56 protein-coding genes (1 of these 56 cut by a window edge) are annotated in these 57,316 nt (G+C 61.3%); 26 read left to right on the top strand and 30 right to left on the bottom strand.

Going from position 1 to position 57,316, the window contains the following annotated elements; all coding sequences use genetic code 11:
• The first annotated feature begins 209 nt into the window (after positions 1-209).
• The 4 genes from C9383_RS13745 to cmoB are packed head-to-tail and all read left to right on the top strand — an operon-like array spanning position 210 to position 2,990.
• Positions 210-599, top strand: coding sequence for a protease inhibitor I42 family protein (locus C9383_RS13745; RefSeq protein ID WP_090366553.1), 390 nt, complete (start codon positions 210-212; stop codon positions 597-599).
• Position 600: 1 nt separating this feature from the next.
• Entirely contained in the window at positions 601-1,257 is a 657-nt protein-coding gene (locus C9383_RS13750) for a lysoplasmalogenase (RefSeq protein ID WP_090366555.1), read from the top strand.
• Between the two features lie 36 nt (positions 1,258-1,293).
• Positions 1,294-2,037 carry a carboxy-S-adenosyl-L-methionine synthase CmoA gene (cmoA, locus tag C9383_RS13755; RefSeq protein WP_090366557.1) on the top strand — a complete coding sequence of 248 codons (744 nt, stop codon included), beginning with the start codon at positions 1,294-1,296 and terminating at the stop codon, positions 2,035-2,037.
• Positions 2,034-2,990 carry a tRNA 5-methoxyuridine(34)/uridine 5-oxyacetic acid(34) synthase CmoB gene (gene cmoB / locus C9383_RS13760; RefSeq protein WP_060754483.1) on the top strand — a complete coding sequence of 319 codons (957 nt, stop codon included), beginning with the start codon at positions 2,034-2,036 and terminating at the stop codon, positions 2,988-2,990. The genes cmoA and cmoB overlap by 4 nt, the downstream gene beginning before the upstream one ends.
• 144 nt (positions 2,991-3,134) lie before the next feature.
• On the opposite strand, the gene tadA is transcribed toward cmoB, so the two are convergent.
• The 10 genes from tadA to lptF all read right to left on the bottom strand — a co-directional run bounded on the left by tadA (position 3,135) and on the right by lptF (position 13,500).
• A complete protein-coding gene (tadA, locus tag C9383_RS13765) occupies positions 3,135-3,632 on the bottom strand; it encodes a tRNA adenosine(34) deaminase TadA (RefSeq protein WP_060754484.1) in 498 nt (165 codons plus the stop codon).
• On the bottom strand, positions 3,632-5,008 hold the full coding sequence (locus C9383_RS13770; protein ID WP_104996208.1) for a multicopper oxidase family protein: 1,377 nt from the start codon (positions 5,006-5,008) through the stop codon (positions 3,632-3,634). The genes tadA and C9383_RS13770 overlap by 1 nt, the downstream gene beginning before the upstream one ends.
• Before the next feature lie 116 nt (positions 5,009-5,124).
• Positions 5,125-5,868 carry a pyridoxine 5'-phosphate synthase gene (gene pdxJ, locus C9383_RS13775; RefSeq protein ID WP_060754485.1) on the bottom strand — a complete coding sequence of 248 codons (744 nt, stop codon included), beginning with the start codon at positions 5,866-5,868 and terminating at the stop codon, positions 5,125-5,127.
• Between the two features lie 51 nt (positions 5,869-5,919).
• Entirely contained in the window at positions 5,920-6,603 is a 684-nt protein-coding gene (gene recO, locus C9383_RS13780; RefSeq protein WP_060754486.1) for a DNA repair protein RecO, read from the bottom strand.
• A 158-nt stretch (positions 6,604-6,761) separates the two neighbouring features.
• Positions 6,762-7,664: a GTPase Era gene (gene era / locus C9383_RS13785; RefSeq protein WP_016978271.1), complete on the bottom strand. Its 903-nt coding sequence runs from the start codon at positions 7,662-7,664 to the stop codon at positions 6,762-6,764.
• Positions 7,657-8,346 (bottom strand): ribonuclease III, encoded by a 690-nt coding sequence (gene rnc, locus C9383_RS13790; RefSeq protein ID WP_033902449.1) that lies wholly within the window; start codon positions 8,344-8,346, stop codon positions 7,657-7,659. The genes era and rnc overlap by 8 nt, the downstream gene beginning before the upstream one ends.
• A 152-nt stretch (positions 8,347-8,498) precedes the next feature.
• Positions 8,499-9,353: a signal peptidase I gene (gene lepB, locus C9383_RS13795; RefSeq protein WP_060754982.1), complete on the bottom strand. Its 855-nt coding sequence runs from the start codon at positions 9,351-9,353 to the stop codon at positions 8,499-8,501.
• 5 nt (positions 9,354-9,358) lie between these two features.
• A complete protein-coding gene (gene lepA / locus C9383_RS13800; protein WP_090366560.1) occupies positions 9,359-11,158 on the bottom strand; it encodes a translation elongation factor 4 in 1,800 nt (599 codons plus the stop codon).
• Between the two features lie 151 nt (positions 11,159-11,309).
• Positions 11,310-12,389: an LPS export ABC transporter permease LptG gene (gene lptG / locus C9383_RS13805; RefSeq protein WP_060754984.1), complete on the bottom strand. Its 1,080-nt coding sequence runs from the start codon at positions 12,387-12,389 to the stop codon at positions 11,310-11,312.
• Positions 12,382-13,500, bottom strand: a complete 1,119-nt coding sequence (gene lptF / locus C9383_RS13810; protein WP_090366562.1) for an LPS export ABC transporter permease LptF — start codon at positions 13,498-13,500, stop codon at positions 12,382-12,384. Before lptF ends, lptG begins: the two co-directional genes overlap by 8 nt.
• 283 nt (positions 13,501-13,783) lie before the next feature.
• Between lptF and C9383_RS13815 the strand changes: the two genes are divergently transcribed.
• The 5 genes from C9383_RS13815 to rlmF all read left to right on the top strand — a co-directional run bounded on the left by C9383_RS13815 (position 13,784) and on the right by rlmF (position 20,506).
• Positions 13,784-15,274, top strand: a complete 1,491-nt coding sequence (locus C9383_RS13815; protein WP_090366564.1) for a leucyl aminopeptidase — start codon at positions 13,784-13,786, stop codon at positions 15,272-15,274.
• A 156-nt stretch (positions 15,275-15,430) separates the two neighbouring features.
• The gene (locus C9383_RS13820) at positions 15,431-15,859 is read left to right on the top strand and encodes a DNA polymerase III subunit chi (RefSeq protein ID WP_060754987.1); all 429 of its coding nucleotides are present in this window, start codon (positions 15,431-15,433) and stop codon (positions 15,857-15,859) included.
• A gap of 7 nt (positions 15,860-15,866) precedes the next feature.
• Entirely contained in the window at positions 15,867-16,250 is a 384-nt protein-coding gene (locus tag C9383_RS13825) for a DNA polymerase III subunit chi (protein WP_090366566.1), read from the top strand.
• Between the two features lie 212 nt (positions 16,251-16,462).
• Entirely contained in the window at positions 16,463-19,309 is a 2,847-nt protein-coding gene (locus C9383_RS13830; RefSeq protein ID WP_090366567.1) for a valine--tRNA ligase, read from the top strand.
• A 177-nt stretch (positions 19,310-19,486) separates the two neighbouring features.
• On the top strand, positions 19,487-20,506 hold the full coding sequence (gene rlmF / locus C9383_RS13835) for a 23S rRNA (adenine(1618)-N(6))-methyltransferase RlmF (protein WP_090366569.1): 1,020 nt from the start codon (positions 19,487-19,489) through the stop codon (positions 20,504-20,506).
• Between the two features lie 202 nt (positions 20,507-20,708).
• Here rlmF and C9383_RS13840 read toward each other — a convergent pair whose 3' ends face one another.
• Positions 20,709-20,990, bottom strand: a complete 282-nt coding sequence (locus tag C9383_RS13840) for an HU family DNA-binding protein (RefSeq protein ID WP_003188840.1) — start codon at positions 20,988-20,990, stop codon at positions 20,709-20,711.
• A gap of 398 nt (positions 20,991-21,388) precedes the next feature.
• Between C9383_RS13840 and yejK the strand changes: the two genes are divergently transcribed.
• Positions 21,389-22,393: a nucleoid-associated protein YejK gene (yejK, locus tag C9383_RS13845; protein WP_090366571.1), complete on the top strand. Its 1,005-nt coding sequence runs from the start codon at positions 21,389-21,391 to the stop codon at positions 22,391-22,393.
• Entirely contained in the window at positions 22,393-22,743 is a 351-nt protein-coding gene (locus C9383_RS13850; protein ID WP_060754993.1) for a glutaredoxin family protein, read from the top strand. The genes yejK and C9383_RS13850 overlap by 1 nt, the downstream gene beginning before the upstream one ends.
• A gap of 151 nt (positions 22,744-22,894) precedes the next feature.
• Here the strand turns inward: C9383_RS13850 and C9383_RS13855 are convergent, their stop codons facing one another.
• A complete protein-coding gene (locus C9383_RS13855; protein WP_090366573.1) occupies positions 22,895-23,872 on the bottom strand; it encodes a FecR family protein in 978 nt (325 codons plus the stop codon).
• The gene (locus C9383_RS13860; protein WP_090366576.1) at positions 23,869-24,447 is read right to left on the bottom strand and encodes an RNA polymerase sigma factor; all 579 of its coding nucleotides are present in this window, start codon (positions 24,445-24,447) and stop codon (positions 23,869-23,871) included. Before C9383_RS13860 ends, C9383_RS13855 begins: the two co-directional genes overlap by 4 nt.
• A 286-nt stretch (positions 24,448-24,733) precedes the next feature.
• On the opposite strand from C9383_RS13860, the gene C9383_RS13865 reads away from it, so the two are divergent.
• The 3 genes from C9383_RS13865 (at position 24,734) to fecA (ending at position 28,588) form a co-directional block, all read left to right on the top strand.
• Positions 24,734-25,222, top strand: a complete 489-nt coding sequence (locus C9383_RS13865) for a sigma-70 family RNA polymerase sigma factor (RefSeq protein ID WP_090372247.1) — start codon at positions 24,734-24,736, stop codon at positions 25,220-25,222.
• Complete coding sequence (locus C9383_RS13870) at positions 25,219-26,160, top strand: FecR domain-containing protein (RefSeq protein ID WP_090366578.1); 942 nt, start codon at positions 25,219-25,221, stop codon at positions 26,158-26,160. The genes C9383_RS13865 and C9383_RS13870 overlap by 4 nt, the downstream gene beginning before the upstream one ends.
• 91 nt (positions 26,161-26,251) lie before the next feature.
• On the top strand, positions 26,252-28,588 hold the full coding sequence (gene fecA / locus C9383_RS13875; RefSeq protein WP_090366580.1) for a TonB-dependent Fe(3+) dicitrate receptor FecA: 2,337 nt from the start codon (positions 26,252-26,254) through the stop codon (positions 28,586-28,588).
• Here fecA and C9383_RS13880 read toward each other — a convergent pair.
• Complete coding sequence (locus C9383_RS13880) at positions 28,585-29,457, bottom strand: LysR family transcriptional regulator (RefSeq protein WP_060754998.1); 873 nt, start codon at positions 29,455-29,457, stop codon at positions 28,585-28,587. The two genes, fecA and C9383_RS13880, sit on opposite strands and share 4 nt — an antisense overlap.
• A gap of 105 nt (positions 29,458-29,562) precedes the next feature.
• Between C9383_RS13880 and C9383_RS13885 the strand changes: the two genes are divergently transcribed.
• Positions 29,563-31,071 carry an MFS transporter gene (locus C9383_RS13885; RefSeq protein WP_090366581.1) on the top strand — a complete coding sequence of 503 codons (1,509 nt, stop codon included), beginning with the start codon at positions 29,563-29,565 and terminating at the stop codon, positions 31,069-31,071.
• 51 nt (positions 31,072-31,122) lie between these two features.
• On the opposite strand, the gene C9383_RS13890 is transcribed toward C9383_RS13885, so the two are convergent.
• Positions 31,123-31,533 (bottom strand): HPF/RaiA family ribosome-associated protein, encoded by a 411-nt coding sequence (locus tag C9383_RS13890; RefSeq protein WP_060755000.1) that lies wholly within the window; start codon positions 31,531-31,533, stop codon positions 31,123-31,125.
• A 212-nt stretch (positions 31,534-31,745) separates the two neighbouring features.
• The gene (locus C9383_RS13895) at positions 31,746-32,693 is read right to left on the bottom strand and encodes a LysR substrate-binding domain-containing protein (protein ID WP_090366583.1); all 948 of its coding nucleotides are present in this window, start codon (positions 32,691-32,693) and stop codon (positions 31,746-31,748) included.
• A 136-nt stretch (positions 32,694-32,829) separates the two neighbouring features.
• Between C9383_RS13895 and C9383_RS13900 the strand changes: the two genes are divergently transcribed.
• The 3 genes from C9383_RS13900 to C9383_RS13910 all read left to right on the top strand — a co-directional run bounded on the left by C9383_RS13900 (position 32,830) and on the right by C9383_RS13910 (position 36,172).
• Positions 32,830-34,206 (top strand): L-serine ammonia-lyase, encoded by a 1,377-nt coding sequence (locus C9383_RS13900; RefSeq protein ID WP_060755002.1) that lies wholly within the window; start codon positions 32,830-32,832, stop codon positions 34,204-34,206.
• A gap of 61 nt (positions 34,207-34,267) precedes the next feature.
• Positions 34,268-35,554: a serine/threonine transporter gene (locus C9383_RS13905; protein ID WP_090366585.1), complete on the top strand. Its 1,287-nt coding sequence runs from the start codon at positions 34,268-34,270 to the stop codon at positions 35,552-35,554.
• Between the two features lie 300 nt (positions 35,555-35,854).
• Positions 35,855-36,172 carry a DUF3509 domain-containing protein gene (locus tag C9383_RS13910; protein ID WP_090366587.1) on the top strand — a complete coding sequence of 106 codons (318 nt, stop codon included), beginning with the start codon at positions 35,855-35,857 and terminating at the stop codon, positions 36,170-36,172.
• On the opposite strand, the gene C9383_RS13915 is transcribed toward C9383_RS13910, so the two are convergent.
• On the bottom strand, positions 36,169-36,657 hold the full coding sequence (locus C9383_RS13915) for a phosphate-starvation-inducible protein PsiE (protein ID WP_090366589.1): 489 nt from the start codon (positions 36,655-36,657) through the stop codon (positions 36,169-36,171). The two genes, C9383_RS13910 and C9383_RS13915, sit on opposite strands and share 4 nt — an antisense overlap.
• 247 nt (positions 36,658-36,904) lie before the next feature.
• Here C9383_RS13915 and C9383_RS13920 point away from each other — a divergent pair, with 247 nt between their 5' ends.
• The gene (locus C9383_RS13920; RefSeq protein WP_090366590.1) at positions 36,905-37,165 is read left to right on the top strand and encodes a YebG family protein; all 261 of its coding nucleotides are present in this window, start codon (positions 36,905-36,907) and stop codon (positions 37,163-37,165) included.
• Positions 37,166-37,220: 55 nt separating this feature from the next.
• Here C9383_RS13920 and C9383_RS13925 read toward each other — a convergent pair whose 3' ends face one another.
• On the bottom strand, positions 37,221-38,240 hold the full coding sequence (locus C9383_RS13925) for a Leu/Phe/Val dehydrogenase (protein ID WP_060753834.1): 1,020 nt from the start codon (positions 38,238-38,240) through the stop codon (positions 37,221-37,223).
• 187 nt (positions 38,241-38,427) lie between these two features.
• Here C9383_RS13925 and C9383_RS13930 point away from each other — a divergent pair, with 187 nt between their 5' ends.
• Positions 38,428-39,231 carry a SirB1 family protein gene (locus C9383_RS13930; protein WP_090366592.1) on the top strand — a complete coding sequence of 268 codons (804 nt, stop codon included), beginning with the start codon at positions 38,428-38,430 and terminating at the stop codon, positions 39,229-39,231.
• On the opposite strand, the gene C9383_RS13935 is transcribed toward C9383_RS13930, so the two are convergent.
• The 4 genes from C9383_RS13935 to hmgA form a co-directional block, all read right to left on the bottom strand.
• The gene (locus tag C9383_RS13935) at positions 39,228-40,595 is read right to left on the bottom strand and encodes an MFS transporter (RefSeq protein WP_090366594.1); all 1,368 of its coding nucleotides are present in this window, start codon (positions 40,593-40,595) and stop codon (positions 39,228-39,230) included. The two genes, C9383_RS13930 and C9383_RS13935, sit on opposite strands and share 4 nt — an antisense overlap.
• A gap of 252 nt (positions 40,596-40,847) precedes the next feature.
• On the bottom strand, positions 40,848-41,492 hold the full coding sequence (gene maiA / locus C9383_RS13940) for a maleylacetoacetate isomerase (protein ID WP_090366596.1): 645 nt from the start codon (positions 41,490-41,492) through the stop codon (positions 40,848-40,850).
• A gap of 12 nt (positions 41,493-41,504) precedes the next feature.
• Entirely contained in the window at positions 41,505-42,791 is a 1,287-nt protein-coding gene (gene fahA, locus C9383_RS13945) for a fumarylacetoacetase (RefSeq protein ID WP_090366598.1), read from the bottom strand.
• A 3-nt stretch (positions 42,792-42,794) separates the two neighbouring features.
• Positions 42,795-44,078: a homogentisate 1,2-dioxygenase gene (gene hmgA / locus C9383_RS13950; protein WP_060753839.1), complete on the bottom strand. Its 1,284-nt coding sequence runs from the start codon at positions 44,076-44,078 to the stop codon at positions 42,795-42,797.
• A gap of 119 nt (positions 44,079-44,197) precedes the next feature.
• Between hmgA and C9383_RS13955 the strand changes: the two genes are divergently transcribed.
• Positions 44,198-44,977: an IclR family transcriptional regulator gene (locus tag C9383_RS13955; RefSeq protein ID WP_090366600.1), complete on the top strand. Its 780-nt coding sequence runs from the start codon at positions 44,198-44,200 to the stop codon at positions 44,975-44,977.
• A gap of 1 nt (position 44,978) precedes the next feature.
• Here the strand turns inward: C9383_RS13955 and dacB are convergent, their stop codons facing one another.
• The 8 genes from dacB to C9383_RS13995 all read right to left on the bottom strand — a co-directional run bounded on the left by dacB (position 44,979) and on the right by C9383_RS13995 (position 53,553).
• Entirely contained in the window at positions 44,979-46,436 is a 1,458-nt protein-coding gene (dacB, locus tag C9383_RS13960; RefSeq protein WP_090366602.1) for a D-alanyl-D-alanine carboxypeptidase/D-alanyl-D-alanine endopeptidase, read from the bottom strand.
• A gap of 213 nt (positions 46,437-46,649) precedes the next feature.
• Positions 46,650-49,064, bottom strand: coding sequence for a TonB-dependent siderophore receptor (locus tag C9383_RS13965; RefSeq protein WP_090366604.1), 2,415 nt, complete (start codon positions 49,062-49,064; stop codon positions 46,650-46,652).
• A 108-nt stretch (positions 49,065-49,172) separates the two neighbouring features.
• Positions 49,173-50,108: a glutathione S-transferase family protein gene (locus C9383_RS13970; protein ID WP_090366606.1), complete on the bottom strand. Its 936-nt coding sequence runs from the start codon at positions 50,106-50,108 to the stop codon at positions 49,173-49,175.
• A gap of 77 nt (positions 50,109-50,185) precedes the next feature.
• Positions 50,186-50,458, bottom strand: coding sequence for a GIY-YIG nuclease family protein (locus tag C9383_RS13975; protein ID WP_060753844.1), 273 nt, complete (start codon positions 50,456-50,458; stop codon positions 50,186-50,188).
• A 36-nt stretch (positions 50,459-50,494) separates the two neighbouring features.
• Positions 50,495-50,965 (bottom strand): nuclear transport factor 2 family protein, encoded by a 471-nt coding sequence (locus tag C9383_RS13980; protein WP_090366609.1) that lies wholly within the window; start codon positions 50,963-50,965, stop codon positions 50,495-50,497.
• Positions 50,966-51,069: 104 nt separating this feature from the next.
• The gene (locus C9383_RS13985) at positions 51,070-51,702 is read right to left on the bottom strand and encodes a DUF1120 domain-containing protein (RefSeq protein WP_090366611.1); all 633 of its coding nucleotides are present in this window, start codon (positions 51,700-51,702) and stop codon (positions 51,070-51,072) included.
• 207 nt (positions 51,703-51,909) lie between these two features.
• Positions 51,910-52,536, bottom strand: a complete 627-nt coding sequence (locus C9383_RS13990) for a response regulator (RefSeq protein ID WP_090366613.1) — start codon at positions 52,534-52,536, stop codon at positions 51,910-51,912.
• A 183-nt stretch (positions 52,537-52,719) separates the two neighbouring features.
• Positions 52,720-53,553, bottom strand: a complete 834-nt coding sequence (locus tag C9383_RS13995; protein ID WP_090366615.1) for a response regulator — start codon at positions 53,551-53,553, stop codon at positions 52,720-52,722.
• Positions 53,554-53,966: 413 nt separating this feature from the next.
• Between C9383_RS13995 and C9383_RS14000 the strand changes: the two genes are divergently transcribed.
• From C9383_RS14000 to C9383_RS14020, 5 genes are all read left to right on the top strand, one after another.
• Positions 53,967-54,605 carry a DUF1120 domain-containing protein gene (locus C9383_RS14000; RefSeq protein ID WP_090366617.1) on the top strand — a complete coding sequence of 213 codons (639 nt, stop codon included), beginning with the start codon at positions 53,967-53,969 and terminating at the stop codon, positions 54,603-54,605.
• Between the two features lie 37 nt (positions 54,606-54,642).
• Complete coding sequence (locus C9383_RS14005) at positions 54,643-55,269, top strand: DUF1120 domain-containing protein (RefSeq protein ID WP_060753850.1); 627 nt, start codon at positions 54,643-54,645, stop codon at positions 55,267-55,269.
• Between the two features lie 28 nt (positions 55,270-55,297).
• Entirely contained in the window at positions 55,298-55,918 is a 621-nt protein-coding gene (locus C9383_RS14010) for a DUF1120 domain-containing protein (RefSeq protein ID WP_090366619.1), read from the top strand.
• A gap of 99 nt (positions 55,919-56,017) precedes the next feature.
• On the top strand, positions 56,018-56,647 hold the full coding sequence (locus C9383_RS14015) for a DUF1120 domain-containing protein (protein WP_090366622.1): 630 nt from the start codon (positions 56,018-56,020) through the stop codon (positions 56,645-56,647).
• A gap of 2 nt (positions 56,648-56,649) precedes the next feature.
• Positions 56,650-57,316, top strand: partial view of a fimbria/pilus chaperone family protein gene (locus tag C9383_RS14020; protein WP_060753853.1) — the 5' portion only. It continues 50 nt past the right edge of the window; the window shows 667 of its 717 coding nt (coding positions 1-667); it begins with the start codon at positions 56,650-56,652; its stop codon lies off the right edge, out of view.

Raw genomic sequence — 57,316 nt, forward strand, 5'->3', positions numbered from 1 at the left:
GGCTTGCTCCCGATGGACTGCGTAGCAGGCCCATTTTTGAGGCCGCTGCGCGGCCTATCGGGAGCAAGCCCCCTCCCACAATTTATTCATCGCCCACTTTATCGCTTAACTGACTGGCATTAGGGCAAGCCCGCTCACTACAGCAGCTTGTCACACCTTGTCTCATCTTCGGTTATGCTCGCCGTTCGTCGTAAATGAACGGAGGCTCCATGACCGCTGCCCGCCTGCTACTCCCCCTGAGCTTTGCTCTGCTCGCCGCGTGTGCCAGTGCGCCGAAGCAAAACGTCACCGTGGACAGCCAAAGCGCCTGCCCGCTCCAGCTTAAATCCGGGCAAAACCTGATCCTCACCCTACCCAGCAACCCCACCACCGGTTACCGCTGGGCCATCCAGGACTCCGCCGGCGGCGTGCTGCGCGCCCTGAGCCCGGAGGTCTACAGCAGCGCGGAATCCGGCGTGATCGGCGGCGGCGGCCAATCCACCTGGCGCTTCCAGGCGTTTGCCGCAGGCCAGGGCCGTTTGCGCCTGACCTCCCAGCAGCCTTGGGAGCCGGAAGCCGAACCCACTGAGACCTTCGACTGCGCCATTACGGTGAACTGATATGCCCTGGCTGATCCTTGCGTTGATGGGTGCCGGCACCTTTATCTACGGCCTGAGCACTCACGCGGCACTGTTGTGCCTGCTGGTCAAACCCATGCCGGTGCTTGCGCTGCTGGGTTGGCTGCATGATGCGCCGCCCACCGACTATCGACGCTGGATCAGCCTGGGGCTCATTTTTTCCCTGGTAGGCGATGTATTGCTCGCTTGGCCGGGCGACCTGTTTATCTTTGGCCTGGGTGCATTTCTATTCGCACACCTGGCGTATCTCAAGGCGTATTTCAGCGACTGCCGGCGCTTGGCGCTGCTGCCATTGATACTGGCGCTGGGGGTGGGAGCCGTGCTGTTGAGCATCCTGATCGCCCACGGCCTGGGTGATTTGCTGATACCGGTAGTGATTTACGCAGCGGTGATCAGCGCCATGCTCTGGCGTGCACTGGCACGGCTGGGCAGCGACGTGCCAAAACGCTCGGCACTGCTGGCGGCTGCGGGAGCGCTGTCATTTGTGTTTTCCGATACGCTGATCGGCATCAATCGGTTCGTCGTGTCGTTCGACGCGGCGCCCTATCTATTGATCGTCACCTACTGGCTCGGCCAGTGGGGCATCACCGCCTCGGCTTTCCATCAGACAACCCGCGCACACGCGGGCCAACTTGGCTAAAATGCCGGCCTTTTCCACATCAATGCCGGAACAACCGTGAGCAAAGAACCCGATCGCCTATTCGCCCAGCCCCTGCCCCAGGTGCCGGACTTCGCCTTTAACGAGGACGTGGTGCGGGTGTTCCCGGACATGATCAAGCGCTCGGTGCCGGGTTACCCGACCATCGTCGAGAACCTCGGCGTGCTCGCGGCGCAGTTTGCCCAACCCAACAGCGTGCTCTACGACCTGGGCGCGTCCCTCGGGGCGGTGACCCAGGCCCTGCGCCGCCATGTGCGCACCGACGGTTGCCGGGTGATCGCGGTGGATAACTCGGCGGCGATGGTCGAGCGCTGCCGCGAATACCTCAATGGCCAGGACTCGATGTTCCAGGAGCTGTTGCCGGTTGAAGTCATCGAGGGCGATATCCTCGCGCTGCAGTTCCAGCCGGCCTCGGTGGTGGCGTTGAACTTCACTCTGCAATTTATCGATCCCGCCGAACGCCTGGGCCTGCTGACGCGCATCCGCCAGTCGCTGCTGCCGGGCGGTGCGTTGATCCTGTCGGAAAAGCTGCGCTTCAATGATCCTGAAGAGCATGCGTTGCTCACCGACCTGCATATCGCGTTCAAGCGCGCCAACGGCTACAGCGAACTGGAAATTGCCCAGAAGCGCAGCGCCATCGAAAACGTCATGAAGCCCGACAGCCTCGAAGAACACCGCGAACGCCTGCTGGCCGCCGGATTCTCGAAAGTCGTGCCGTGGTTCCAGTGTCTTAACTTTGCCTCGTTGATTGCCTTGCCATGATTGATCTGTCTCCCCTCGCCCGCCACTTGGTCGGCACTCCCCTGGCCGTGTGGGCCCAGGGCCTGCAAGCGCAACTCGATAGCAAGATGGAAAAGGGTCATGGCGACTTGGAGCGTTGGCAGAGTGCGTTGGACGCGCTGCCGCAGATCCAGCCCAGCGAAGTCGACCTGATCAATGGGCTGACACTCGACACCGACTGCGACGATGCCACCCGCGCACAGATGCGCACCGCGTTGATGGGCCTGAGCCCGTGGCGCAAGGGGCCGTTCCATCTGTTCGGCGTGCATGTGGACACCGAATGGCGCTCGGACTGGAAGTGGTCGCGGGTGGCGCCTCACCTGAACTTGAAAGGCAAACGCATCCTCGATGTCGGCTGCGGTAACGGCTACTACATGTGGCGCATGCTCGGTGCCGGGGCTGACAGCGTGATCGGCGTGGACCCCAACTGGCTGTTCTTCTGCCAGTTCCAGGCGGTGCAGCGTTACTTGTCCGAACCCAAAGCCTGGCACCTGCCCTTCCCGTTCGAAGATCTGCCGGCGAATCTGGAAGGCTTCGATACGGTATTTTCCATGGGCGTGTTTTATCACCGCCGCTCGCCGATCGAGCATTTGCTGGCGCTGAAAGACACCCTGGTCAAAGGCGGCGAATTGGTCCTGGAAACCCTGGTGGTGGAAGGCGACCAACAGCAAGTGCTGGTGCCGGAAGATCGCTACGCGCAGATGCGTAACGTGTGGTTCCTGCCGTCGGTACCGGCGTTGATGCTGTGGCTGCGACGGGCCGGGTTCAGTGAGGTGCGCTGTGTAGACGTCAGCGTAACGACGGTGGAGGAACAGCGTGGCACGGAGTGGATGAAGTATCAGTCGTTGAGTGATTTCCTCGACCCCGATGATCACAGCAAGACCATCGAAGGGCTGCCGGCGCCGATGCGGGCGGTGATCATCGCCAAGAAATAACGCTGATCATTCACTGAAGCAATAGAGATCAAATTGTGGGAGGGGGCTTGCTCCCGATAGCGGTGCATCAGTCACACATAAACTGACTGACAGGCCGCCATCGGGAGCAAGCCCCCTCCCACATTTTTTAATCCCCAGGGTTGTTTAGAGAGATGGCTTGGCTCGGCGGGCCTTGAAGAATTCGCTGAGCACCGTGCCGCATTCCTCGGCCAGTACGCCCCCTTCAAATAACACCCGATGGTTGAGAAAACCCTGGGTGAAAAACTGCCCCTGGCTCTGCACAATCCCGGCCTTGGGCTCCAGCGCGCCATACACCACCCGCGCAATGCGCGAGTGCACGATCAGCCCGGCACACATGCTGCACGGCTCCAGGGTCACATACAGCGTGCTGCCGACCAGCCGATAATTGCTGATCGCCTGCGCGGCGGCGCGGATGGCGACCATTTCGGCGTGGGCACTGGGGTCGTTGCCGCTGATGGGGCAGTTGAAACCGCGGCCGATGATTTCACCCTCCTGCACCAGCACCGCGCCTACCGGCACTTCCCCCAATGCGGCGCCTTGAGCGGCGAGGGCCAGGGCTTCGCGCATGAAGTCCTGGTCGCGGCTGCGATCGATAATGGCTGCGGGACGGATCTGGCGCATTACGCCACCTCGATGGCGGCCATCAGGCCGGTTTCCATGTGGTCGATCACGTGGCAGTGGAACATCCACACCCCCGGGTTATCCGCCACCAAAGCCACACGGGCACGCTCATTCTTGCCCAGCAGGTAGGTGTCGGTGAAGTACGGGATCACCTTGTGGCGGTTTGAAGCGATCACCTTGAAGCTCATGCCGTGCAGGTGGATCGGATGCTGGTACTGGGTCATGTTCTTCAATTCGAAAATGTAGCTCTTGCCCTTTTCCAACTTGGCAATCGGGCGGTCGGCGCAGGTCTTGTCGGTGATATCCCAAGCCTTGCCGTTGATCTGCCACAGGCTCGGCGGTTTACCGTCGTCCACCGACACGGTGCCCACCCATTCGAAATTGAAGTTGAGTTTCTCGGCGTTGGCCAGGTCCGGCTCGCTGATCGGGTTGGCCGGCAAGGCTGCAGGCCATTCGGTGGGTGCATCGGTGTTGGCCACCGAGCGGAAGGTACCGAGGCGCACCGGGCCGTTGCGCAGGGAGAGTTCTTCACCCGCCGGCGGCGCCTTGATCGCCAGGCAAATCCGCATGCCAGGGCCCAGCCAGTACTCCTTGCCCAGTGGGCGCGGCTCGACGGGGTTGCCGTCCAGGGCGTAGATCTGCGCTTCGGCATCGGGAATATTGAGACGATAGGTCAGGGTGTTATCGAGGTTGAGCAGGCGCACACGGGTAATCTGCCCGGCCGGCAAATCGATCACCGCCTGGGAGACGCCATTGATGGTCGACAAACGCCCGGCAGTACCGCCACGCGCCGCCTCACGCGGTACGCTGAAAGCAACAAAGGCGCCCTCCTCGTCCACGTGCCAGCTTTTCAGGCTCAGGGTGCGTTCGTGCTTGAAGCCTGTAGGCTCGCGCTCTTCGATGATCAACGGCCCGACCAGGCCACGGCCAAGTTCTTCACTGCTGTTCACGTGGGGGTGATACCAGTAGCTACCGGCATCGGGAACGCGGAATTTGTAGTCGAAGTATTCACCCGGCAACACCGGCAGCTGTGACACGTACGGCACGCCGTCCATTTCCAGCGGCAGGCGAATGCCATGCCAGTGGATCGTGGTAGCGACCGGCAGGTGGTTGATGAAGCGCACGCGCAACCATTCGCCCTGGCGCACGCGCAACTCGGTCCCCGGCGCCGAAGGGCCGAACGCCCAGGCTTGGGTCTTGTGTCCCGGCACCAGTTCCACGTCCAGGGGCGCGGCGATCAATTCGTAGTCGTGCCCCGCTTCAGCCTCGGCGACCTTCCCCAGCCAGTAGCGATAGGCACCACCGGCCCCCACGCCCACTACGGCAAGGCCGGCCAGGCCACCCAGGATTTGTCGACGGGAAAAGGATCGGGACACAACAACCTCACGTATCTGCCGCAGGACCAAGCCCTGCAAAGGGCAGATACGATACACCGGCGGGGTCTAAACAGTAAGACTTCTCATGTGGGAGCAAGCCGCTCCCACACGGGATCTCAAGCCTTGGCGGCGGCCAGGATCAGCGCCTTCATCTCGGCCACGGCGCCTTTGAAACCGACGAACAGCGCATGGGCCACCAACGCGTGACCAATGTTCAACTCGTTGATGCCCTTGATCGCCGCCACGGCTTCGACGTTGTGGTAGTGCAGGCCATGGCCCGCATTGACGATCAGGCCGGCCTTGAGGCCGCAGCTCACGCCATCAATGATGCGTTGCAGTTCCTCGGCCACTTCGGTTGGCGTGGTGGCATCGGCGTAACGGCCGGTATGCAGTTCGATCGCCGGCGCGCCGACACGACGCGAGGCTTCGATCTGGCGCTCGTCGGCGTCGATGAACAGTGAGACTTCGCTGCCGATCTTCGACAGGCGCTCCACGGCCGCCTTGATCCGGGCTTCCTGGCCGGCGACGTCGAGACCGCCTTCGGTGGTCAGTTCCTGGCGAGTTTCCGGCACCAGGCAGATGTGCGCCGGGCGGATGCGTTCGGCGAACTGCATCATTTCTTCGGTGACGCCCATTTCGAAGTTCATGCGGGTTTGCAGCACATCCTTGAGCACCAGCACGTCACGCTCCTGGATATGGCGACGGTCTTCGCGCAGGTGCACGGTGATGCCGTCGGCGCCCGCTTCTTCAGCGTCCAGCGCGGCCTTGACCGGGTCAGGGTAACGGGTGCCCCGGGCCTGGCGCAGAGTGGCGACGTGGTCGATGTTGACGCCAAGAAGAATGCGGTTGCTGGTGGTCACGGAAGCGCTCCTGAAAAGGGAAAGAAACGCTGCACAGCATACACGGGGTTGTCAGGGCTTTCGAAACAACTCGCGACTGACCAGTGGCCGCCCCCCCAGATGCACGGCCAGGGCCTGGCGCATCAGGCGCTTGGCGGCGGACAAGGCTCCCGGGGCGCTCCAATCGGCTTCGCTCATGGCCAGCAGCTCAGTGCCCTGAAACAGGCCGGGTTGCAGCAGGTACACACGCTCAAGGCCGGCGTCGACTTGCAGGCGGTACATGCCATCAGCGGCGATCGGTGCTCCGTGCAGGTCGTTGGCGAGTTCGAAGCCGTAGCCCAGATCATCCAGCAACCGCCATTCGAAGGCGCGCAGCAGCGGTTCCAGGGGGCGGCCTTCGGCGAGGGCCAACAGCGTGGCGGCGTAGTGATCGAAAACGGCCGGGTGAGGGTCTTCGGCGGGCAGCAGGCGGATCAGCAGTTCGTTGAGGTAGAGGCCGCTGAACAGCGCCTCGCCATTGAGCCAGGCCGAGGTGCCCAGACTTTCCATGCGGCCGACGTTTTTCAGCTCGCCCTTGCCGCGAAACTCCACATCCAGGGCCACGAACGGCCGCGCCAATGTGCCCGCCTTACCCCGTGCGCTGCGCAACACCGCACGCAGGCGGCCTTGAGGGGTGAGGAAGTCCACCAGGGCACTGGTCTCGCGGTAGGCGCGGCTGTGCAGGACGTAGGCGGGTTGGCTGGTGGGCTGGGACATGGAGGCTCACTGCTGGAATGCATTTTTTGAAAACTGCACAAACCGAATGTGGGAGGGGGCTTGCTCCCGATGGCGGTGGTCAGTCACTTATGTATTAACTGACCCACCGCCATCGGGAGCAAGCCCCCTCCCACATTTTCAGTCCTGCGGTGTTCTGCTTAAAGGTCGCCGTAACCCAGGGAGCGCAGTGCGCGCTCATCATCGGACCAACCACCTTTCACCTTCACCCACAGGTTGAGCATGATCTTGGAGTCAAACAGCAACTCCATGTCCTTGCGCGCTTCGGTGCCGATGCGCTTGATGCGCTCGCCCTTGTCGCCAATGATGATTTTCTTCTGGCCGTCACGCTCGACGAGGATCAGCGCATGGATATGCAGGGTCTTGCCCTGCTGCTTGAACTCTTCGATTTCCACGGTGATCTGGTACGGCAGCTCGGCGCCCATCTGGCGCATGATTTTCTCGCGCACCAGTTCAGCGGCGAGGAAACGGCTGCTGCGGTCGGTGATCTGGTCTTCCGGGAAGAAGTGCTCGTTCTCCGGCAGGTGCTCGGCGATCACACGCTCCAGCGCATCGAGATTGTGCCCGTGCTGGGCGGAAATCGGGATGATCTGGGCGTTCGGCAGTTGTTCCTGCAGCCAGCTCAGGTGCGGCATCAGCTCGGCTTTGTCTTCGATGCGGTCGGTCTTGTTCAGGGCGACGATCAACGGGCCGGTGACATACTGCACGCGCTCCAGAACCATCTGGTCTTCGTCGGTCCACTTGGTGCGGTCAACCACGAAGATCACCACGTCGACGTCTTTCAACGCGGCCGAAGCCGTCTTGTTCATGTAGCGGTTGAGGGCTTTCTCGCCACCTTTGTGCATGCCCGGGGTGTCGACGTAGACCGCTTGCACGTTGCCTTCGGTCTTGATGCCCAGCATGTTGTGGCGGGTAGTCTGCGGCTTGCGCGAGGTGATCGCGAGCTTCTGGCCCAGGATGTGGTTCAGCAACGTGGACTTGCCCACGTTCGGGCGTCCAACGATGGCGACATAGCCACAGCGTGTTGCGGTTGAATCAGTCATGGCCATTCTCCACGCCCAGGGCAATCAGTGCTGCAGCGGCCGCTACCTGTTCGGCAATACGACGGCTCACACCCTGGCCTCGGCTTTTTTCGTTCAGTAAGGTGATTTCACATTCCACGAAGAATACGCGGCAATGGGGCTCACCCTGGATGTCCACCACTTCGTAGCGTGGCAGTTCGCAACCGCGCGACTGCAGGAATTCCTGCAGGCGGGTCTTGGGGTCTTTGTTGGTATCGACCAGCGTCAGGCTCTCGATCTCGGAGGTCAGCCAGGCAGTGACGCGCTCCTTCGCCGCTTCCATGCCGGCATCGAGGTAGATCGCACCGATCAGCGCCTCAAGGGCATCGGCCAGGATCGACTCGCGGCGGAAACCACCGCTTTTCAATTCACCGGAACCCAGGCGCAGGTATTCGCCCAGGCCAAAACCACGGGCCAGTACCGCCAGGGTCTCGCCTTTCACCAACCGTGCACGCAGGCGTGACAGCTGGCCTTCACGGGCTTGGGGGAAACGCTCGAACAGCGCCTCACCGGCAACGAAGTTGAGGATGGCATCACCGAGGAATTCCAGGCGCTCGTTATTACGCCCTGCAAAGCTGCGGTGTGTGAGGGCAAGGACCATCAATTCCTGGTCCTTGAAGGTGTAGCCGAGCTGGCGCTCGAGACGACTTAGAGAAACGGTCACGGTTTATCCATATCTAGTTGGTGGCACCGGCGGCCATCGACGATTGACGCAGTGTTCAAATTCAAATCCTGATTGGTGTCGCATGAAGCCGGGCCAATGTTTGTCCCAACCCCAGAAAAGCATTCGGCGCTGTGTGAACAGCGCCGTCTGTATTACTTGATCAGCCCGACCCGCGAGAAGTTCGGCAGGTGGCTGAGCTTGGGTTCCGGCCAACTCATCCAGACCGCAAAGGCCTTGCCGACAATGTTCTCGTCGGGAACCATGCCCAGCAGGTCCTTGGGAATGCTGGGGTCATCCCAGTAGCGGCTGTCGTTGGAGTTGTCCCGGTTGTCACCCATCATGAAGTAGTGACCGGCCGGCACTTTCCACTGGCCATCAGGCATTGCGCGGTAGCGGCTCATTTCCTTGCGGATTTCGTGCTCTACCGTACCGAGTTTTTCCTGGTACAGCTCGGCGCTGCCCAGGGTGTTCGGCTCGGTGCCCAGCAGCTTCTCGGCCACCGATTCACCGTTGACGAACAGACGCTTGTCGCTGGTGTAGCGGATCACGTCGCCCGGCAGGCCCACGACACGCTTGATGTAGTTGACGTTCGGGTCGCTTGGGTAGCGGAACACCATCACATCGCCGCGCTGCGGGTCACCCACCGGGATGACTTTCTTGTCGATCACCGGCAAGCGAATCCCGTAGGAGAACTTGTTCACCAGGATGAAGTCGCCCACGTCCAGGGTAGGTTTCATCGACCCCGACGGGATCTGAAACGGCTCCACCAGGAACGAGCGCAACACCAGCACGATGAACAGTACCGGGAAGAACGACTTGCCGTATTCAACCAGCAGGGGCTCTTTGTTCAGCTTTTCGACCACCACCGCATCGGGCTGGCTGACGCTGCCCTGATAGGAGGCGATAGCCGCCCGCCGACGCGGGGCGAAGAACACCAGATCGAGCAACGCCAGGAGACCGCAAACGGCAACGGCGATGACCAGCAACAGCGGGAAATTTAGCGACATAGGACCTAACTATCCAACCTGAGCACCGCAAGGAAGGCTTCTTGTGGAACTTCCACGTTACCTACTTGCTTCATGCGTTTTTTACCGGCCTTTTGCTTCTCAAGCAGCTTGCGCTTACGGCTTACGTCACCGCCGTAGCATTTGGCCAGTACGTTCTTTCTGAGAGCCTTGACGGAGGTCCGCGCAATGATCTGCCCGCCGATGGCGGCCTGGATCGCGACGTCGAACATCTGGCGCGGTATCAGTTCTTTCATCTTCTCGGTCAACTGCCGACCTTTGTAATGCGCGTTGTCCTTGTGCACGATCAACGCCAGTGCATCTACCTTGTCGCCGTTGATCAGCACATCCAGTTTCACCAGATTAGCCGATTGGTAACGATCGAAATGGTAATCCAGCGAAGCATAGCCGCGACTGGTGGACTTGAGGCGGTCGAAGAAGTCCAGAACCACTTCGTTCATCGGCATATCGTAGGTCACTTGCACCTGCGTACCGAGGAACAGCATGTCGCGCTGGACGCCACGCTTCTCGATGCACAAGGTGATGACGTTGCCCAAGTGCTCCTGCGGAACCAGGATATTGGCCCGCACGATAGGCTCGCGCATGTCTTCGATCGCCGACAGATCCGGGAGCTTGGACGGGTTATCGACGTAAATCGTTTCACCGGTTTTCAGCAACAGTTCAAAAATAACCGTTGGCGCGGTGGTGATCAGGTCCAGATCGTATTCGCGCTCAAGGCGCTCCTGGATGATTTCCATGTGCAGCATGCCCAGGAACCCGCAACGGAAGCCGAAGCCCAGGGCGTCGGAGCTTTCCGGGGTGTACTGCAACGACGAGTCGTTGAGGGTCAGTTTTTGCAGGGCTTCGCGGAAATCTTCGAAGTCGTCCGAACTGACCGGGAACAGCCCGGCGTAGACCTGTGGCTGAATGCGCTTGAAGCCCGGCAGTACGTCGACGTCCGGCGTGCTGCTCAAGGTCAGGGTGTCACCCACTGGCGCACCGTGAATGTCCTTGATACCGGCGATGATGAAACCTACTTCACCGGCTTTCAGATCAGCGGTCGCGGTGTGTTTCGGGTTGAATACACCGACGCTGTCCACCAGGTGGATCTTGCCGGTGGACTTGACCAGGATCTTGTCGCCCTTCTTCACGCGGCCGTGGCGCACGCGGACCAGGGAAACAACGCCCAGGTAGTTGTCGAACCAGGAGTCGATGATCAACGCTTGCAGCGGGTCTTCGATGTTGCCGGTCGGGGCGGGAATGGTGTGCACCAGGCGCTCGAGCACTTCGTCGACACCCAGGCCGGTCTTGGCGCTGCAGGTGACGGCGTCGGTGGCATCGATGCCGATGATCTTCTCGATCTCTTCCTTGACGCGCTCAGGCTCGGCCTGGGGCAAGTCGATCTTGTTCAGCACGGGCATCACTTCCAGGCCCTGCTCGATCGCGGTGTAGCAGTTGGCAACCGACTGCGCTTCAACGCCCTGGCCGGCGTCAACCACCAGCAAGGCACCTTCGCAGGCCGCCAGGGAACGGCTGACTTCGTAAGTGAAATCGACGTGGCCTGGGGTGTCGATGAAGTTCAACTGGTAGGTAATGCCGTCTTTGGCCTTGTAGTACAAAGTAACGCTGTGGGCCTTGATGGTGATCCCGCGCTCGCGCTCGAGGTCCATGGAATCCAGTACCTGGGCTTCCATTTCACGCTCGGCGAGGCCGCCGCACATCTGGATGAATCGATCGGCCAGCGTCGACTTGCCATGGTCAATGTGGGCGATGATGGAGAAATTGCGGATATGACTCAAATCACTCACGGGTCAACACTCAAAAAGGCTGCAGGCAGATTGCCCGCTGAAAAATAGCCGGGAATTGTACCTGATGCTCAGGCCAGACGTCATCTTTGCTGACCAGAACAAAAATGCCCCGATCTCTCGACCGGGGCATTTTTTGTTCATAAGCGCAGTATCAACCGGCCCGGCGCAGCAGCCACAACCCGGCCACGGCGCAGATCGCCGTCGGCACCAGTACCGCAAACAGCGGAGAAAAACCGAACACCAGGCTCGATGGGCCAAGCAGATCCTGGGCGATACGGAACGTGAAGCCCACCAGCACGCCGGTAAATACCCGCTGGCCGAGGGTCACGGAACGCAGCGGACCGAAGATGAAGGAAATCGCCATCAAGACCAACGCAGCGGTGACCACCGGTTGCAGCACCTTGACCCAGAACGCCAGCCAGTAGCGGCCGTTATTCAGGCCCTGGTCCTTGAGGTAGTGGATATAGCTCCACAAACCGGAGATCGGCAGGGCTTCCGGGACCATCACCACGGTATTGAGCAGTTCCGGCTTCAGGGCGATGTCCCATGGCTCGGAGGCCACGTTGATCACTTCGGTGCTGGCCTTGGTGCCTTGGCCCACATTGCGGAAATAGGTGGTGGTGACATCACTCAACTCCCACTTCTCGGCACTGTACTGCGCACGCTTGGCAAAGCTGGAAGTCAGCATGTGCCGCTCTTTGTCGAAGGTATAGCGGGTTACCCCGATCAACAGGCCGCCCGGCTGCACAGCGTTGATATGGATGAACTCGTCTCCCTGGCGGTGCCACAGACCGTGCTTGGCGCTTTGCGCATCCCCCGAACCCTGGGCCAGGGCGCGGTTGGCCTGGGCCGTGGCTTCGGCAGGCGGCGCTACGTATTCACCGACCAGCACGCTGCAGGCCATCAGCAGGAGCATGGGCTTCATCACCGCCCAGACGATACGCCCGATGGACACACCGGCGGCACGCATGATGGTCAGTTCGCTGCTGCTGGCCAGGCTGCCGAGGCCGATCAGGCAGCCGATCAGCGCCGCCATCGGCATCATGTCGTAGACACGACGAGGCGCGGTCAATGCGACGAAGCTCAATACGTCCGTGACGGTATAGGTGTCGGTGACGTTGCCGACTTCGTCGATGAAAGCGAACAACGAGGCCAGGCCAAGGATGATGCCCAACACCGCCAGGATGGCGATCAGTACGCTGCTACCTATATAGCGATCAAGCTTAGCCACGGGCCAACTCCTTCAGGCCACGACGGCTCTTCATTTTCAAACGGATAGGTTCCCAGTAGAGCAGCCCCAGGCCGATCGCCAGGAATATCCCATGCACCCACCACAGGCCCAGGGCCGGCGACAACCTGCCCTTCTCCAGGGAGCCACGGGCGGAAATCAGGATGGTCAGGTAGGCCATGTACAGCAGGATCGCCGGCAGCAGCTTGAGGAAACGGCCCTGGCGCGGGTTGACCCGGGACAGCGGCACGGCCATCAAGGTCACGATGAACACCAGCAGCGGCAGGGAAATCCGCCATTGCAACTCGGCGATGGAGCGCAGTTCCTGGCTGCCGAACAACGAGGCAGTCGGGAGCGCGTCGCGGTCGGTTACCTCTTCACTGATTTCAGGCTTGGCCAGCATCACACCATAAGTGTCGTACTTGATCGCCCGATAGTCCGCGAGGCCAGGGCTGCCGTCATAACGATAGCCATTTTCCAGGATCAGGTAGCGGCTGCCGTCAGGGCGTACTTCCTGGCGCCCGCTATTGGCCACCAGAATCGAAATGCCGCGGTCTTTCTGGTTCTGGCCGAAGTTTTTCTGGGAAATGAACACACCACCGAGGTTGGAGCGGTCATCGGTCATGGTTTCGGTATAGGTCACCCGCGTGCCGTCGTTGAGCGCCTGGAAGCGCCCGGGCTCCAGGGTGTCGAACTCGGTCATCGCATCCTGTTTGTTCAGCAGCAGCTGGAACTGCATGGCGCCCTGGGGCGCCAGGCTCATGCTCAACCATGCCACCACCAAGGCAACACCGGCAGCCGGCACCATGGTCATGGCCAGCAGACGCTGCTGGCTCATGCCGGTGGCCGAAAGCACGGTCATTTCACTTTCGAGGTACAACCGGCCATAGGCCAGCAGAATGCCCAGGAACAGGCCAAGCGGCAGGATCAACTGCAGGAAGCCCGGCAGGCGAAAGCCCATGATCAGGAACAGCGAGCCCGGGTCCAGAGCCCCGGAAGCGGCCTGGGCCAGGAATTTGACGAAACGACCACTCATGGTGATGACCAGCAATACCGCACTTACGGCACTCAGGGTCAACAGGACTTCGCGGGACAGATAACGGAAGACGATCAAACCAGACACTCCAGGGTTGTCAGGCTAAGGCGGCCAAACAAGCAAGCATAACGAGTCGACCCGTTTGCACGGGCCGGCTAAAAAGATTGCGCATTATCCTGTGATTGACCGCGCCTGTCACGGAGCTTACTCATGCGCGTGCACAAAGCATGTGGCAAGGGTTGTCAGGTTCCGTCGGCGAGGTTCAAACTGCGGCCTTTGCCGCTGGCGGTTTACCAAGCCGCCAGGCGTTAAAGCCTGCGTACAAACCTCAGGCTCACAGACCTTGATAAGGGACCCGAAAATGGAATTGGTTGTAAAAAGCGTTAGCCCCGAAACGTTGAAAACCGCCACCCTCGTGGTCGCTGTCGGCGAAGGCCGCAAACTTGGCACCGCCGCAAAGCAGCTGGACGAATTGAGCGGTGGCGCCATCAGCGCCGTGCTCAAGCGCGGCGACCTGGCCGGCAAAGTCGGCCAGAGCCTGCTGCTGCAAAGCCTGCCCAACCTCAAAGCCGAGCGCGTCTTGCTGGTTGGCGTGGGCAAGGACGCCGAACTGGGCGACCGTCCGTTCCGCAAGATCATCAGCGGCATCCTCAGCACCCTCAAGGGCCTGGGCGGTAGCGAAGCGACGGTGGCACTCGATGAAATCGTCGTAAAAGGCCGCGACAGCTACGGCAAGACGCGCCTGCTGGCCGAAACCCTGGTCGACGGCGGTTACATCTTCGACCAGTTCAAGAGCCAGAAAGCCGAACCCCGCGCCCTGAAAAAAATCACCCTGCTGACCATCAAGGCCGCCCAGGCTGAAGTCCAGCGCGCCGTGACCCACGCCCAGGCCATCGCCAATGGGATGTCGTTCACCCGCGACCTCGGCAACCTGCCGCCGAACATCTGCCATCCGACCTTCCTCGGCGAACAGGCCAAGGCACTGGGTAAAGAGTTCAAAGGCTTGAAAGTCGAAGTGCTCGACGAGAAGAAGATCAAGGAACTGGGCATGGGCTCGTTCTATGCCGTGGGCCAGGGCAGCGACCAGCCGCCACGCCTGATCGTGATGCAATACAACGGCGGCAAGAAGTCCGAGAAGCCTTACGCCCTGGTGGGTAAAGGCATCACCTTCGACACCGGCGGCATCAGCCTCAAGCCTGGCCTGGGCATGGATGAGATGAAGTACGACATGGGCGGCGCCGCCAGCGTCTTCGGTACCCTGCGTGCCGTGCTGGAGCTGAAACTGCCGATCAACCTGGTGTGCATCCTGGCCTGTGCCGAGAACATGCCGAGCGGCGGCGCTTCGCGCCCAGGCGACATCGTCACCACCCTGAGCGGCCAGACCGTCGAAATCCTCAACACCGACGCCGAAGGCCGCCTGGTGCTGTGCGATGCCCTCACCTACGCCGAACGCTTCAAGCCGCAGGCCGTGATCGATATCGCCACCCTCACCGGTGCCTGCATCGTCGCCCTGGGTTCCCACACCTCGGGTCTGTTGGGCAACAACGACGAGCTGATCGAGCAACTGCTCAGCGCCGGTAAAGCCGCCGACGACCGCGCCTGGCAACTGCCGCTGTTCGATGAGTACCAGGAACAGCTGGATAGCCCGTTTGCCGATATCGCCAACATCGGCGGCCCGAAAGCCGGCACCATCACCGCGGCCTGCTTCCTGTCGCGCTTCGCCAAGAACTTCAACTGGGCGCACCTGGACATCGCCGGCACGGCCTGGACCAGCGGCGGCAAGGACAAGGGCGCCACTGGTCGTCCGGTTCCACTGCTGACCCAGTACCTGCTGGATCGCGCCAAGGCCTAACCCTGGAGCGAGCATATCGTGGCGAGGGAGCTTGCTCCCGCTGGACTGCGCAGCAGTCCCCAGCTTTTCTGGGGCCGCTGCGCGCCCCGGCGCAAGCAAGCTTGCTCGCCACAATACGCTCGCTTTTATCCCGGTTGAGGCCGTTCAGGAACCGCAATGACCCAAGTCGACTTCTATATATTGCCCAGCGCCGACCCGCTCGCGCGCCTGGACTTTGCCTGCAAACTCACCGAAAAGGCGTGGCGCATGGGCCACCGCATTTACCTGCATTGCAGCGATGCCGCCCAACGTGACGAGCTCGATGCCCGCCTGTGGCGCTTCAAGGGTGAAAGCTTCGTGCCCCACGGCCCCGCCGAATCCGAACCCGACGGCCTGGTCGTCCTGGGATTGGGCGACAGCTGCGGCGATCACCATGACCTGCTGGTCAACCTCGACCTGAAAGTACCGCCCTTTGCCAAGGCGTTCGCCCGGGTGGCGGAAGTGGTGGTGGAAGATCCGGCTATTCGTCAGGCCGCGCGGGAGAGTTTCCGTTTCTACCGCGAACAGGGCTATCCTCTGCAAGATCACCGGCTACAACGACTTTGAGTAAATGATGGACACTTCCAACCCTTTAAAAAAAGACGACCACCTGCTGGACGACCTGGAGTCGATCCGCAAGTTGCTGGGTGATGATGACTTGCAACCGCCGCTGCTGACCGAGACGGTCGAAGGCGAGGTACAGATTCCGCTGCTGTTCGACATGGTCGGCGGCAAACCCGTCGCACCGGAACCGGTTGCCCAGGCGCCCGCCGTCGAGCCAGCCCCCGTCGAAAAAGCGCCAGACGCCCTGCTGCTGCACCTGGACAACGAACTGCGCGCCGCCGCGCAACTGATCATGCAGGACGTGATCGACGACTTTGCCCCGCACATCGAAACCGAGATCAAGCGCCGCCTGGATGCGAGGATGGAACGGTTGCTCAGCCAGTACCAGTCTTAAATCAAACAAAGATCCCCTGTGGGAGGGGGCTTGCTCCCGATAGCGGGGTATCAGCTACCCCTGAACTGGCTGGTCCACTGCTATCGGGGGCAAGCCCCCTCCCACATTTGCCCCCCATACACCTCAAGCCCGTCTTCGCCTCGCCCTGCGCCCTATCCCCCGTTATACTTGCCGGCTTTCCTGAATTAATGCCAACTAGGGTCCCGCCGCGCATGGATAAGACCTACCAGCCGCACGCCATCGAAACTTCCTGGTACAACACCTGGGAATCCGAGAATTATTTCGCCCCGCAAGGCGCGGGCGATTCCTACACCATCATGATTCCGCCACCGAACGTCACTGGCAGCCTGCACATGGGCCATGGCTTCAACAATGCGATCATGGATGCGTTGATCCGTTTCCGCCGTATGCAGGGTCGCGACACCCTGTGGCAGCCGGGCACCGACCACGCCGGTATCGCCACCCAGATGCTGGTGGAACGCCAACTCGAGGCCACCGGCCAAAACCGTCACGACCTGGGCCGCGAGAAATTCCTCGAGAAAGTCTGGGAATGGAAAGACCAGTCCGGCGGCAATATCAGCCGTCAGATCCGTCGCCTCGGCTCGTCCGTAGACTGGAGTCGCGAACGCTTCACCATGGACGATGGCCTGTCGGAAGCCGTGAAGGAAGCCTTTGTGCGCCTGCATGAAGACGGCCTGATCTACCGCGGCAAGCGCCTGGTCAACTGGGACACCAAGCTGCACACGGCGATTTCCGACCTCGAAGTGGAAAACCACGACGAGAAAGGTTTCCTGTGGAACCTCAAATATCCGCTGGCCGATGGCGCCAAGACTGCTGAAGGCAACGATTACCTGATCGTCGCGACCACCCGTCCGGAAACCATGCTTGGCGACGCCGCCGTGGCCGTCAACCCGAACGATGAGCGCTACCAGGCGCTGATCGGCAAGTTCGTCGAACTGCCGTTGGTCGGCCGTCGCATCCCGATTATCGCGGACGACTACTGCGACCCCGAGTTCGGCACCGGCTGCGTGAAAATCACCCCGGCCCATGACTTCAATGACTACGAAGTCGGCAAGCGCCACAACCTGCCGCTGCTGAACATCTTCGACAAAAATGCCGCCGTCTTGCCGGCCTGCCAGGTCTTCAACCTGGACGGTACGCTGAACGACAGCATTGACGGCAAGATCCCGGCTGAATACGTGGGCCTCGACCGTTTCGAAGCACGCAAGCAGATCGTCGCCGCCTTCGACGCCGCCGGCCTGTTGGTCAGCGTTGACGACCACGGCCTGAAAGTGCCGAAGGGCGACCGCTCCGGCACCGTGATCGAGCCGTGGCTGACCGACCAGTGGTACGTGTCCACCAAACCGCTGGCGGAACCTGCGATCGCCGCCGTGGAAGATGGCCGCATCCAGTTCGTGCCCAAGCAGTACGAAAACATGTACTTCTCGTGGATGCGCGACATCCAGGACTGGTGCATCAGCCGTCAACTGTGGTGGGGCCACCGCATTCCGGCCTGGTACGACGAATCGGGCAAGGTCTATGTAGGCCGCGATGAAGCCGAAGTGCGTGCCAAGCACAACCTCGGTGCCGACATTGCGCTGCAACAGGACAACGACGTACTGGACACCTGGTTCAGTTCGGGCCTGTGGACCTTCTCTACCCTGGGCTGGCCGCAGCAGACCGAATTCCTCAAGAAATTCCACTCTACCGACGTGCTGGTCACCGGTTTTGACATCATTTTCTTCTGGGTCGCCCGGATGATCATGCTGACCATGCACCTGGTGAAGAACGAAGATGGCACGCCGCAGGTACCATTCAAGACCGTGTACGTGCACGGGCTGGTGCGTGATGGCCAGGGCCAGAAGATGTCCAAGTCCAAGGGCAACGTGCTCGACCCGCTGGACATCATCGACGGCATCGACCTGGAAACCCTGGTGCAGAAACGCACCTCGGGCCTGATGCAGCCGAAGCTGGCGAAGAAGATCGAGAAGCAGACCCGCGACGAGTTTGCCGACGGCATCGCCAGCTACGGCACCGATGCCCTGCGCTTCACCTTCTGCTCGCTGGCGTCCACCGGTCGCGACATCAAGTTCGACATGGGCCGCGTCGAAGGCTATCGCAACTTCTGCAACAAGATCTGGAACGCGGCGCGCTACGTGCTGGATAAAGGCGAAGACTGCGGCCAGAACGGCGAAGCCTACGAGCTGAGCCTGGCCGACCGCTGGATCATCTCGCAGTTGCAGCGCACCGAAGCCGAAGTCACCCGCCAACTTGACCAGTTCCGTTTCGACCTGGCCGCACAGGCCTTGTACGAGTTCATCTGGAACCAGTATTGCGACTGGTACCTGGAGCTGTCCAAGCCCGTGCTGTGGGACGAGAACGCGCCGATCGAACGCCAGCGTGGCACCCGTCGCACCCTGGTGCGCGTGCTGGAAGTGGCACTGCGCCTGGCGCATCCGTTCATGCCGTTCATCACCGAAGAAATCTGGCAGCGCCTGGCGCCGCTGGCCGGTATCGAAGGCAAGACCATCATGCTGCAACCTTGGCCGGTGGCCAACGAAGCGCGCATCGATGAGGCGGCCGAAAGCGATATCGAATGGCTCAAGACCCTGATGCTCGGCACGCGCAACATCCGCGCCGAGATGAACATCGGGCCGGGCAAGCCACTGGCGGTGTTCGTCAAGAACGCCAGCGCCGAGGATCAGCGTCGCCTCAGCGAGAACGATGCACTGCTCAAGAAGCTGGCGAAGCTGGAGTCCATCACGGTCCTGGCTGATGGTGCCGAAGCACCGCTGTCCGCCACCGCATTGGTGGGCGACATGGAAGTGCTGGTGCCGATGGCCGGCCTGATCGACAAGGGCGCCGAACTGGCACGCCTGGACAAGGAAATCGCCCGCCTGCAAGGCGAAGTGCAGCGTGTGGGCGGCAAGTTGTCCAACGCGGCGTTTGTCGACAAGGCGCCGGCCGAAGTGATCGACAAAGAGCGCGCCAAGCTCGCCGAGGCTGAACAGGCCCTGGGCAAGCTGGCGGAGCAGCATGCGCGGATTTCCAGCCTGTAAGGCGGAACCTGTGTGAAAAAAGAGACCTTCGGGTCTCTTTTTTTTGCCTGGAACTCCCCAATTCCAGGCTGGCAATACAATCAAGGTGGAGGGGGGCCTGCCCTCTCCCACATTTGCCCGAGATCACCTCGGGATGTGTGACAATGCTCGCCACTTTGAGCCAACACCAGAATCATCATGACCGCCCCCAGTACGCCAAAACCTCCGCGCAAGAAGCCTAAAACCGCAGCCACGGCCAAACCCGTCGTGCCGCGCAAAGAGGCCACCCTGCACCCGCGCAACCGTCACACAGGCCGTTACGACTTTCCGGCGCTGATCAAGACCACGCCGGAACTGGCGAAGTTCGTGATCATCAACCCGTACGGCAAGGAAAGCATCGACTTCGCCAGCCCGGAGGCGGTGCGGGTCTTCAACCGGGCGCTGCTCAAGGCCTTCTATGGTATCCAGCACTGGGACATCCCTGCCGACTACCTGTGCCCACCGGTGCCTGGGCGCGCCGACTACGTGCACTTCCTCGCCGACCTGCTGGCCAGCACCAATGACGGCAAGATCCCGCGCGGTTCTATCGTCAAGGTGCTGGACGTCGGCATGGGCGCCAACTGCGTCTACCCCCTGATTGGCTACATGGAGTACCGCTGGAACTTCCTGGGCTCGGACGTCGACCCTGTCGCCGTGGCCGCAGCCAAGGCCATCGTGCAGTCCAACGACCTGGGCAAAGTCATTCAACTGCGCCAGCAACCCAATCCCAAGCAGATCCTGCTGGGGTTGCTGGAACCGGGCGAGCGCTTTGACCTGACGATGTGCAACCCACCGTTCCATGGGTCCATGGAGGAAGCCACCAAGGGCAGCGAACGCAAGTGGCGTGCCTTGGGCAAGGCGGATCCCAAGCGCAAGTTGCCGGTATTGAATTTCGGTGGCCAATCGGCAGAGTTGTGGTGTGAAGGCGGTGAAGCGCGGTTTGTGACGCAGCTGATTGCCGAGAGCGCGCATTTTGCCCACAAGGTGTTGTGGTTCAGCACCCTGGTGTCAAAAGCGTCGAACCTGCCCGCAATCGAGACAGCACTGAAAAAGGCCGGCGCGCTGGAAAGCCAGGTGGTGGAGATGTCCCAGGGGCAGAAACAAAGCCGTTTCGTCGCCTGGACCTTCCAGACCAAGAACGAACAACTGATCTGGCGCCAACGCTGGGTCCGCAACTGACCCCTGTAGTGAGCGGGCTTGCCCGCGCTGGGCTGCGAAGCAGCCCCATACCAAACACTGCATTTCTCCAGCCTGACCACAATTGCCGGTTTTAGGGCGGCTTCGCCACCCAGCGCGGGCAAGCCCGCTCACTACAAGGCAAATCGCAGGCAATAAAAAACCGTGCCCGGATCGCTCCGGAGCACGGTTTTTTTGCTGCGTCTTACTTGTTAACAGCGTCGGTCAGGCCTTTGGCCACAACCAGCTTGATAACTTTCTTGGCAGCGATTTCGATGGCAGCGCCAGTCGAAGGGTTACGGCCAGTACGGGCAGGACGCTCGGTCACTTTCAGTTTGCCAACGCCTGGCAGAGTGATTTCGCCGCCGTTTTCCAGCTGATCAGCAACAACTTGGCTCAGTTGGTCCAGCAGAGCGCGCACGGTAGTTTTCGGTGCGTCTACTGCTTCAGCCAGGTCAGCGATCAGTTGGTCTTTAGTAATAGCCATTGTGGTGTTCCTTCCCTATCAAATTCATATGGATTGCAGAGTGCAGTGTCAGCCATCGAGCCCGACCGTCTAGGCCTGGCACCCCAGGCTTAATAACCGCGGAGATCGGGGTTATAGATGCTTGAAACGGGGATTGGTTCGACCTGACAGATGCTGAATGCACGCTTAACGCCGAGACTTGGCGTAAGACGGGGCAAAACTAGCACAGAGACGGGGAAATATCCGCCTCTACCTAGCCATTTGGTCAGCTTTATCGCTCTAAACCGTGAAAAAAAGGCATATGCCCCGTCAGAGAGCATCCAAAATAGCCTTCCAAGCGTGTCTTGACCAATGGGTGCGGTACACTGAGCGACTTTTCGGGGAGGCCACCGGCTCCCCTTCAACCAGCCGAGAAGCCTATGCCGATCCGTCATTGCATCGTCCACCTGATCGACAAAAAACCCGACGGCACACCCGCAGTTCTTCACGCTCGCGATACGGAGCTGTCCGAATCCGCCGCCATCGAGAATATGCTTGCCGACCTCAACGAGAGCTACAACGCCAAACAAGGCAAGGCCTGGGGGTTCTTCCATGCCGAGTCCGGCGCGCACCCGTTCAGCGGCTGGTTGAAGGAATATTTCGACGGTGCCCAGGATTTCACCCGTTTCAGCCGGATGGCGGTCGAGCACCTGCAAAAGCTGATGGAGGAGTCCAACCTCTCCACCGGCGGGCACGTGCTGTTTGCGCACTACCAGCAAGGCATGACCGATTACCTGGCCATCGCCCTGCTGCACCACAGTGAAGGCGTGGCGGTGACCGACGAGCTGGACGTGACCCCGTCGCGCCACCTCGACCTTGGCCAGTTGCACCTGGCAGCGCGGATCAATGTGTCCGAGTGGCAGAACAACAAGCAATCCAAGCAGTACATCTCGTTTATCAAGGGCAAGAACGGCAAGAAGGTCTCGGAGTACTTCCGCGACTTCATCGGTTGCCAGGAAGGCGTCGACGGGCCGGGCGAGACCCGCACCCTGCTCAAGGCCTTCAGCGACTTCGTCGAAAGCGAAGACCTGCCGGACGAATCCGCCCGCGAGAAAACCAAGACCCTGGTGGATTACGCCAGCAGCCAGGCCAAGCTCGGCGAACCCATGGGCCTGGAAGAACTGTCGGGCTTGATCGATGAAGATCGGCCAAAAGCGTTCTACGACCATATCCGCAACAAGGACTACGGCCTGTCGCCGGAAATCCCGGCGGATAAGCGCACCCTCAACCAGTTCCGCCGTTTCACCGGCCGCGCCGAAGGCTTGTCCATCAGCTTCGAGGCGCACCTGCTGGGCGACAAGATCGAGTACGACGAAGCCGCCGGCACCTTGATCATCAAGGGCCTGCCAACCCAACTGACCGACCAGCTCAAGCGCCGCAACTGATGCTCGGCGGGGTGTTCAAGAAAGTCTTGCTGGTGTTGCTGGTGGTGGTTGTAATCCAGAACTGGGGCAAGATCGAGCGGGTGTTCAACCCCTCGCAGGTGGTTTCGGAGCCGATACGCGCCTCGGCGCGCGTGGTGCTCTACTCCACCGAGTGGTGTGGCTACTGCAAGCAGACCCGCCGCTTCCTGGACCAGAAAGGCATCCCCTACCAGGCCTTCGACATCGAGAAGGACGCCCAGGCGCGCAAGGCATATGAGGCGTTGGGAGGTGGCGGAATTCCGTTTGTGGACGTGAACGGCACGTTGATCCGTGACTACAACCCGGACGCGATCATGGCCGCGCTGAAGTAATCCATTCTACAAAACACCGCAGAACCCCATGTGGGAGGGGGCTTGCTCCCGATGGCGGTGAATCAGCCAGAACAGCTGGCCCTGACACACTGCAATCGGGAGCAAGCCCCCTCCCACATGGGGTACTGCGGCGCTTTTATCTTAGGTGTGACTAGCGCAATACAATCATCCGACCAAAAATCTCGTGCTGCTCAAACCCCAGCACCGCCTGCAAGGCATTCAACACGGCTTGCGGGTCTTTGCTCGGAAAGCTGCCGCTCACACGTTTGCCGGCCATCTCGTCGTTGAGCAACAGAATGCGCCCGGGGTAGTAACGCCGCAGATCCTTGACTACATCGGCCAAGGGCGCCTTGTAGTAGTTGAGCCAACCGTCACGCCAGGCCAGGCGTGATTCGCTGTCGACCGCGTGCATGGGTTCGGCGACGCCGTCGGCGTAGGCCACTTGCTGGCCTGCCGTCAGAATCTGTTGCTGGCCCTGCCTGGAAGACTTCACTGCGACCCGCCCGGAAAGCACCGTCACCTGGGCACCCGCCGGTTGCAGGCGCACCTCGAACTGCGTGCCCAGCACCCGCGCTTCACCGCTGTCGGCGCCCACTACAAAGGGTTGGCCGGTGTGAGTCACGCTGAAAAAACCGGCGCCGCGACGCAATTGGATATGGCGCTCGCCCTGGCTGAAATCCACGGCAATGGCGCTGTCGGCATCCAGGGTCACTTGGGATTGATCGGCCAGGGTGACGGTCCTCACCTCGCCGGTCGCCGTCACATAGTCGGCGCCCAAGTCATCGACCCAGCGCGACGGCTGCCAGCCTGCGCCCATGCACACCATCAACAGAAGGCTCGCGGCTATCGCCAGTGCACCGGACCAGCGCACCAACCGTGAGCGCTTGGGGGTATTCATCGCATTGAGGTAGCCCTGCAAGGCCAGCGCCTCTTCAGCCGCCAGTTGACGTGCCGGCACTTCACTCAGCTCCCACAGCACCTGCGCCTGGGAGTAGGCCTCGACGTGCGCCGGGTCGGCGCGCAACCACCGGCTGAAGGTCGCCTGGTCGCCACTGCTGGGCTGGTCGTGCAACAGGCTCAACCAGTCGAGCGCGGCCTGCTCCTGAGCGGGTGTGGGGGTGACGTTCACGGTGCTTTCCCTGGCGTGCGTGGAGGCTGTGGTTCACGAAGGCTGGCCTTGCAGGCTTCGAGGGCACGCATCATATGTTTTTCCACGGCACTTTGGGACAAGCCCATGGCCTGGGCGATCTGCGCATACTTGCGGCCATGTATGCGGTTAAGCAGGAAAATCTGCCGGGTGCGCTCCGGCAAACTGCGCAAAGCGGCTTCGACATGGCGTAAATCATTGCCCGCTTCGAGTGCCGCCTGGGGCTCGCAGCCTTGGTAGTCCTGCTGCTCCGGCAACCAGCCCTCGTTGCTGCGCACCCGCGCGCTTTCGCTGCGCAAATGGTCGATGGCAATGTTGCCCGCGCAGCGCAACAGGTAGGTGCTGAGTTCTTCGACTTGCACCAGCGGCCGGCGCCAGAAGCGCAGGAACAGGTCCTGCACCAGGTCGGCCGCCGTGGCACGGCAACCCACGCGGCGGCTGACCAACGCTTCCATCTGCGAGCGCTGGGACAAGAACACCTGCAAGAAATGCGCACGCCCACCGGCCGCATCGGTGTGCGGGTTGTCCTGGGATTCCGGTGGGGTGCCGACCCTCATGGCAGCATCCGCCAACACAGCACCGCCAACCGAATCACGGCCGCCAGGTCGCGCGGCGTCGCGGCCAGTCGGAAGGAAGCGGACAGTGAGGTTGTGCTGTGCATGCGGGAGGCGCCAGGATCATCAGCGCGCGATATTAATGATAAATATTCTCATAAGCAAAAGAGAACGGATGAATCACCTGCGTTCTTTATAGAGCTGCAGGATTGCCCAACGTTGTCACGCGACCTACAATGCGAACAATTCTTGTTCTCTGACGCACACCAATGTTCGTGGAGTGATCGCGTTGCAGCCGTCCAACACCGTCGAAGTCCTGTACCACGACCATCACCGCTGGCTCACCGGCTGGTTGCGACGCAAGCTCGGCTGCCCTGAAAGTGCCGCGGACCTGGCGCAAGACACCTTTATCCGGGTGCTGACCGCACGGGAAACCCCGACCCTGATCGAACCCCGCGCCTTCCTCACCACCGTGGCCAAGCGTGTCCTGTTCAATTACTACCGTCGCCAGGACCTGGAACGCGCCTACCTCGACGCCTTGGCGCAACTGCCCGAGCACGTAGCGCCTTCGGAAGAAGAACGCGCCATCCTCCTGCAAACCCTGCTCGAGCTGGACCAACTGCTCAACGGCCTGCCGCTTCAAGTCAAACGCGCCTTCCTGCTGGCCCAGCTCGACGGCCTGACCTACGCGCAAATCGGCGCGGAACTGGGCATCTCGATTGCCACCGTCAAACGCCACCTGAATAAAGCAGCCATGCGTTGCTACTTTGCCCTATGAACTTCTCGACCCACGTCGCCGAGCAGGCCGTGCACTGGCTGATGGAAATGCAGCAAGGTGGCCTCAACCCGCGCCAGCATGCGGCCTGGCAACAGTGGCTGGCGGCCCACAGCGAGCATCAGCGCGCCTGGGAGCATATGCAACGAGTCAACCAACGCCTGCGCGGCATGCCTTCGCCCCTGGCCCATGCGGCGCTGAACGCGCCGAAGTCCAACAGCCGGCGCCAGGCGCTGAAGTTGCTGCTGATCCTCGGCGCGGGTTCGGCGGCGGCCTGGGGCCTGCGCCAGCAACACATTCTGCCGCCGCTGAGTGCCGACTATCGCAGCCCCGTAGGCCAGCGTCGCAAAGTGCAGTTGGCCGACGGCAGCCAGTTGCAGCTCAACACCGGCAGCGCGGTGGATGTGCACATGGATGGCCGGCAGCGCTCGATCCGCCTGCTCGACGGCGAAATGCTGCTGACGGCCCGGGCGGGTCATTCGCCCCTGCGTGTGCTGACCGGCCAGGGCCTGCTCAGCAGCCAGGCGGCGCGCTTGAATGTGCGCCAGTTCAACGACCACACCCAACTGGCGGTACTCGACGGCCACGTCGAGGTCATGCCCGACCACTACAGCGGCCTGCCACTGATCGTCGAAGCCCGCCGCCAGGTGAATTTCACTCGCAAAGGCTGGGACACCCCGCGCCCCGTCGACGCCAACAGCGGCGCCTGGGCCGATGGCATGCTGATGGCTGCGCATATGCGCCTGGAAGATTTCCTCACCGAGCTGGGACGCTACCGCCGCGGTCAGCTCAATTGCGACCCGCAGGTGGCCAACCTGTTGCTGTCCGGCAGTTATCCGCTGGACGACAGCGAACGCATTCTCGATCTGCTGGAAGTCAGCCTGCCGGTCAAGGTTCGCCGCTTCACGCGTTACTGGGTGAGCGTGCAGGCACGCGCCTGAAAATATTTTCGACAACCGTGAGCCGTTTTCCAGCCCTCGCGTGACAGAGAAGGAAAGCCACTTTGATCCTTCCTTCTCAGGACCGCCCTTTATGTTCCAGCAACCCACCCCTCTCGCCCGCACCCTGCGCCAACTCCTGCTCGGCGCCAGCCTCAGTTTCGCCGTGCTACCCCAGGTGATGGCGGCCGATGCCAAGCCCTATCACATCGCACCGACTTCGCTGGAAGCGGCCCTGAACCAATTCGGGCGAGAAGCGGGTGTGCTGATTTCCTTCGGCTCCGAGCTGACGGCCGGCATGCAAAGCCGGGGTTTATCCGGCAACTACGGCGCCGCCGACGGCTTGCAAAAACTGCTGGAAGGCACCGGCCTGCAAGCCCGCGCCGAGGGCAACAATGCCTATAGCCTGCAACCGGCCAACGCCCCCACGACGGTCGAACTGCAAACCTCCAATGTCGTCGGCGACTGGCTCGGCGATGCGCAGCAAACCAACGTGTTCGAACACCCCGGCGCCCGTGACGTGATCCGCCGCGAAGCATTCGAACGCCAGGGCGCGACCCAGGCCCGTGACGTGCTCAACCGCATCCCCGGCGTCAACGCTCCGGAAAACAACGGCACCGGCAGCCATGACATGGCGCTGAACTTCGGTATTCGCGGCCTCAACCCACGGCTGGCCTCGCGCTCCACGGTGTTGATGGATGGCATTCCGGTGCCCTTCGCACCGTATGGCCAACCCCAGCTGTCATTCGCCCCGATCAGCATGGGCAACATGGATGCAGTGGACGTGGTACGCGGTGGCGGCGCCGTGCGTTATGGCCCGCAAAACGTCGGCGGCATCGTCAACTTCGTGACCCGCGCCATCCCGGATGCACCGACGGTAAAAGGTGGCTTGCAGACCGAGACCAGCCCGTCGTCCAGCCACGATGGCTTCAAGACCAGCGGCAACCTGCTGGCCGGCGGCACGGCCGACAACGGCCTGGGCGGCGCGATTCTGTATTCCGGCACCCGTGGCGGCGACTGGCGCGAAAACAGCAACACGCGCATCGACGACCTGATTCTCAAGGGCAATTACCAGCTCGACGACGCCAACAGCTTCAATACCATGGCTCAGTACTACGAAGGCCAGGCCGATATGCCCGGCGGCTTGAACGTAAAGGACTACAAGGCGGACCCGTACCAGTCCACCCGCCCCTACGACAAATTCTGGGGCCGCCGTACGATGTTCAACGCCGGTTATCGCTACCAGGAAGACCGCCGCGAGTTCACCGCCAACACGTTCTTCACCACCACCTTGCGTAACGGCTACCTGGACCAAGGCAACTTCCTTTCACTGTCACCCCGCGAATACTGGGTACGCGGCCTGGAGACCCGATTCGCCCAAGGCTTCGACCTCGGCCCCAGCCGCCATGAAGTCGGCATCGGCTACCGCTACATCAGCGAAGCCGGCCACGAAATGCGCTACCGCACGCCGATCACCGCCAACCAGCAAATGCCCGACACCAACAGCCGCAATGACCGCGACACGCGTGGCGCCACCGAAGCCAACGCGTTGTTCGTCGATGACCGCATCGACATCGGCAAGTGGACCATCACGCCGGGCGTGCGCTACGAGATGATCGAGTCCCAGCAAACCAACAACCTGACCAACGTCAAATACAAGGGCGACTACAACACCGCACTGCCGGCGTTGAACGTGCTCTACCACCTCACCGAAGACTGGAACCTCTACGCCAACACCGAAGGCTCGTTCGGCAGCGTGCAATACAGCCAGATGCCCAACCGCGTAGCCAGCGGCGAAGTGAAGCCGGAAAAAGCCCGTACCTGGGAACTGGGTACCCGTTATGACAATGGCAACCTGCGTGCGGAAATCGGCGCGTTCCTGATCAACTTCGACAACCAGTACGACAGCAACCAGACCAACGACACCGTGATCGCCCGGGGCGAAACGCGCCATCAGGGCATCGAATCGAGCATCAACTACGCCCTCGATGCGTTGAGCCCGGCGCTCACAGGCTTTGATGTCTACGCCACCTACGCTTACGTCGACGCGACCATCCGCGAAGACGGCCCGAACAAAGGCAACCGCGTACCGTTTTCGTCCAAGCACAAAGGCACCCTGGGCGTGGGTTACACCGAAGGCCCCTGGAAGCTCAACCTGGACAGCAGCTACCAGAGCAGCCAGTTCGCCGATAACGCCAATACCCGGGCGGAAAGTGCCGACGGCGCCAACGGACGCATCCCCGGCTACATGCTGTTCAGCAGCCGCGCAGCGTATGACTTCGGCCCGCAGCTGTCGGACCTGAACGTGGCGGTCGGTGTGAAAAACATCTTCAACAAGCAGTACTACACCCGTTCGTTCGACGACAACAACAAGGGCAAATACGTCGGCGAGCCGCGCACGGTCTACGTGCAAACCTCCATCGCGTTCTAACTGCCCGCCAGGCAGCTGGGGGTGCCCGCCACCAAGGCGTCGATGGCGCAGCGCACCTTGGCGGGCATATGCGCAGCCGTCGGCCAGATCACATGGATCGGCGCAGGCTGGGCGCGGTGGTTCGGCAACACTGCTTCCAACTGCCCACGCAGCACGTAATGCGCAATCAACCAGCTCGGCAACCAGGCCAGGCCGACGCCCGCAATCGCGGCATCGGCCACGGCCTGGAGGTCGTCGAGCATCAACATCGATGCCACCCCAGCGCGAAAGGACGTATTGCAACGGTAGGCAATGCCTCGGTGACCGGCGAGGTCATCAATACAGTCAATCGGCCCGACACGCTGCAAGTACGCCGGCGAAGCGGCTAACCCGACCGACTGCTCACCCAGGCGGCGTGCGCTCAGACGGTCGGTGTCCGGTAACGGTCCGATGCGCACGGCGACGTCGAAACCTTCCTGCACCAGGTCCGTGAGCCGGTCAGAGAATGAAATCTCGATCTCCAATTGCGGGTAAAGGTCCATCAAGCCCCACAAGGCAGGCGCCGCATAATGGTGGCCGAACGCCAATGGCAAGCTTGCGCGTAGACGCCCACGCGGCTGTTGTCGGCCGCTTTCGAGCACCGACTCGGCAGCTTCCAGTTCGGCCAATGCACGCAGGCAATGCTCGTGATAGGCCTGCCCATCTTCCGTCAGACGCTGGCGACGCGTGGAGCGCTGCAACAGGCACGTGCCCAAGCGCGCCTCCAGCCGCGCCAGGCCCTTGCCCACGGCAGAGCGCGTGAGGTTCAGACGTTCGGCGGCTTCGGTCAGGCTGCCGCTCTCGACGATTTGCAGAAACAGTTCAACGCCGTCGAAACGTGGAGTGGCCATGGTTTTATTGTCGCTCCTGAATCCCCTATCCAGGGAAAACTTATCACGAATAAAGAATCCTGTTCCCGCGAGAATAAACCCTCATTCAATCCAAAGGAATTGCCCATGCCGCCCGCCGCCGCTGTATCGGCCGTCAGCGCCCCACGGACCGCCAGAGATGGCCTCGCCCTTACCGCTGTGTGCCTCGTTGCACTGATGTTCGGCCTGGAAATCTCCAGCGTGCCGGTCATCCTGCCCACCCTCGAACAACAATTGGGCACAGGCTTCCAGGATGCCCAATGGATCATGAACGCCTACACCCTGGCCTGTACCAGCGTGCTGATGGCAGCGGGCACCCTGGCCGATCGCTTTGGCCGACGGCGCATGCTGGTGTTGTGCTTGTGGCTGTTCGGCCTGGCTTCGCTGGCCTGTGGGCTGGCCGATACGGCGCCCATGCTGATCGCGGCGCGTTTTGTCCAGGGTGTGGGCGCCGGCGCCATGATGATTTGTCAGTTCGCCATTCTTTCGCACCAGTTCCGGGAGCCGGCGGCGCGTGCGCGGGCCTTCGCGGTATGGGGCGTGATTGCGGGCCTGGGCCTGGGCTTCGGGCCCATGGTGGGGGCCTTGATCCTGGCGATCGCGGATTGGCGCTGGGTGTTCCTGGTGCATGTGCCGCTGACCCTGCTGACCCTGGTGCTGCTGCGGGTCAGCGTGCAGGAATCGCGGGACCCGGCGGGTCATCGCCTGGACATCGCCGGCATGCTCACCTTGACGCTGTCGGTATTTGCGCTGGTGTACTTCATCACCCAAGGCAGCGAGCACGGCTTCGGCGCACCGGCCATGCTCGCTTGGGCTGGTCTGTCGTTGATCGGGTTGCTGTTGTTCGTAGTCATCGAGCGGCGCAGCGAGCATCCGATGTTCGACTTCTCGGTGTTCCGCATCCAGCGTTTCAACGGCGCGTTGATGGGCTCGGTCGGGATGAATTTCAGCTTCTGGCCGTTCATGATCTACTTGCCGCTCTATTTCCAGGCGGGCCTGGGCTACGACACCCTGACCACCGGCGGCGCCCTGCTGGCCTATACGCTGCCGACCTTGCTGGTACCGCCGCTGGCTGAACGCCTGGCGCTGCGCTATGGCGCGGAGCGGATCATCCCCGTGGGCCTGGGTTTGATGAGCGCCGGGTTTATCGCCATGGCCCTGGTCAACGGTACCGAGCAACCGAGTATCGTGCTGGTGCTGTGCAGTTGTGTCATCGCGGGCACGGGTTTGGCGCTGACCAATTCGCCGACCACCAACACCACCACCGGCTCGGTCTCGGCCGACCGTGCCGGCATGGCGTCGGGTATCGATCTCAGTGCACGGCTGATTACCCTGGCGCTCAATATCGCGCTGATGGGGCTGGTGTTGCTGCTCGGGATCAGTCATCAACTGGCCAGCTTGCTGCCCGAATCCACAGCAGCAGACTGGCCGGCGATCAGCCAGCATCTTGCCGCGGGCAAGCTGGACGTGCCGGGGCTGACCGTGACGGACGCCCAGGCGGCGCTGCGCCATGGCGCCGGTTGGGCGATGCTCTTCGCCGGTATCGGCGCTGGCGGCCTGGCACTCTTGAGCCGGTATTTTTTCCGCAGCCGTTAAACGAAAACGGGCCTGCATCAGCAGGCCCGTTTGGCTAGGGAGAAAGAGCGGTCAGCTGTTAATCGCTGCCTGCAAGTTTTCTTCGAACTCTGCTTCGAGCGCACCCTCGTCGACTTTGTTGGCCGGCAGACTTTTCCCGGCAGCGCGTGGCTTGCCTTGCAGTTTGCCGAACAGGTGCTCCAACGCATGTTCAAGCTTGATGGCTGCACCATCGATCGCCTGCTCCAGCGTATCGGCTTTATCGCAGACCGAGATCGGTTGATGCCCCTTTGGCCGGGCTTCCAGCCGGCAACTCAAATCATGGGGGCCGGGCTTGTCGCCGTTCTCATCGCGCAGGTAAACCTCAACGCGGGTCAGATGTTCTTCATAACGATCAAGCGTGCTCTCAATGGTCGTACGTACCCACTCCTCCAGTCGGATGCTGCTTTCAATATGGTTATCGCTATTGACTTGGATTTGCATAGTTCTTCCCTTATTTCAGCTAGCTCGCGGGAGGTCACAACTGCAACACCGGTGCGGTGAAACCATGACCTCTTGATGACACAATTGAGCAGTCAGCGAAACATTTCAACCCCTTTGCAAAGATAAATCCCGCATTACAAATTAAGTCTGACTACGAGCAAAAACGCTGTTAGGGTGGGGAGTTAGTTAAATCTTCCTACACCTTGCGAACCTCACAATTGCCCCTCTCCCAACGGGTGCAATCCGCGAAAAACCTCGGCCTCCTCCACCAGCCAATCATGCACCGCACGCACGCCCGGATGGCTCAACGCACCCGGCGCATACAGCAGCACGTAGCGTTTGTGGTTGGGCACGGCGACACCGAAGGGCACAATCAAGGTGCCGCGTTCCAGCTCGTCATTGAGCAACGTGCGCCGCGCAATCGCCACGCCCATACCCGCGATGGCGGCTTCGATGGTCAGGTGGTTACGGTTGAAGGTGTGCCCACGTCGCACATCGGCGAGGTGGTAGCCGATGGCATTCAGGTAAAACTCCCACTCGGCGTATTCATAACTCCCACGCCAGGCCGTGATGTCGTGCAACAACGGGAAGTGCGCCAGATCCGCCGGTCCGTGTAACGGCGGACGGCCGCGCAGCAGGCTCGGCGCGCACACCGGGAATATCTGCTCGTCCAGCAGGGCTGTGGATAACAAACCTGGGTAGCTGCCGTCGTTGAGGTCGATCGCCAAGTCAAAGTCGCCCTCGTGCAAGGCAATGCTGCTGTCTTCGGCGACCATGCGCAGTTGAATATCCGGGAAGCGTTGCTGTAAACGCGGCAAACGCGGGGTCAGCCACTTGCCCAGAAATGATGGAATCGAACGCAGGCGCAAGGTGCCGCTGATCATGCCCGCGTCCAAGCGCTGCAATTCGGCATCGATGCTGCCGTAAGCCTCCCCCACCGTCGCCGCCAACCGCTGGCCCTCGGCACTGAGTTCAACCCCACGCGCCCGGCGATGGAACAGTCGAAACCCCAAGCGCTCCTCCAACTGCCGGATCTGCTGGCTCACCGCCCCCGGCGTGATGTGCAGTTCTTCAGCGCAGCGGGTGAACGACAGATGCCGTGCCGCACAGGAAAACACGTGCAGCCAGACGTAGGTCTGACCATGGAGGGGGCGGGTCATAGCGTTTAGTCCTGCTAAAGGGTTTCTTAGGATAATTCGTTGGTCAGTGCCGATCCAGAGGATCAGTATCGCGCCAATTGCGCTCGGCCTACAAAAATGGCAGCGATTCCTACTCCATTGCTTGTAAGGCTTTAGCATGGCTATCAGTGTTTTCGATCTATTCAAAGTCGGTATCGGCCCCTCCAGCTCTCACACCGTCGGCCCTATGCGGGCAGCGGCGAGCTTCGCCCAGGCACTGGTCGACCAACAGTTACTGAGCGCCACACGCCGGGTCGAAGTGCGCCTGTACGGCTCGCTGTCCGCCACCGGCGTGGGCCACGCCACCGACCGCGCCTGTGTCATGGGCCTGATGGGCGAATGGCCCGACCAGGTCGACCCGACCTCGATCAACGCGCGCATCCAACAGTTGCGCGAGTCCGGCCGGCTGCTGCTCGCCGGCACCCAGGACATTGCCTTCAATTGGCACTCCGATCTCCTGCTGCTGGACGAAAGCCTGCCTTATCACCCCAATGCCATGTCGCTGCACGCCTACGGTGAAACCGGCCTGCTGAGCGAGCAAACCTATTATTCGGTGGGCGGCGGCTTCATCATCGACGCGGCTGAAGCGGCTTCGGGCACTGCACCGACCAGCGATGTGCAATTGCCCTACGACTTTTCCAGCGCGGTCGAACTGCTGGCCCTGTGCAACAAGCACGGCCTGCGGGTTTCGGAACTGATGATGGCCAATGAACGGGCGTGGCGCAGCGACGAAGCGATCCGCAGCGGCCTGCTGCATATCTGGTCGGTAATGCGCGAATGCGTAGAACAGGGCCTGCGCGACGAAGGCATTTTGCCGGGTGGCCTGGATGTGCCGCGTCGCGCCGCGAAATTGCACCGCAACCTGCTGGAAATCGGCAAACCGAATGTCATCACCTCGACCCTGTCCGCTATGGAATGGGTCAACCTGTTCGCCCTCGCCGTCAACGAAGAAAACGCCGCCGGCGGGCGCATGGTCACGGCGCCGACCAATGGCGCGGCGGGGATCATCCCGGCGGTGTTGCATTACTACATGAAGTTCAATGCCAACGCGTCTGACGACGATGTGGTCAATTTCTTCCTGGCCGCCGCCGCTGTCGGCATTCTGTGCAAGAAAAACGCCTCGATCTCGGGCGCCGAAGTCGGCTGCCAGGGCGAAGTCGGCTCAGCCTGCGCCATGGCCGCCGCCGGGTTGGCCGAGATCCTCGGCGCCACCCCCGAGCAACTGGAAAACGCCGCCGAAATCGGCCTGGAGCATAACCTGGGCCTGACCTGCGACCCGGTCGGTGGCCTGGTGCAAGTCCCCTGTATCGAGCGCAACGCCATCGCTGCCGTGAAGGCGATCAACGCCACGCAAATGGCCCTGCGCGGCGACGGCAAACACTTCATCTCCCTCGACCGGGTGATCCGCACCATGCGCGATACCGGTGCCGATATGCATGACAAATACAAAGAAACTTCACGGGGCGGCCTGGCGGTCAGCTGGGTGGAGTGCTGATCGGAGCACTGCTACCCGCCCCAACGTGAGCCCGCGCAAAAATAATAACGAGGCAATATCGATGACCGATGTACGTACACCTGCCGTAGAAAACCCTGCCGTAGAAACAACCGTGACCAGCGGCTGGACGCAACACGACACCACCTGGATGCTCGGCCTTTACGGCACCGCCATCGGCGCGGGCACCTTGTTCCTGCCGATCAACGCGGGCGTCGGCGGCTTCTGGCCGCTGATCGTGCTGGCGCTGCTGGCGTTCCCGATGACCTTCTTCGCCCACCGTGGGCTGACGCGCTTTGTGTTGTCGGGCAAATCCGGCGACATCACCGAAGTTGTCGAAGAACATTTCGGCGTCGGCGCGGGCAAGCTGATCACCCTGCTGTATTTCTTTGCGATTTTCCCGATTTTGCTGGTGTACAGCGTGGCGCTGACCAACACCCTCGGCAGCTTCATGGAGCACCAGTTGCACATGACGCCACCACCGCGGGCAGTCCTGTCACTGGTGCTGATCCTCGGCCTGATGGCCATTGTGCGCTGCGGCCAAGGCGTGATCGTCAAAGCCATGAGCGTGCTGGTGTACCCCTTTGTCGCCGCGCTGTTGCTGCTCGCGTTCAGCCTGATCCCCAACTGGAACGGCGCGTTTTTCGCCTCGGCCGGGGATGGCATGCCAATGCCGCTGTTCTTCAAGACCCTGTGGCTGGCGATTCCGGTGATGGTGTTTTCCTTCAACCACTCACCGATCATTTCCGCGTTTGCCGTTGATCAAAAGCGCGTCTATGGCGCCCAGGCCGAGCGCAAAAGCGGCGGGATCCTCGCCACCGCCCACGGCATGATGGTGCTGACAGTGATGTTCTTCTGCTTCAGCTGCGTGCTGGCTCTGTCGCCGGCCGACCTGGCGGCCGCCAAGGCGCAGAACATTTCGATCCTGTCGTACCTGGCCAACCATTTCCAAACGCCGGTCATCGCCTACGCCGCGCCGTTGATTGCGCTGGTGGCGATCACCAAATCCTTCCTGGGCCACTACATCGGTGCCAGTGAAGGCTTCCAGGGCCTGATCGTCAAATCCTTGCGCGGGCGTAACCGTTCGATGTCGTCCAAGGCGCTGGAACGTTGCACCGCAGTGTTCATGGTACTGACCTGCTGGGCCGTGGCGACCTTCAACCCCAGCATCCTGGGCATGATCGAAACCATGGGTGGACCGATCATTGCCTGCCTGTTGTTCCTGATGCCGATGTACGCGATCCGCCGCGTACCCTCTCTGCGCCAGTATTCGGGCCAGTTGTCGAATGGGTTTGTGGTGGTGATCGGGTTGATTGCGCTTTCGGCGATCGTTTTCTCGGTACTGCCCTGAAACAGGTCACCGCTCTCAAAGACACCCCTAGATGACTGTGGGAGGGGGCTTGCTCCCGATGAGCGGTGTGTCAGCCAATAAATACTCGGCTGAATGACCGCCATCGGGAGCAAGCCCCCTCCCACATAAGGACCGCATTGTTTGTCAGATCGCTGTACGGCACGCCCTTTGCTGTACAGCTCATGAGGTAAACGGATTTTGTAAAACCTCAGCGACGGAGTGGCCGGTGGTCAGGCAACGCGAACTATTCCCGACACCGGTCGTCAATGACTGCATGTTCCTATCAGGCGGTAACGCACCATGGACAATCCTTTTCAGATCATCACGGACACTTTCAGCCCCGATTACCGCGTCAACCTGAGCATCCAACGGCTCGACGGCAGCATCATGCTCACCCTCTCGAACGAAACGGGCGTGGTGGCCAAACGCATGATCAGTGCCGAACAACGCAACGATCCGCAGCGGCTCAAGCGGCTGGTGCAAAGCATTCAGTTCGGCATTGCCATAGAGCAGGGCCATAGCGCCATGGAGATCCTGGCGATGATGACGGACGGCGACAGCCACAAACTTCTGCAGCGCCCGCCCGCCCGTCCCCTGCCCTTCAGCGTCGGGCTCTAGAGTTCGCCCTTCTCGGTTTCCTGGCTCGCCTCGCCTTTGTGACGCGGGCCTTCAACCTTCACCGACGGGAATGCCGACGAGGCATATCGAACGACCATGATCGAAAACGCCAACAGCAGAATACCGCCGCACAGGTAGATGATGCCGATGTCCGGCGGGTTGTGGTGCGATACGTTGGAGATCAACAGGCGCGTCAGCGCAGTGATCGCCACGTAGATCAGGAAGCGCACCGGCATGTGGTTGGTCTTGAAATAGATCCCGACCATCGCGCCCAATTCCAGGTAGATGAACAGCAGCAAGATGTCATCGATCTTGATATGCCCGTTCTCCAACATCCCGAGAAACTCCATCACCGCCGCCCAGGCGGTCACCGCACCAATGGCGAACAACGCCAGGTAATGGAATGTCTCGACAAACAGGTTGCCCAGGGATTCGGCCAGCCCATGGACGTTCTGGCGCAGCCTTTCAGCCCAGTTGATTTTCACGATGATGTTTCCTTAGGTCGGCTCGACCGGATAATGCGAGTTGAACGTGACGGTTGTTCTGCATGCAGAAAAAAGGCCAGCGGCAGCTATAAGATGATGGCGGCGTGATATGAGGCACTGCAAACCTGGCTTTTCGGGCTACATTAAAAAACTGCTACCCAAACCCCACGGTTTGGCTTAACCTTTAGCTGTATATAAATACAGTAGTCGCAATAGACAACTATCGTGAAGGCATGTGAGGTGGTGAATGGCCGTCGAAGTGGTATACCGCAGCAGCCGAGATCTGGAGCGTTTGTTCATGGATAAAGCCGAAGCTGACCGTCATGACAAGATGCTTGAACTCGCTGAGTTGCTCGCAGAAGTGTTGCAAAAGGCCGTGCCGTCCCTGAGCGAGCAGCAAGTGGAAGAAGCCGGGATCTACATGGCGAAGAACCGCGATGTGTTTGCCAAGGCGTTCAAGAGCCAGCCGGATGCACTGTCCGAGTTGCTGAACCCTGCAACGGAATGAAGTCCGAATTGAACAGGCCCTGAGTCACTGGCTCAGGGCCTTTTTAATGCCTGGGCTATTTATACAGCAGACGCTCGGCCAGCTCATCGGCAACCCGTGCCGGGGAACGTTTTTCGGCTTGGGCGTGGGCGAAGATTTCGGTCAGGCGCCTGCCTATGTTTGACAGATGGGCCGTGATATCCGCCAACTCGGCGCCGTGGTGCTTGAGAGCGACGTAGATCAGGCCGCCGGAGTTGATCACGTAGTCGGGGGCGTAGAGGATGCCTCGCCCTTCCAGTTGGTCGGCGATCTCCAGGTTGGTCAGTTGCGCGCTGGCGGAACCGGCCACAGCGGCGCAACGCAGTTGGCCAACCGTATGGCGATTGAACACCGCGCCGACGCCGCAGGGCGCGAGAATATCGCAAGGGGTGCTGAGCAAGGCATCGTTGGCGATGGGGTGCGCGCCAAGTTGTTCCATGGCCAGTTGGACCTTGCCATGATCGATGTCGCTGACCAACAGCTCGGCACCGGCCGCGTGCAGTTGCTCGGCCAAGGCATACCCCACGTTGCCCAGCCCTTGCACCGCCACGCGCAAGCCTTCGAGGTTATCGCTGCCCAGGCGGGCCATGGCGGTGGTGCGGATACCGGTAAACACTCCCATGGCCGCGTGCGGCGCGGGGTCGCCGGCGGCGGTGGTGCTGGTGACGAAGCGCGTGTGCTGGGCAATGCAGTCCATATCGGCAACCGAGGTGCCGCTGTCGATGGCGGTAATGAAGCGGCCGTCGAGTTTTTCGATGCAGCGGCCAAAGGCTTCGAACAAGGCGGCGCGGCTTTCCACGTGCACGGGGCGGATGATCACCGCCGTACCGCCGCCTACCGGCAGGCCGGCCAGGGCGGCTTTGTAGCTCATGCCTTGGGCCAGGCGCGCGGCATCCGCCACGGCACTTTGATCGTCGGGGTACGTCAGGTAACGACAGCCGCCCAAGGCCGGCCCCAGGCGACTGTTGTGGATGGCGATGATCGCCTTCAGACCGGTCACCGGGTCGACGCTCAGGTGCAGCGATTCAAGGCGGGTGCTGTGCATGAGCGCAAACATCAATGAGCTCCCGAATCACTTCTGGTAGTGGCCCAAGTATAGGCTTGCGGTAGAAAAATGCTGGACTGCACTGGAATAAGGCTCACGGTTTTGCAGGCCCTAAGACATAAGACAGTAGGATATTTCTCAAGACGCTGGACGAAAATTCACAGCAAGGCTAAAACGAGGGCATCCGCCGGAGAAAGCAATGAATCCCCGCCAAGCCTTTTTCGCCTGCCTGGACCGCTCTCCCCCCGCGCTGTTTGAAGCGGCGTTGTGGATTGCCGCCGAGCACGATCCCGCCGTGCAGCCGTTGCTCATCCTGCAAGACGTCACCGTGCTGCAACAACAGGTCGCGCTGGGCATGCCCATGTTACCCGCTGACGAACTGGGTCAACCCCTGTTGCGGCGCTTGAACGACCTGGGATTCGCCCAGGACGAATTCACCCCGCTGCGCCCCGCCGCCGCCCTGCTGGACAAGGTACTGCAACGCAAGCGCGGGCAACCCTTGGCCATGGCGCTGATCGCACTGGAAATCGCGCGACGCCTGGACATCCCCTTGGTGGGCGTGAATTTCCCGGGGCATTTTCTGTTGCGGGTGCCCGGCGCCGACCATCTGCTGGACCCCTGTGGCGGTCGGCGTCTGTACCCCAATGACTGCCGCGAACTGCTGCAACGTCAATATGGGCCGAATCTCAAGTTGCAGGCTGAACACCTGAACACCGCTGAACCACGCTCGATCCTGCAACGGCTGTCACGCAACCTGCGCCAGCTGCACCTCTCCAATGATGCCCCGCTCGACGCCTTGATCGATGCCGAGCGCGTGCTGGAACTGGGCAATGCCAGCGCCGCCGACTACCTGGCCCGGGCCAGCCTGTATCAGCGCCTGGACTGCCCGAATGCCGAGCGCTTTGACCTGGAACATGCCCTGCTGCTCAGCGAAGACCCGATCCAGCGCCTGCGCCTGACCGAGCGGCTGGGGCATCTGCCGCCCAACACGGTGGTGCATTAAGCCCCCGGTGCCTTGAGGATATCCGTCTGCAACGGGCTCTTGGGCACGCTGACGACAGGCGAACGTACCTGAATGATCAGCAACGCGGCGATCACCGCCGGAATCGCGCAGAAGAAGAAAATCTGCTGTACCGGAATATGCATCGCCAACAGCAGGCTGCCGAACAGCGGCCCCAGGATCGAGCCGAATCGTCCCACCCCCAAGGCCCAGCCGGTGCCGGTAGCACGCACATGGGCCGGGTAGAAGTTGCTGGCGAAGGCATTGAGCGTCAGTTGCCCGCCGATGATGCAGAAACCGGCGGCGAACACGCAGGCCACCAGATAACGCGGGTTGGCATGGTTCAGCCCCAACAGGACGGTGCACAGCGCAGCCGCCGCCAATACGCCGGACAACAGCCGCACCTTGCTTTTCAGGCGGTCGGCGAACCAGGCCATGCCGATGGCACCCAGGGTGCCGGCAAACAGGAACATCGACGTCACCAGATTGGCTTCTTTCAAGGCCAGGCCACTTTCCAGCAGCAGCGACGGCAGCCAACTGATCATGAAGTACAAGAGGATCAAGCTGACAAAAAAGGTCGCCCAGAGCAGCAGGGTCGGGCGCGCATAGCCGTTGCGGAACAACTCCAGCACCGTCAGCTTGCTCCCCTCCTCCCGCTGGCTTTCGGCCGCGCTGGCCAGTGGTGGCTGCCAGCCGGGCAGCATGCGCGCCGTGACCTTTTGCAAGCGCGCATAGGGCGGTGCGTCACGCAACAGGCGCGGCAGGGATTCGGGCAGCAGCCACACCAGGAAGGGGAACAGCAGCAACGGCGTGACGCCGCCCGCCAGGAACACCGCCTGCCAGCCAAAGCCTTCGATAAACCCCGCCGCAACGAACCCACCCGCCGCGCCGCCGAACGAAAAACCGCACGCGGCCAACGTCACCATCAAGGTGCGCAAACGGGGTGGGGAGTATTCCGACATCAACGCCATGGCACTCGGCATCGCACCGCCCATGCCAATCCCGCAGATAAAGCGCGCGGCCATCAGCGTCGTCAGGGAGTTGGCAAACACCATCAACACCGTGAGGCTGGCGTAGATCAGCACGCAACCCAGCAGGATGCGCCGCACGCCAAACCGGTCGGCCAGCGGCGTCACCAGCAGCGAGCCCAACGTCAGGCCCAACAGGTTGGCACTGAATACCGGGCCGAACGCAGCTTTTTCCAAGCCCCAATCCTTGGCCAAGGCCGGTACCACGTAACCCAACACCTGAGCGTCGTAGCCGTCGGTCACCAGCAACAGCGCCAGCAGCAGGAGAATCAACCACTGATAGTTCGACACCGGACGGGCATCGAGTGCCGCACGAAAGCTGGCAATCTGATTGTGCATCGCAAGGTCCCTTTATTTTTTTATGTGGGCAACTTCGACCCAATGTGGAAGGGCGCGAGCCCTAATGCCAGTCAGTTAAGGCTTAACTCGGTCATTGTGGGAGGGGGCTTGCTCCCGATGGACTGCGTAGCAGGCCCATTTTTGAGGCCGCTGCGCGGCCTATCGGGAGCAAGCCCCCTCCCACAATTTATCCATCGCCCGCTTTATCGCTTAACTGACAGGCATTAGGGCGAGCCCCCCTCCCACATTCATTCAGGGTGTATCAGGGGTATCCGGCTGATTAGCCGGATGCGCTTGCACAAACGCCGGATGCCGGGCCGCCAAGGCTGCCACCCGCCCGATACGCGGGTACGCCGCCAACGGCACCTTGAAACGTTGCGCCGCGTACAACTGGGGAATCAGGAACGCATCCGCCATCCCCGGCTGCTCGCCAAAGCAAAAGCCTTTATCGCCAATCAGTTGCTCCACCGCGCCCAGGCCCTGGCTGATCCAATGGCCGATCCATTCCAGCAACTGCGCCTCATCATGCCCCCACTTTCGCAACAGGTTCTGGGTGCTGGAGTTGTGCAATGGGTGGATATCGCAGGCGATGATCGAGGCAACCGCCCGCTCATGGGCACGGGCGGCCAGGTCTTTGGAGAGCAGCGGCACCTGTGGATAACGTTCCTCCAGATACTCGATGATCGCCTGCGACTGGATCAGCAACGCCCCGTCATCAGTACGCAACGCAGGCACGCGGCCTTGCGGGTTGATCGCCAGGTAGTCAGGCTGGCGGTTGGCGCCGCCCGCCGGAACCAGCAGGTTGACCGGCACGGCGCTGAAATCCAGCCCCTTGAGCGCCAGCGCGATACGCACCCGATACGACGCGGTAGAGCGGTAGTAGGTATAGAGATCCATCGCCCGTCCCTCTCAGTGTGCCGCGACCACGGTGCCACGGCACTCGCCGAAGCCGATGGAGGCAAACCCTTCGCGGCTGCAACGGGCACGCAGGATGATTTCGTCGCCGTCCTCAAGGAACTTGCGCACCTCGCCACTCGGCAGTTCAATCGGTTTTTTTCCGCCTTCGGTGATTTCCAGCAGGCTGCCGAACTGCCCCGGCTGCGGCCCGGACAAGGTGCCCGAGCCGAATAGATCTCCGGCCTGCAACTGGCAGCCGTTGCTGCTGTGGTGGGCAACCATTTGCGCCGCGGTCCAGTACATGTGCAGGGTGTTGCTCAGCGTCAGGCGATGAGCCGGCAGGTTCTGCTCACGCATCGAAGCGGTGGTCAGCAGGACTTCCAGTTCGATATCCAAGGCACCTGCGTTCTGGTCACGCTTGTCCAGCAGGTAAGACAGCGGCTGCGGGTCACCTTCGGGACGCGGCGCTTGCGCCTTGCGGAACGGCTCCAGCGCTTCAGCCGTAACCACCCAGGGCGAGATGCTGGTGATAAAGCTCTTGGACAGGAACGGCCCCAGCGGCTGGTACTCCCAAGCCTGGATATCCCGCGCCGACCAGTCGTTGAGCAGGCAGAAACCGGCGATATGCTCGGCCGCGTCGCCAATGGCAATCGCGTCGCCCATGGCGTTGCCCGGGCCGATCCAGATGCCCAGCTCCAATTCGTAGTCCAGGCGTGCGCACGGGCCGAAGCTCGGCTCGGCCTGACCGGCCGGCAGCGTCTGGCCCTTGGGGCGACGGACATCGGTGCCCGATGGGCGAATGGTCGAGGCGCGCCCGTGGTAGCCGATCGGCACGTACTTGTAGTTCGGCAGCAAGGGGTTGTCGGGGCGGAAGAGTTTGCCGACGTTCTGCGCGTGTTCGATGCCGACATAGAAGTCGGTGTAGTCGCTGATTTTCGCCGGCACGTGCATCTGGCAATCGGCGGCGCGGTGCAGCACTTGAGCCTCGCGGGTTTGCAGTTGGCTGCCTTCGGCCAGCAGTTCCAGCAGGCGTTCGCGCAGGGCCACGCGCGGGCCACGGCCGAGTTCGAAAAAGGCATTCAACTGACCGCCGGCGGTGGCTTCCACGGCGCGGCGAGCCTCACCCTCGAACGCGTCCAAGGCGGCAAACAGGTCGAGAATCGAGTCACCAATCGCCACGCCGCTGCGCGGTGCCGAGCCCTTGATGCTGAACACCCCCAGCGGCAGGTTTTGCAGGGGAAAATCGCGGTGACCGTTGGCGGAGGCCACCCAGCTGCGGGTTAGCGTTGGATGAGTCATGGGTTATCTCCGGTTCGGGTTGAAGGTGGCGGGCAACGAGGCCCAGCACGCGTCATAAGTGTTTTGCAGTTGTGGGCATTCAAGGGCGAACTGTGTGGGACGCAGCACTTGGCTGGTCTCGAACATGAAGGCCATGGTGTTATCGATTTTGTGTGGCGCCAGCTCCACATTGATCGCTTTGGTGCAGGTCTCGCCATCCGGACCATGGGCACTCATGCAGCTGTGCAACGACGCACCGCCGGGCAGGAAGCCTTCGGCCTTGGCGTCGTAGGCGCCTTGGATCAGGCCCATGTATTCGTTCATCAGGTTGCGGTGGAACCACGGCGGACGGAAGGTGTTCTCGGCCACCATCCAGCGCGGTGGGAAGATCACGAAGTCGAGGTTGGCCAGGCCGTGGGTGCTGGTGGGCGAGGTCAACACCGTGAAAATCGACGGGTCCGGGTGATCGAAACTGACAGTGCCGATCGTGTTGAAGCGACGCAGGTCATATTTGTACGGCACATTGTTGCCGTGCCAGGCGACCACGTTCAGCGGCGAATGATCCAGCTCGCAGGCCCACAGTTCACCGAGGAACTTCTGCACCAGGGTGGTCGGTTGCTTGAGGTCTTCGTAGTGCGCGACCGGCGTGAGGAAGTCGCGCGGGTTGGCCAGGCCGTTGCTGCCTATAGGGCCCAGGTCTGGCAGGCGCAGCGGTGCGCCGTGGTTCTCGGCGACGTAGCCGCGCGCCTCGGCGTCCAGCAGCTCGATACGGAATTTCAGACCGCGTGGCAGCACGACGATTTCCAGCGGCTCCACGTCCAGCACGCCCAGCTCGGTGGCGACGCGCAAGCGCCCCTGCTCGGGCACGATCAACAGTTCGCCGTCGGCATTGAAGAACACGCGCTCCATGGAGCGGTTGGCACAATAGTGGTAGATGCTGATGCCCGAGGGTTTTTCCGACCCCGAGTTGGCAACCATGCCCACGAGCCCATCGACAAAGTCCGTCGGTTCGCTGGGAACATCCAGCGGATTCCAACGCAGGCGGTTCGGTGTCACCGCACCCAGAGGCCCACCGGCCAATTGCCGATCCAACTTAACAAACGCCGGATGATTGGCCGATGGCTGAATGCGATACAGCCAGGTACGGCGCGCTTCACTGCGGGCCATGGTGAAGGCGGTGCCGGAGAACAGTTCGGTATACAGCCCATAAGGCGCTTTCTGCGGGGAGTTCTGTCCGACGGGTAGCGCACCAGGCAGGGCCTCGCTGGCGAATTCATTGCCGAAGCCCGATTGGTATTCGAGGTTCATGGAACATCCTCTGTACGGAATTGTTTTTATCGTAATTCACTTACGCATAACGTAATTTGATCACTATCGACCGTCAAGCTATAAAGACGCCCATTCATCTCTCGGATTCTTGCCCTTCCATGGATACCCCCCGCGACACCGGAAAACAGAAAGTCCGCTCGGCCGAAGTGGGCACCGATATCCTCAAGGCCCTGGCCGAACTCTCGCCGGCCACCTCGTTGTCGCGCCTGGCCGAACACGTGCAAATGCCCGCGAGCAAGGTGCATCGTTATTTGCAGGCGCTGATCGCCTCAGGTTTTGCCGAACAGAACCCCGCCACCAACCACTATGGCCTGGGTCGCGAGGCGTTGCGCGTGGGCCTGGCTGCGTTGGGCAGCATGGACGTGTTGAAAGTCGGCGCGATGCCCCTGGCGGAACTGCGCGATGAATTGAATGAAACCTGCTTTCTCGCAGTGTGGGGCAATCAAGGCGCAACGGTGGTGCATATCGAGCCTGCGGTGCGCGCCGTCACGGTGGTGACGCAGTTGGGTTCGGTATTACCGCTGCTCAGTTCGTCCACCGGCCTGGTGTTCAGCGCTTATTTGCCGTCGCGGGAAACCGTGGAGTTGCGCGAGCGTGAGATTCAGGCCGGAACCGCCCATGCCCTGGCCGACGATAAGGCCTACGCCGCCGTGTGCGAACAGATTCGCAGCCGTGGCCTGCATTTTGTGCATGGTTTGCTGATGCCTGGGGTCGATGCGTTGTCGGCACCGGTCTTCAACGCGGTCGGGCAAGTGGCGGCGGTGATGACCGTAGTCGGCCCCACCTCCTTGTTCCACGCCGATGAAAATGGCCCGGCGGCGCAGCAGTTGCTGGCAGCGACCCGGGCCGTAAGCTGGCGCATGGGCTATCAGCCCTGAATCAATCGTCCCAGCGTGACAGTGCCTCGACCACACGGTTTTCCACGCCTTTGACCTGGGCGCCGGTTACCACATAGTTGTTGCTGATCATGGAGAACACCAACCGCCGTCCGTGGGTATCGGTGAGGTAGCCGCTCAGGGACGAAACGCCGCCCATGGAGCCGGTCTTGGCATGCAGGTTGTTTTCCGCGAGCGTACCCTTCAGGCGATAACGCAGGCTGCCACCGGTCATGCGCTCGGTATTGCCGGCGATCGGCAACGCGTTGTACCAGGCGTTGAACCACGGCTGCTTGCTCGCGGCCAATAGCACATCCGTGAGGTTTTGCGACGACACCAGGTTACGCCGCGACAGGCCCGATCCATCGACCTGGCTCAGCGTCGTGGTATCCAGGCCCTGACGCTTGAGAAACCCGGCCACCGCCACCGCGCCCGCCGCCGCCGTGCCACTGTTGGCGGTCTTGCGCCCCATGGCCTTGAGCAAGGCTTCGGACATGTTGTTGTTCGAGAGTTTGAGCAACGGCGTGATCAGCTCCTGCAGCGGCGCCGATTGGTGCTCGGCCAGCACGGTCGCCGTGGCCGGGCTCGCAGCGCCCATCACCCGACGCCCCGAAACGCGGATGCCCTGCTGTGCCAGCGCCTGCTCGAACAGGTTGGCGACCAACTGCGTGGGCTCCCACACACTGACCAATTGCTCGCTCTGCCTGCCCGGCGCGACCGCACCGCTGAGCTGCAAAAGGTTGGTGCCATGCCGGCGATTGATCCCGTAAGTGTTGCCCGGCCCGCTGACGGCACGGTTGCTCAGTTGCAGGTAATCGGTGGGCGGGTAGATCTCGACCGTGACAGGCTGGCCAGCGCGCACCGGGGCCTTGGCCGTGACCAGGACACTGCCCGCATCGAAATCGCTATTGGGTGATACGGTCAGTGCTGAAATCTGCGCACCGTAGTAGGTGGTTTCATCATCATGGGACCAGTCGACGCCCAATCGCTCGGCGTCGAACCAGGTGTCGTCGAACACCAGGTCGCCCTGCACCTGGCGAATGCCCTGGCTGGCCAATTGCGCCGCCAGCGCCTGGTAGTCGGCAAACTGCAGGGTCGGGTCGCCGAGGCCGCGCAGGTAAAGGTTGCCGCTGAGACGATCGCCTTGGCGCGTGCCATTGCTGAGCAATTGTGTGGCAAAACGGTATTGCGGCCCCAGCACGTCCATGGCCGCAGCAGTGGTCAGCAGCTTGAGGTTGGAAGCCGGCACTAACCGCGTGCGTGGGTTGTACTGGTAGAGCGTGGCGCCACTTTTGGCATCCCGCACCATCAGGGAAACGCTGGCGCCGTGCAGCGCCGGGTCGGCCAGCAGTTGGTCCAGGCCCTGCCCGCCCGCCGTCTTCGAAGGCGTGGCGCAACCACTGAGCAACAACCCAAAGCCCAGCGCCATCGCGCCGGCGTGTATCCATCGTCCCCACTGCATAACACTGGCATTCCTGAAACTACGAGAGTGCGCAGCTTGGTTAATTCACAGCCCTCAATCAAGTGCCAGGGTGGTGATATTGCCTGTGGGAGGGGGCTTGCTCCCGCTGGGCCACGAAGTGGCCCCAAACATTGGGACTGCTACGCAGTCCAGCGGGAGCAAGCTCCCTCGCCACGGGGACAGTTTTCCCATTAACTGATCGGTCGAGTTTTATCAGAACGTCACCGTGCTGGAAACCGACACCTGCCGCGCATCGCCAATGGACACGAACTGCGTGTTCACCGAAGAGGTGTAGTAGGTACGGTCGAACAGGTTCTTCACGTTGAGCTGGAACTTGACCTTTTGCCCATCGATTTTGGTGTCATAGGTGGCAAACGCGTCGGCCACGGTGTAGCTCGGCAGTTCGAAGCTATTGGCGGCGTCCCCCGCCCGCTCGCCGACATAACGTGCCCCGGCACCGACCCGCAACTGATCGCCGCCCAGGAGGCTGCCGAAGTCATACACCGCCGATAGCGAGGCGGTGTTCTTCGCCACGTTTTGCAGGTCGTTACCTTTGTATTTGCTGTCCTCGACCACCACCGCATCGGTATAGGCGTAACTGCCGATCAAGCTCCAGTTGTCGGTCAATTGTCCGCTGGCGTCCAACTCCAGGCCACGCGAGCGTACCTTGCCGGCGACGCTGTACACCGAGGCCAGGCCGTCGCCCACCTGCACCAGCACGTTGCGTTTTTCGATGTTGAACAATGCCGCGCTCGCGGTGATGCGCCCCGGCATATCGAACTTGGTCCCCAGTTCCCAGGCTTTGGATTGTTCCGGTTCCAGGCTGCCGTCCAGCACGGTTTTGTTGGCCAGCGGCGCAATGGTGGAGTTGGGTTTGAACGACTCGGTGTAGCTGCCATAGAACGACAACTGGTCGGTGTAGCGGTACACCAGGCCGGCACGCGGTACCCACTTCTGGCCGTTGCCATCGGTGTTGGCGGTAAAGGGCACGCCTTTGCCGGCGTACTGGTCGTACATCTGGTAGCGCGCGCCGCCTACCAGAATCCACTGGTCGGTGAGGTGGATGGCGTCCTGGAAGAACAGCGAATCGCTGCGCAGCAGGTCGGTCTGGTTACTGTCCGGGGCGCTGACGGTGGTGCCGGCCACTTCGTTGCCGTACACGGGGTTGTTGTAGTTGAAGACCCCACGCGGTGCCTGGCGGATCAGGTCGGCGCGGTAGATCTTGCGGTACTCATCGTCCAGGCCGAATACCAGGTCATGCTGCATGCCGGCCACGTCGACCTTGCCTTCGAGGCTGGCGGTGGCAAAACGGTCGGTGGTCAACGCCCCCTGGGTGCCGTCCATGCTGCGAGTCAACGTACCGTTGGTATTGACCTTGACCACACGGACTTGGCTGGCGTCGTAGGTCTCGCGGTTCCAGCTGTAGCCGAAGTGAGCTTTCCAGTCGTCGTTCAAGTCATGGTCGACTTCCAGGCGATACAGGTCGGAACGGCCTTCCATGTTGTTGAACGGCTCGTCCAGGCGCCGAGTCGCCGGGATATTAAGCGGGTGGTTGGTCTTGGGATCAATGGCGGTGCCACGGTCGAATGGTGAAAGGAATTCGCGGTGTTCATAGGCGAAGACCACCTTGGTGGTGTCGCCGTACCAGGCCAGGGATGGCGCCAGCAGTGTCTCGCGGTGGGTACCGAAATTGCGCCAGTAGTCTTCGTCTTCATGGTCGACGATCAGGCGGTAGGCCAGGCCACTGTCGCCAATCGGACCGGTGGTGTCGAGGTTGCCGCCGCTGCCGTTCTTGCCATCGCCGAAGGTCGAGCCGCGTACCGTCAGGGAGGTGGACTGCACCAGCTCGGGCTTCTTGCTGACGATATTGACCACCCCGCCTGGGTCCTGGATGCCGTACAGCAACGACGACGGGCCCTTGAGGACTTCGACCCGCTCGGCCGTGGAATTCAACGCGCGCCCCTGCACCAGTGGCATGCCGTCCTGCATGATCGAACCGTTACGGTTGTCGCCAAAGCCGCGCAACATCACGGCGTCCTGGGTGCTGCCGAGGGTGTTGGCCTGGGTGATCCCACTGACATTGCCCAGGGCGTCATCCAGGTTGCGCGGTTGTTGATCACGCAATACCTGGGCGGGGACGACATTGACGGTTTGCGGGGTTTCCAGCAACAGGCCCTGGGAGCGCATCACTGAACTGGTGGGCGGTGGCTGGTAGCTGGTGGTGTCTTGGGTTTGGCTGGCAGCGTTGATGGTGGTCGCGCCGAGGTTGACGGCCCCTTCGGTAGGCACCGGTTCCAGGGCCAGGGTACGAGCGTCGATCTGGCGGAAAGTGAAGCCGGATTGGCTCAGCAGGCGCTGCAGGGCCTGGGTCGCGCTCATCTGGCCGCTGACCGCCGGAGCGCTGAGGCCGTAGGGGGCTTCATCGGTGTAGATCACGCTGATGCCGGTGACCCGGCTGAAATCGCTCAAAGCCTGGGGCAGCGGTTTGGCTGCCAGCGCAAAACTGAACTGGGTGCTTTGCTGCTCCTGCGCCCGTGCCACCGCCAGGGGCAGCAACGCCAGCCCCGACACCGCCAATACCGAGGCTCCCAGCCACTGTTTAACCCAACCGCCCGCCGTCGACTTCATGCTGTGAAAACCCGTGTAGAAAACGCTGTTAATGCGAATAAATCGCAGTTTCAAGCACTACACGGATGAGCCCCAGGTTTACCTCACCGCGGTTCGCAAATAATTTTTCTATGAGGCCTGGATGCGAAAGCCAAAGCGCGGGAAATGCACATGCACAGTCCCGGCGCGTTCGTCAGTACGGCGCAGGATCAGCTCTTCGCGGCCGGCAAACAACAGTTCACCGGCTACCGGGTCGACGCCGTAGTCAGTCGCCGCAATGCTCACCTGCTGCCCTGCCTTGAAGCCGTTCAAATCCTCGAATACCTCATCGGGCAAGGGCGCCGGGGTCGCGTTGCGGGCGATCTCCAACGCCTGCTCGCCGCTCATCTGGCTTGCATTGCCGTGACCGAAACCCAGCACCCGCCCCAGCCAGGCCACCACCGCGGGATAGGCGTCCACCAAGGGCGCAGTCACCGGCGTAGCCTTGAGAAACCACATGGGGTGGGCCAGGGCGAAGTCGGCGATCGACGGCTCGCCGAACAGAAAGTCGCCCTCTTCGCGCTGCAACTGCTGCTCCAGGCGCGCCATGATTGCCGGCCATTGGTGCTTGGCCAGTTCGGCGGGCAGTTTACTCGCCGTGCCGCCGCTGAAGAGCGCGGCGCGGTCGGCGATAAACGCCTTGACTGCCTCTGGCGACAACTTGGCAAAACGCACCGCCACCGATTCAGGCTGGAAGACCAGGCTGACGGCATGCCCAAACACCACGCTGTCGGCCCAGGTGGCGAAGGTTTGGGTGATCATTTCCTGGCCGAGGGGAAATAACACCGGCGAGGACTTTTCCTGCTCCAGCCGGCGCGCGATCAACGCCGTGTCGCAATAAATATCGGCGCCGACTTGCAACACCGGCGTTTTTCGATAGCCACCGGTCAACGCGGTCAGGTCCGGTTTGGGCATCACCGGCGAAATGAGCACAGAGTGCCAGGAGAGCCCCTTGAAACCCAGCAACAGCCGAGCTTTTTCCGCGAAGGGTGACGTCGGGTAATGATGCAGGATGAGCGCTGACATGCTGGAGTCCATATACAACAAATGAGCCGTCAGCTTAGCGCGCAAAACGTCACGATGGCGTGATGGGAAACTATCAGTCAGGGTGATGAGCCACTCGCCGCCAGGCACTCCTTGGCGCTTTTCTTGAGTTTTTTGATCAGGCGTTCCTGGCGCAAGGCGTCGGCTTTGCTTGCACACACTTCGGTGTACACCAGCGCCACGGCGGGGCTGGAGAGAAAAAACCGCGCGCCCTTGCCGCTCTGGTGCATTGCGAACCGGCGCACCGGGTCGTTGCTGATGCCGCAATACAACGCGCCATTGGCGGCGCGTACCAGGTAGACAAACCAGGGTTTGGGGTCAGGCGTGTTCACAGCGGGATTCGGCCATGCAAAAAAGCCCCCAGCTTATCAACGACTGGCCTGAAATGCCTTCAAGCCTTTGCGTGCCTGGGCCCGCACGGCGTTTTTCACCAAGGGCGTCCAGCCCAGCAACAGGCCCTTGGCGCCCAATGCCTGGCGCGACCACCGCCACAGATCGAAGTGGTCGTGGTGCTCGCAGATCTTGCCATCACGAAATACGAAACGCGCCTGGATATCGTTGACCACCGTGTTGCCGGTGGCGCTGAACAGATACGTCGCCACCCAATGCGCGCCGCCGCTACGCTCATCGCTGCGCACGTTGTCGAAGGTCAGGGAAAAATCCTTGGCGCGGGTGGTGAGCATGCGCCACATGTCGCCGGCATCCCGGCCACGCAGTTCGCCAAAGGCCGGATCGCTGAAGACCACGTCATCGGTATAGCAGGCGGCCATGGCCTCGGCGTCCAGGCGTTGGAACGCCTGGTAGAAACGGGTGATCAACGCGGTATGGGCATCACTCATGTGCAGCTCCCTGAATCGTTGTTGTTGATAGGAGCGCACGATAATCCGCGCGGCCGGGGAAAGCCACGGTCATTCGCCAGGGGCATGAGTGATGTGTGGGCGGGTTACAGGTAGACAACGTCCAGCGTGGCGCTGCCGTCGATGAGGATTTCTTCGGCGACCGGCAGCGTGGTCTTGTCGGTGATCCAGGTGGCAATCGCCAGGTCAGCCTTGAAGGTTTGCATCGGCAATGGCGCGTAGGAGCCGCTCGCCCCGTTCAGCGCACGCATCCAATCAGGCTGCCAGTGGGTGCCGGCGTACAGCCAGGTGCTGCCATCGACCGATTCGATCATCTCACGCAGTTCACCGTCCGCCGTGGCGTTGTTCATCCTCACTTCATACCAGCCGATTTTCTTGTCATTGGCGGCCAGGCCGAGTCCGAAGAATGAAGCGGTCCCGTTGTTGTAGCTGACGGTGCCGGAACGGTTATCGGTGACCTTGATGGCCAGGGTGGTGCTCGCTTCGCAGTTCACTTCAAGCGTCAGCGTGGCATCCGGCAGTTGGGTATTGCCCCGGGGCTTGAGGTCCTGCACGGATATCTTGCCGTGGTCAACAAGGCCACCATTGGACAATAACGGCGTACACGCCGCCGGGGTGATCTTGCCGGTAACGCTCAGGTCCACGCTTGAAGCAGCCGATACCGTGGAAACACCGGCCAGCATCAGCGCTGCGGCAATCATTAGTTGAGACTGTTGCATATCAATGCTCGCTTACGGTCGATTATAAGCCGGGCAGCAAACATGCGTCGCCACCCTGCAAGTTCGACTCAATTAATAGACTAGGAATGTCAGACTCCCAACACACTAAGGATGAGAGGACAGGCAAACTTTAAAGCACGAGCTAGTTAAACCAAATACAAGTAATACGAATACACCCAGCACACTAATGTCATAAAACCGCAACTATCAGGGCACCATTCCCGCTTCACGAGCATAAGCAAACAAATCCACATCCGTGGAAATACACAGCCGGTGCATGGCCGTGCTTTTCTGCTTGCTGATCGTGGAGATACTGCGGTTGACCCGCGCGGCAATCTGGCTGACGGTCATACCGCTGGCAAGCATGCGCACCACTTCCTGTTCCTTGCCGGACAGCCTGGGGGTCTGTGCCGGTTGCGCCTGGTCAAGCTGGGCACGCAGGCATTCACTGACAAAGGTACGCCCCTGCACCACGGTTTGCAGGGCCTGGGGCAACTCCCTGGCCGAGGCGCTCTTGGCCACTACCGCCCTTGCACCGTGGGACAACGCCGTGCGCAGGGTCGCGACGTTGGCAAACATGGTCACCAGTATCACCGGCAACCTGGGGTAGCGCCGATGCAACAACCCAAGTAATCCATAACCGTCGGCCTGTTGGTCGCCGGGCATCGCAAAGTCCGTCACTATCACATCACAGGGCACGCTGCCCACCAATGCCAGCAATTCGTCCGGCCCGTTGGCCTCGCCCACAACCTTGCACTTACCACTCGCCTCAATCACCACTCTCTGCCCTACGCGAACAATAGGGTGATCGTCAGCAATAATTATGCGGAGCATCGGTAATATCCATGATGGCAAATAAGTAGCAATCAAAATACATCGCCCTGCCGAAGGCAACAACCGCCAATAAACACAGCTGACAGGCTATTACCCCATACTTCTGGAGGCCGGCATTAACACCTACACAATTAAAAGAAAATACATACAGAAAAGTACTACATAACAGAATGGAAAACTCCTTCATTTATCAAGTTGAAGTTTCCCCAAGTACTGTAGGTAGCGTTCCACATCCTCACGAAATATGCCCAGCGCCACAGCACAGTCAGCCACGCCCGAACGCTGTACGTCGTCCATCAGCCGCACCGCCTGCGGTTCAAGCGGCGTCGCACCGAGAAACGCCACGCCCCCCACCAGGCGGTGCAAGTGGTGGGCGGTCAATGCGGCATCCAGACTCGCCTGGGCCAGGGCCAGACCTGCCAGGTCGTACCGGGCTTCGTCGATCAGGCTGCGCAACATCGGCTCGACCACCGCCCAGGTGCCGAACGTGGCGACCAGGCTGGCACGGGTCGGGCGCGGCTCGCACCGGGAGTTCGCGGGCCCGTGAGGGGCTTGGTGGGCATGGACGTGTGCATCCGATAGCCACTGCATCAACACTTCGCGCAACCGGGCCAGCGACACCGGCTTGATCAGCCAGCCATCCATTTCACAGGCCAGGCAATGACGGACGTCCTCGGCGTCCAGTCGTGCGGTCAAGGCAATCACCGGCACCCGCGCATGTCCGGCCTCGCGTTCGCGGCGTCGCAGCTCGCGGGTCATGGTGTAGCCGTCCATGACCGGCATGCGGCAATCGCTGATGACCAGGTCGTACACATCGTTGGCCAGGCTATCCAGTGCCGCCTGCCCGTCATTGACCACTCGATGGGCGACACCGAGCTTGTCCAGCAACGCGCTCATCAGCAACCGATAAGTCGCGTGATCGTCGACCACCAAGACCCTGGCGTGCCGCCAATGACTGGGCAGATCGTCCGACGGCAATGCCGTAGGCGGCCCACCGCCTGGTTTATTGCCCCGCATAGTGACCTCATGCAGAGCGATAAGCTCACCAGGCCTTGCCTGACGCCAGGAGTCGACGACACATCGCCGACTTTTCTGACAACTGCACTGGAACTTCTCGCTCAGAAAGTTTCGCCACCCACTGAGCTTGAGTAAAGGCGAAAAAAGCGCGAAACGTATCCAAATGAACCGGCCAAGGCGATACAACAACTACGACAACGGGATTTTTTCCCGAATAAAAACGCGCTCGTCGAACAGCGTTACAGGGTTGCTCGCACTATCGTAAAAGTTGCATTCACCCCGCACGGTCCCGGCGATAAATTCCCCCCGCTTTACCAATAACAGCGCGCGCCCCTCGATAACTCTAAATCCAATGGGCAACTTCTCCGCGCGCTCTATCTGTCCCTGAACCTTGCACAGGAATACGTTTTCCCATGAAAGCCTCTTTCGCAGCCCTTGCAGGCAGTGTGCTGCTGCTCACTTGCCCTTGGGCGCTGGCTGCCAGCAGTGTCGACCTGACCGTCAAAGGCAGCATTACCCCCAGCGCCTGCGTCCCCACCTTGTCTCAGGACGGTACGGTGGACTACGGCAAGATCGCGACCAAGGATTTATCGGTCGACAACTCAACCGAACTCCCCCGTGCCACGCTGCAACTGAACGTGAGCTGCGAGGCCGCAACCCTGTTTGCCTTGAACGGCAAAGACAACCGCCTGGGATCGGCCCACTTCTTCCTCGACCACAACTACGGCCTGGGTCTGATCAACGGCAACGAGAAACTGGGCAGCTACTCCATAGACCTGCTCAACCCGATCTCAGAAGTTGTCGTCTACCCCCTGTTCTCCTTTGACCAAGGCCAAAGCTGGTTGATGAACTCTTCAGGCAGCTATATGGGGCATCGCTACTGGAATGCGTTCAGCGACACCCTCGGCAGCGGCCCGCACTTTCCTACGGCGCTGCGCAGCGTAACCGTCGACCTGAGCATCACCACTCACATTGCTCCGACCCGCACCCTGACGCTGAACGAGGAAGTCCCTCTGGACGGCAGCGCTTCACTGGACGTGCTGTACCTCTGACCGTCACCCCAACCCCCATTCACAAGGACCTGTGCCCATGGATAGAACCCCCAGCGCCGCGCTCGCCATTCTGCTGGCGGCCTGCACGCCCAGCGCTTTCGCAAGCAGCAGTATGGACTTGAGCGTCTCCGGGACCATTACCCCGGCGTCTTGCACTCCGACCCTGTCGAACGATGGCGTCGTCGACCACGGCAAATTGACCGCGCGTGACCTCGACCCCGTCCTTCCCACTCGCCTGCAAACCGGTGAGATGGATCTGGAAGTGCATTGCGAAGGCGCCACGCTGTTCACCCTGACCACAGTGGATAACCGCGCCGGCACCGCCGCCGTCAACCCACGCTCGATGCACGGCCTGGGCATGGTCAACGACGATCAGAAACTCGGCGCCGTCTCGTTCGGCCTGTTTGAAGCGGTCGCCGACAACGCGCCCGTGCAAACCATCATGTCCCGTGATGGCGGCACCACCTGGGGGCCCTCGTCTTACCTGGGGCACGCGGCCTTGACTGCATTCTCAGCCGCCAGCAGCGCCTACATACCTATCGCAGTGAAGGACCTGAACGCACGCCTGCGCGCCTACACGGTGATCGCACCGGCGAGCGACCTGACCTTGCTGGATGAGTTGCCGATCGACGGTCACGCCACGTTGCAGCTCAAGTACTGGTAATTGCCATTCCTTCTTCTGGAGATTCATCATGAATAACGCCATCAAACCCCTGCTCGCCGGCCTGCTCCTGGCCAGCAGTACCAGTGTTTTCGCCGCCTCCAGCGTTGACCTGAGCGTCGTCGGCCTGATCACCCCCAGCTCCTGCGAGCCGAGCCTGTCTGCGCAGACGGTGGACTACGGCAAAATTTCCGCGAAGGATCTGAACACCACGCAACCCACCCCCCTTGAGGCAAAAACCGTCGATTTAACGGTCATCTGCGACGCCGCCACCCTGATGGCACTGGAGAGCAAGGACAACCGCGAGGGCTCCGACTTCGAAAGCGACATGATGGATTTCGGCCTGGGCCTGATCAACGGCACAGAGAAACTTGGCGCCATGACCCTGCGCTTGCTGAACCCTATTGCCGACAGCGTCGCCGCCCGGACCATCGGCTCCGATGACGGTGGCTTAACCTGGTTTGTCGAGCGCCACCTGATGCGCCACAACCTCATTTCGGTCGCCGACGCCGCTACCGTCGCCCCCATGCCAGTGCAGACACTGGTCTCGCAGTTGGTCATCGAGCCCAGGATCGCACCCAGCAGCCAATTGACCCTTAACAATGAAGCGGCCATCGACGCCTCCGTGACCCTGACGGTGCGTTACCTGTAAACCCAGGAGTGGCGAACCTGTCGCTGCGCATTTCAACCACCTGAGAGGGGGTGCAGCCTCTGCCCCCTCGATACTTCAGGCTCCCGGTGAACCGTTTCCATGAAGAACCTGACTTCAGGCCTGCTGGCCTTGCTTTACCTGTTCAGTATCAGCCAACCCGCACGGGCATCCTCCAGCACTGTCCTCGATGTCACGGGGCTGATCACCCCCAGTGCCTGTGAGGTCACCCTGTCGGACAACGGCATCGTCGACCATGGCAGGGTCCCGGCCCGCAGCCTCAATCAATACGAATTCAGCGCACTGCCCATGCAGACATTGGACCTGGGCGTAAGCTGCAACGAGCCGGTTCTGTTTGTGCTGGTAGGTCTGGACAACCGCGCAGACTCCTCCCTGGGCCCTGGGTTCTATTACGGTTTGGGCCACAACATCCACGCCCCAGGCGAACGCCTGGGCACTGTCTCAATCGCCTTTCGTGACGTCATGGCCGACGGCTCGCGGGTACTGGTGCTGGCCTCCAGCAATCAGGGCCTGACCTGGTTCCCCGAATCCAACGCCTACCCAGACAACTACATGGGCTTTGCCAGGCTCGGCACCCTGGTGCCGGAACCTCATCGCCTGCTGAACGCCACCTTGAACATCAACACGTCGATCAACGCCGCAGCGTTCCTGACCCTCAATCAGGAAGTGCCGCTGGACGGCTCTATCGTGCTCGACCTTAGGTATATGTAGCCATGCCAACCTTCCCTGGTTTCTCCTTTCAAACACTGCGTCGGTGCATCGGCGCTCTTCTCTTGCTGCTCAGTCACCCAGCCGTGGCTGACGGTATGGTCCCGGATACGTCGGTCGTCCTCCTCTACGAAGCCGAGGGCGAAACCTCGGTGTCGGTGACCAATACCGATGGCAAGCTTGCGTTGCTGCACGTCACCCTGGAAGACAACCCCGAGGACACCGAGCCGCTACTGTTTGTCACCCCGCCTCTGGCGCGGGTGGAGCCCTCCAAAAGCCAGTTGGTGCGCTTCATTCTGCAATCGGCCCAGCCGTTGACCACTCAGCGCTTGAAGCGAGTGATCTTCGAAGGCATGCCCCAGGGACGTTCGCAGGCCCAGGCCGGCCATGCGCGGGTGGGCGTGACCGTGCGCCAGAACCTGCCGGTGATCATCCATCCCAAGGGCCTGGCTCCCAACCGCACCCCATGGGAGGGTCTGGTCTGGCGCTTGGAAAAAAACCAGCTGACCGTGAGCAACCCGACCCCCTACGTGGTGCGCCTGGCCCAGGAACTGCGGCTACTGCCCGGCGACAACTCGGCGCTGCTGCCACGCACCTATGTGTTGCCGGGGGAAACCCTGAGCATCAATGTCAGCGCGGCAACGGCAAACACGGTGCGACTGCAACCTGCGA

The sequence above is a fragment of the Pseudomonas palleroniana genome, assembly GCF_003031675.1.
GTDB lineage: Bacteria > Pseudomonadota > Gammaproteobacteria > Pseudomonadales > Pseudomonadaceae > Aquipseudomonas > Aquipseudomonas palleroniana.

Coding starts and splice junctions, on each gene's coding strand:
- fecA (WP_090366580.1), top strand. CDS start 26,252: ATGTTCCAGCAACCCACCCCTCTCGCCCGCACCCTGCGCCAACTCCTG.
- dacB (WP_090366602.1), bottom strand. CDS start 46,436: ATGCAGTGGGGACGATGGATACACGCCGGCGCGATGGCGCTGGGCTTT.
- C9383_RS14015 (WP_090366622.1), top strand. CDS start 56,018: ATGAAGAACCTGACTTCAGGCCTGCTGGCCTTGCTTTACCTGTTCAGT.
- fahA (WP_090366598.1), bottom strand. CDS start 42,791: ATGACTCATCCAACGCTAACCCGCAGCTGGGTGGCCTCCGCCAACGGT.
- C9383_RS13890 (WP_060755000.1), bottom strand. CDS start 31,533: ATGCAAATCCAAGTCAATAGCGATAACCATATTGAAAGCAGCATCCGA.
- C9383_RS13825 (WP_090366566.1), top strand. CDS start 15,867: ATGGACACTTCCAACCCTTTAAAAAAAGACGACCACCTGCTGGACGAC.
- C9383_RS13910 (WP_090366587.1), top strand. CDS start 35,855: ATGGACAATCCTTTTCAGATCATCACGGACACTTTCAGCCCCGATTAC.
- C9383_RS13920 (WP_090366590.1), top strand. CDS start 36,905: ATGGCCGTCGAAGTGGTATACCGCAGCAGCCGAGATCTGGAGCGTTTG.
- lepB (WP_060754982.1), bottom strand. CDS start 9,353: ATGTCGCTAAATTTCCCGCTGTTGCTGGTCATCGCCGTTGCCGTTTGC.
- C9383_RS13985 (WP_090366611.1), bottom strand. CDS start 51,702: ATGCAACAGTCTCAACTAATGATTGCCGCAGCGCTGATGCTGGCCGGT.
- C9383_RS13905 (WP_090366585.1), top strand. CDS start 34,268: ATGACCGATGTACGTACACCTGCCGTAGAAAACCCTGCCGTAGAAACA.
- cmoB (WP_060754483.1), top strand. CDS start 2,034: ATGATTGATCTGTCTCCCCTCGCCCGCCACTTGGTCGGCACTCCCCTG.
- C9383_RS13925 (WP_060753834.1), bottom strand. CDS start 38,240: ATGTTTGCGCTCATGCACAGCACCCGCCTTGAATCGCTGCACCTGAGC.
- C9383_RS13880 (WP_060754998.1), bottom strand. CDS start 29,457: ATGGCCACTCCACGTTTCGACGGCGTTGAACTGTTTCTGCAAATCGTC.
- C9383_RS13850 (WP_060754993.1), top strand. CDS start 22,393: ATGCTCGGCGGGGTGTTCAAGAAAGTCTTGCTGGTGTTGCTGGTGGTG.
- C9383_RS13955 (WP_090366600.1), top strand. CDS start 44,198: ATGGATACCCCCCGCGACACCGGAAAACAGAAAGTCCGCTCGGCCGAA.
- hmgA (WP_060753839.1), bottom strand. CDS start 44,078: ATGAACCTCGAATACCAATCGGGCTTCGGCAATGAATTCGCCAGCGAG.
- C9383_RS13970 (WP_090366606.1), bottom strand. CDS start 50,108: ATGTCAGCGCTCATCCTGCATCATTACCCGACGTCACCCTTCGCGGAA.
- C9383_RS13895 (WP_090366583.1), bottom strand. CDS start 32,693: ATGACCCGCCCCCTCCATGGTCAGACCTACGTCTGGCTGCACGTGTTT.
- C9383_RS13745 (WP_090366553.1), top strand. CDS start 210: ATGACCGCTGCCCGCCTGCTACTCCCCCTGAGCTTTGCTCTGCTCGCC.
- C9383_RS13980 (WP_090366609.1), bottom strand. CDS start 50,965: ATGAGTGATGCCCATACCGCGTTGATCACCCGTTTCTACCAGGCGTTC.
- C9383_RS13900 (WP_060755002.1), top strand. CDS start 32,830: ATGGCTATCAGTGTTTTCGATCTATTCAAAGTCGGTATCGGCCCCTCC.
- C9383_RS14000 (WP_090366617.1), top strand. CDS start 53,967: ATGAAAGCCTCTTTCGCAGCCCTTGCAGGCAGTGTGCTGCTGCTCACT.
- C9383_RS13965 (WP_090366604.1), bottom strand. CDS start 49,064: ATGAAGTCGACGGCGGGCGGTTGGGTTAAACAGTGGCTGGGAGCCTCG.
- C9383_RS13990 (WP_090366613.1), bottom strand. CDS start 52,536: ATGCTCCGCATAATTATTGCTGACGATCACCCTATTGTTCGCGTAGGG.
- C9383_RS13995 (WP_090366615.1), bottom strand. CDS start 53,553: ATGCGGGGCAATAAACCAGGCGGTGGGCCGCCTACGGCATTGCCGTCG.
- rlmF (WP_090366569.1), top strand. CDS start 19,487: ATGACCGCCCCCAGTACGCCAAAACCTCCGCGCAAGAAGCCTAAAACC.
- C9383_RS13860 (WP_090366576.1), bottom strand. CDS start 24,447: ATGAGGGTCGGCACCCCACCGGAATCCCAGGACAACCCGCACACCGAT.
- C9383_RS13815 (WP_090366564.1), top strand. CDS start 13,784: ATGGAATTGGTTGTAAAAAGCGTTAGCCCCGAAACGTTGAAAACCGCC.
- C9383_RS14005 (WP_060753850.1), top strand. CDS start 54,643: ATGGATAGAACCCCCAGCGCCGCGCTCGCCATTCTGCTGGCGGCCTGC.
- C9383_RS13935 (WP_090366594.1), bottom strand. CDS start 40,595: ATGCACAATCAGATTGCCAGCTTTCGTGCGGCACTCGATGCCCGTCCG.
- maiA (WP_090366596.1), bottom strand. CDS start 41,492: ATGGATCTCTATACCTACTACCGCTCTACCGCGTCGTATCGGGTGCGT.
- recO (WP_060754486.1), bottom strand. CDS start 6,603: ATGTCCCAGCCCACCAGCCAACCCGCCTACGTCCTGCACAGCCGCGCC.
- C9383_RS13885 (WP_090366581.1), top strand. CDS start 29,563: ATGCCGCCCGCCGCCGCTGTATCGGCCGTCAGCGCCCCACGGACCGCC.
- C9383_RS13930 (WP_090366592.1), top strand. CDS start 38,428: ATGAATCCCCGCCAAGCCTTTTTCGCCTGCCTGGACCGCTCTCCCCCC.
- C9383_RS13750 (WP_090366555.1), top strand. CDS start 601: ATGCCCTGGCTGATCCTTGCGTTGATGGGTGCCGGCACCTTTATCTAC.
- C9383_RS14010 (WP_090366619.1), top strand. CDS start 55,298: ATGAATAACGCCATCAAACCCCTGCTCGCCGGCCTGCTCCTGGCCAGC.
- C9383_RS13830 (WP_090366567.1), top strand. CDS start 16,463: ATGGATAAGACCTACCAGCCGCACGCCATCGAAACTTCCTGGTACAAC.
- C9383_RS13820 (WP_060754987.1), top strand. CDS start 15,431: ATGACCCAAGTCGACTTCTATATATTGCCCAGCGCCGACCCGCTCGCG.
- tadA (WP_060754484.1), bottom strand. CDS start 3,632: ATGCGCCAGATCCGTCCCGCAGCCATTATCGATCGCAGCCGCGACCAG.
- C9383_RS13870 (WP_090366578.1), top strand. CDS start 25,219: ATGAACTTCTCGACCCACGTCGCCGAGCAGGCCGTGCACTGGCTGATG.
- yejK (WP_090366571.1), top strand. CDS start 21,389: ATGCCGATCCGTCATTGCATCGTCCACCTGATCGACAAAAAACCCGAC.
- C9383_RS13840 (WP_003188840.1), bottom strand. CDS start 20,990: ATGGCTATTACTAAAGACCAACTGATCGCTGACCTGGCTGAAGCAGTA.
- era (WP_016978271.1), bottom strand. CDS start 7,664: ATGACTGATTCAACCGCAACACGCTGTGGCTATGTCGCCATCGTTGGA.